Genomic DNA, 57,671 nt, shown 5'->3' on the forward strand with positions numbered 1-57,671 from the left:
ATTCTCTGTAATATTTTCTTTTTTGTTTTTGAAGAAATTCCCGTTTCTCGCTAATATGTTCAGCAAATAAACGAGCTACAATATCAGATTTATTACGAGTAGAAAGATTAAAGTATTTTTGTTCTTTAATTTTAAGAGTTCGTTTGAATAAGCGATATTTCTCAAAAAGCTTTTCTTCTTCAATTTTGGTGTCTGCTTGTAGTTGTTTTAATAATTGCTCTTTAACTTGTGGACTATCATCAGTATCTTTAAGTGATTTTTGGAAATCCTTAACATACGCTTTGAGTTCTTTTTTCTTGTCAATAATTTTGTTAAGTTCAAACTTAACAAAATCTTGATATGTATCAGTAAAGTTTAAGTTTTTATATGATTCTTTTAAAACTTTAACTTTATTAATATAAGCAACTCGATGGCTGGATAATTCGCGTTTTAAGTTGGTTTCAAGTTTTGAGCGAGCACGTAAAAATAAATCTCGTTCCACTTTTTGTTGAAACTTAAGTGAGCTGAACATGCGTTGAATTTTCACTTTAGCAATATGCTTATACGCTTTGAGCGTTTGTCCACTTTGTGGGACAATTGGATCAAATTCTTTGTTATACCAGTTATATAGTTTTAATTGTTCCAAGCTTACCTCCTTTTATGTTTAATGTTTTGAATCATTTCATAACGAGCAACTTTTCGTTTAATGATTAATTTAATGGTGTATCACAGCATAAAAATGCTGAGTAATATCGCAAAAATTGAGCTAAAGCTTCCAAAAATCTTTTGCATGGTGTTTAATTTATCAAAATTACTCAGAAACGGTACAAAGGCCATCCCAATAAAAATTACGGTCCAAAATATAAAAAAGATATAGCCTGCTTTGATTTTATGTCTTAGAAAATAAGAATAAACACAAAAGAAGACTATAACTAAGGAATTGGTAATGTAAGACAATAACTTAGCGACTTTTATATTATCTACTTCACTTGCAGGAAGTTTGCTCAAATCATTATTAACAAAGGTTGATAAAAGTCAAAACATCAAGGAAATTGTGATGATTGCACAAAATGATAACAGAATATAAAAGTCTCTTTTTTCTAAATGTAATTTTAGTTTTAGATTATTATTTCTTATCAAATTTTATAAATGTAGAGCTACCTGGTTGGTTATTGATTGTTTTTGTAGTTTCGTCGTATCTTTCGGTTAATTTTTCCATAATTTTAGTTTGGAATCATGCAAGGTCTTTGGTGGTGTTTTCTTTAGCTATATTTTGCAAGAATTGTACATTTCCAAATGTTTGATCATTTCAATTAGGTCATAAACTAGCTGTTAAAATTGGGTTAGAATGATCAATCCGATTAGGTTGGAATTTAATTTCTCCAACTCCACCATCTTTAATTGATTTATGTGAAGTAAGCACACCTAAAATCTTGTCAAAACTTAAAGTTTTAAGGAAGTTATTCACTTCAGTTTGAATTTGAGCAACTGTTGCTCCATTAGGAAGAGTTTTTTCTTTTTCTTTAACTTGTTCACTAACAAATTTTTGTCATATCGCTTGGTTTACAAATTCGTTAAAGTACAATCTAGCTGCTTGCTTGATAACATCGTCACTAGCAGGAGTGATAGCTACTTCTTTAATAAATTTAAGAGCATTGTCTTCAACTTCTTTGTATAAAGTTTCTAATGAATTATTTGCTAAGGCTGAAATAACTTTGTTTACCACATCCACTTTTTCATCATTATTATCCCCATTAGCTCCAAAAATAAGTTTTTCAATTTTTCTAAGGTGTCATCCATCGCCATCTTTTAAATCAGCTTTTTGTTCAAATTGTTCTGGTTTGATAATGCCATCTTTAATTAATCAAGGTTTTTCTTGGAATGAGAATTGACTGAGTTTTTTACTAAACATAGCTGCTAAAGCATTTCTTAAAGCTACTTCATCTTTAAGACTTGTTTTAAGAGTTTCTAATGATTCAGGAGTAAAATCAGCAAATGTTTTAATAGCACCTTTTTCGCCAGTGAAAAATTCACCTTTAAGCACGTTCGAAGCATGAAGCGGTTCGTCTTGGGTTGGAGTTTCTCATTGATAGAATGGGGTTTTGTTTGCACTATTAGCTAATTCAAGAATTGGTGCAAAAACTTTCATTAATTCATCGTGTGATTTGTATCCTAATCTTGTATAAAAATCTTTATAGTGTTTTGAAGTTGATTCGGTATTCTCTTTAACTTTATTTTTAATATCGTCTTGAGATTTAATAGTAAATTGTACCTTAGAATCGGCCTTAAAGTATTCAAAGTTAGGTTCGGGTGATAGAGCGATTTTAATAATTTGAGAAATAGCTTTTTTTCTTCCTTGTGAAGAATTGCTATTTCTTTGGTTAACCAAAAAGCTTCAAGCACCTAAGGCTTGTCTGTATTCCTCTCCATCAACTGTATTGATTACATTAAAGAAACTTTGAGTTTCGGCTGAATTTTGAGAATTTTGTAAATCTCAAGTACCAATGATTGCATATTCAAGTTTTCTTTGTTTCATTAACTCAAAGATTTTGTTTTGAACTTGATCCATTTGATTGGTTAGAACAGCTTTAAGATCATCTTGTGAAATACCTCTTTTGAACCAGTTAGTTTGCTTATATTCAGCTTCATTTAATAAATAAGCACCTTGATAAACTGGGAAGTAAAGTCTTGTCGCTACATCTACTGCTTGTTTAAAATATTTATAAAATTTGTTTTCTGGAATATTTTGATATCCAGATAAAATCTTAGCATTCTCTGGATAAAGTATTTTATCCATTAAATCTACTTTTTCATTTTTAAGTTCGGGTATTTCTTCTTGTAGTTTGTTGAATACCCCACCTAAAATTCCGTTTCCATACCAAAAGTCTTGTAAACGAATAATTGCTTTTCCTTCTTTTACAAGTTCTTCTAAGCTATCAGAATTTGGATTATTAAGTTCTCTTATAGCTTCTTGTTCAGGTTTAGTTGAAGCTAAAATAATTCCTTCAGTATTGTGTCTAATCCCAAACAGTTTTGAGGTAATTTCAGGATTATTTTCCGGTCCAACAAGTCCAGTTACACTACCAAATTTAAGCATATCTGCTTTTTCTTCTTCAGTTGCTCCAAGCTCTTGTGTAACTTCTTCAAAAAGTTTTGGATCAAATTTATTAAGATCAACAACTGAGTTGCTAACTGCTAAATCAGTAACTCTATCATGAGGTGAGTAAAAAATGTCAGGAACTTGCTCATCAGTAATTCCTGTTGTGGTATTCAAAGCATCGAAAACACTTTTCTTTATGGTTTTAATTCGATAACCATCTGTGTAACTTTGGGTTTTATTAAATAGTTCAATAACTTTCTTGTAGAAACTTTCTTGTGCTCCATCTACAGCGACAATAATTTCCTTGCTGTCATTTACTCTTGCGTTTGTTGATTGACCGTATCCTGTTGAACACCCTATAGCAAGCGATCCAATACTAAGTGAACCTACTAACAAACTTGATTTAAATAATTTCTTTTTGAACATTCATTCTCCATTTCTTCTTTATTCAAATGCGATTTCATTTTTAATATATCCTCAGATTGCAAAAATAATTGAAAAAGGAATTAATGGAATAATATTAGTGCAAATGCACAAAATATTGATTAATTTAGCTTTTTCAGTTTTTGAATAAATATAACTCAAATGTATTGTCATGAATAGATTAACAATCAATGAAAAGGTTGTGATAATCATCAATAAACGAGCTGAAAAGGTTTTGAGTTCGTTTATAAACAATTCTAAGTTCTTTTTTGAAGATAAATCAAAACTATATTTGGATAAAGAATAAAGTAATAATACTAGGCTGAAAAAAATTATTAAATTAGCAAAAATAATAAAAAGATATTCAATAATTTTGGGAGCATATTTACGCTCTAAAGGTCTTTTTCCTAATAGTAAAAAACGCAGTTTCTTTTTAAGTGGAATTTTTTCCACTCTTATTTTCCGCTTAAAATTTTTCATAACCTATATAAATTATAAATTTATCGTATACTTATTGAAATTATTTCCACATTTTTCCATAATTTTCTGCACTTAGATTTGACTAGTCAAATCATAATTTAACAATAAAATTGAAGTTTTTTTCTTATTATTACTAAAACAAGAAAAAGCGTCTTAATTTTGAGACGCTTTTTCAAATTACTTATCAAAATTAATTATTGTTGAGCTTCCTGGTTGATTATTAAGTGAACTTGTTGTGGCTTGTCATCTTTCACTAAGATGATCCATAACTTTATTTTGGAATCATTGTATGTCTTTGTTACCACTTTCATGTGCAATACTATCTAAAAAGGTAACATTTCCAAAAGTTTGTTGATTTCAATTGGTTCAAATATCATTTCCTAAAACAGGGTTTGAATGGTCAATTCGATTCTCTTGGAATTTAATTTGTCCTAATCCACCATCTTTAATTGGGGTTTTTGACGCAAGTACTTCAAGTAACTTATCAAAGCTTAAGGTTTTAAGAAATTCATTAACTTCAGTTGAAATTTTCTCAATACTTATTCCTTGAGGAAGTGATTTTTCTTGCTCTTTAACTTTTTGTGAAACAAAGTTTTCTCAAAGAGCTTGGTTAACATATTGATTAAAATACAATTTAGCAGCTTGTTTAATTAGCTCGTCACTTGCAGGTTTAAGAGCAACATCTTTAACAAATGTAAGAGCTTTATCCTCGACTTCTTTGTATAAGTTTTCAAGCGAATTATTTTCTAAGGCTGAAATAATTTTATTTACAAGTCCTGTTTTTTCGTTATTATTATCGCCATTCACTCCAAAAATGTATTTTTCAATTTTTCTTAAGCTTCATCCATCTCCTTCCTTTAATTGTGGATATTTATCATAAACGTCTGGTTTGATAATATTATCCTTAATTAAATTTTGAGATTCTCTGAATTTAAATTCACTTAATTTTTTACTAAACATTGTTGCTAATGCGTTTTTAAGTGCGATTTCATTGTGAAGAGTTTTTGCAAATTTATCTAAATCAGTATCTGAAACTTGAGCAAGAGATTTTATTTTTCCATCACTACCGACAAAATATTCTGGTTTAAGTAAATTTGCATCATCTAATGGATTATCAGCTTTACTAATTTCTCATTCATAAAAAGGTGTTTTTTTAAGATTGCTAAATAATTCTAAGTTTTTAGATTGAGCTTTAAGTAAATCTTCGTGAGAGTTATATCCTAGACTTGTATAAAACTCTTTATATTTTTTAGCTGTTGTCGCTGAACTTTCGACCACTTTTTCTTTAATTTCAGCTTGAGATGCTGTTGTGAATTCAACTTTTGAATCAGCTTTAAAGTATTCATAATTAGCTTCAGGTTCAAAGATTGTTTTAATAACTTGTGAAATTGCTCTTCTCCGTCCAGGAGATGCATTAGCATTTCTTAAGTTAACTAAATAATTTCAAGCACCTAATGCCTGTCTGTACTCAACCCCATCAATTGTATTGTTAATGTTAAAGAAACTTTTTGCACCACCAGCGCTTTCAGCAACTTGTAAATCACCTGTCACAATAACTGCATATTCAATTGAACCATTTTTCATCAGCTCAAAAATCTTGTTTTGTAGCTGATTCACATCGCTAATTAGTACAGCCTTAAGATCCTCTTGTGACATTCCTCGTTTAGCTCATACTGAATCTTTAAATTGCTTTGGAGTTAATAAGTAAGCTGCTTGGTAAACTGGAAAGTAAAGTCTAGCCGCAATATCCACACCTTGTTTAAAGTATTGATAATATTCACTCTTTTTTTCAAACCCTGAAACAATACTTGCACCTTTTGCGTACAGAAATTGTCCCATTAAATCAACATCCTTAAGTTCTGGTTTGCTTTCTTGTAATTGTTTAAACAATCCACCAAAGATTCCATTTCCATACCAAAAGTCTTGTAAACGAACAATAGCTTTTCCGGCTTTAACTAACTCTTCTAAGCTATCAAAATCTGGATTATTAAGATCTTTTAAGGCTTCTTCCTTAGTTTTAGTTGAAGCTAAAATAATTCCTTCAGTATTATGTCTAAGTCCAAAAAGTTTCCCAATTAATTCTGGTTTACCATCTTTTTGAGTAAGTCCAGTAATTCTTCCAAATTCTTTAAGATTTTCTTTTTCTTCCGGCGTAGCTTTAATTATTTGAGCAACTTCATCAAGTAGTTGTGAATCAAACTTATCAAGTTCAACTACTGATTTATTTACTGCTAATTCAGTCACCCGATCTTGAGGTGCATAAAAAATATCAGGAACTGATGAATCAGTAATTCCTACAGTGGTTACAAATGCATCTCAAACTGATTTGCTAATTGGTTTAATCCGATAACCCTCTTTGTAACTTTGTGATTTATTAAACAATTCAATCACTTTATTGTAAAAAGTTTGTTGAGCACCATCCACAGCAATAATAATTTCTTTACTGTCATTAAAATTAGTTGTTGCTCTACCTAAATTTCCGTTATAACCACAAGAAATTGCTAGTGTACCAACTCCGCTTAATGCACTAAGTAATAAGGTAGATTTAAGCAATAATTTTTTCTTAAGCATTTTTTCTCTCTTTCTTTAAAAATGTGTTTTTAGTCCTAATTTAATTATAAAAATTCCCTTTGTAAAAAGGAAATTTTTCCACATTATCTGGTTAAATCCTTGACTATTCTACCACTTTTAGTTTCATTACTAAAAGTGGCCCAACTCCATTAGTTTTAACTTGTTTTGTTACTTTATCAACAATCACATTTTTAGAAAGTAAAATATCTTGGATAGATACATTGTCTTTTAATTTAAATTCTGATTTATTTTTACTTCAATCAAAAACATACAACAAATACTCACCTTGCCCATTGGTGCGTAAACTCATATTACTTGAAACAATCAATCCTTTAAGTGTCTTAGGAACAATTAAATCTTGTGGATTTGCAACACTATTTGGATTTTGACTGGTGACATAATCATAATCATTACGAATTTTGTTCAATTTAGCTACAAGCGAATAAGTTGAATTAGCATCCTTAATTGCATCTTCGATTTTTTGCTCATTTTTTGAAAGGTTTAGGAAAATTTTACTACTTGATTCTCCTGAACGTTGTTCATAGAAATTAACTTGTTTATGATTATCTTTTCACGGAAAAGCTTCTCTAACTAAATTATCACCTTTAGATTTAGGTCCTCCATGCATATTTAATTCTATTCCGTCATATAAAATTGGACTCCCAGCTCGAGACAATAAACTAGTTAAGGCATATTGCATCAAAGAAATATCATTTTCATTTAACGGATCATCGCTAAAAATGTTTCTATGAGTAAAATTATTTGCTAATCTAACTGAATTAATTCATCTTTCAACATCGTGATTATCCAAAAAAGGCATTCAGGTGGATTTGTTTTGTACCATTTGCTCAAGGATTCCTTTTTCTTGTAAATAATCAATTCCAACATTGCTTTGGAATTTTCAATGCGAACCATCAATTACACTATCTAATCCCATGAATTGTGCATTTGTATAACTTAATGATTCAGCTGGTGTTTTTCATCATTCCCCAAACATTAATGGAGTGATATTTGAGCGTTTTTGTTGATCATCATAAGCTTGTTCGCTCGATTTACGTAGTTGAGCAAAAATTTTATTAATTTTTTTATTTCCATTACTTTTATCTTTAAATGGATTTTTACTATCAAAAAAGTGATAAAAAGCATCGTATCTAAATCCATCAACTCCAAGTTTTGACCAGTATTTTTGCACTGATTCAATTTCTTTAATCACCTCAGGATTGTTTAAATTTAAATCTGGCATCCCTGCTCAAAATTCAGCTACATACTTTTTATTAGTTGCGTTCTTGTTTTTTAAATTTTGAAAAACACCTCTTAGTTCATTGTTGTCAACCCCTAATCCTGGAGTGTTTTCATCAACATTATCAGGTAAGAAATAGTAATAATCTTGGTATTTTTTATCTCCTTGAAGAGCTTTTTGGAACCAAGGATGTTCGTATGATGTATGATTAAATACTAAGTCAAGAACAACTTTTATTCCCATTTTATGTGCTTGAATTAAAAAATCTTTAAAAGCTTGCTCTCCCCCAAGTTCAGGGGCAACTCCTAAATAATCAATCACGTCATAACCGTGATATGAACTAGCAGGATGAATTGGTGAAAGATAAAGAGTATTAATTCCTAAATTGACAAAATAATCTAAATTATTCTTTAATCCGATAAAATCACCAATTCCATCATTATTCCCATCAGCAAATGAATATACAGTTAATTGATAAATTGTATTAGATTTATTTTTTGGTTCAAAAGGAGCTAAAAATTGAGCATTATTTGCTTCTTCAACATAAGATAAACGATTGCTATAATTTTGAGCAAAAAATGTTTCTCCTCATTTGCGTTCTTGTTTTTGCATTTGAACATTATTGCATGCAACACTAACTACACTTATTAATGGAGTAGTTAAAAATAACCATTTTCACTTTTTGATTTTCATACTTAAATTCTACTAAAATCCACAATTTAAAAGCATTTTAGTAAATAAATATCCTATTTTATTTGATGAAAATTTGACTATTCAAATACAAAAAATGTATAAACTTTCTTTTATTTTTTAAATGTTTATAATTTAAAATGTGTGAAAAATTTTATTTAAAAAGAACAAGAGTTTTAAGAAAAGATTAAAAACGATAGTTTTTTCTAAAAAAGGGATTAAAATTTTAGAAAAAACTAATAATAACAAAAGTAATAATTGATATTTTGCTTGTCCTTTGGTTATTTTTTACTATACTCAGGATGTTTATTTTTTAAATATGCAACTAGTTGATAAAGGACAAGAAAAATTTGATTTTAATTTTTTAATTCTTGATCTTTTGGGACAAAAATGAAAATTAGATACTTCTAATGTAATCACTATGACTAAGGATGAATTTAAAGTTCTTTATGAAAATAATGAATATAAAGAAATAAACCAACTATTTTTTTCTGATGCAAGAAAAATCATATCAATCTTAAATAATATATTTTTAAGTAGAGATAAATATGAACATACATTGCAAAAAATAATATTAAATACACAAGAAAAATATCTTAAGAGTGAAATAATTCTTTCTAATTGTGAAAATCATCGAAATCATCTTAATCCTAGCATTTCGTGACATTATATTGATAATTTTTTTGACACAATTTATGAATATAATCTTCAAACTGACATAAATTTTTACAAATGATTAACAAATAAAAAAAAGTTGTCTGATGATTATGAATCTAAACTAAGAGTGATGATCCAAAATGATGGTTATACAAATATTTCTGATTATGAATTAGATAATAGTTTCAGCCCCAGTGATTATAATGATTTTGAATATGATTTAGAAATGAATGAAGATGAAGAAAAAAATTATAAAAAATATCAAAAATATTTGTATTAATTCAGGCTAAATTAAAAATTTTAAATTCTTAAATTTGGTTTTATCAATTATTGTTTTAGTGATAATAATTTTGATTCAAATTTCATTTAATTGCGTGCTCAATTTATATAATTTAAATATGTATAAAAAATTCCTAAGAAAAGATAACCCTATTTCTGCACAAGTCCGTTCTCTTTCGTTCACAAAGAGTGGTATGTAAATCATTAAAGAGCAAAACAATTATAGAAATTCAAAGTTTCCTCACAACCGTCCATTGGTCGTCTATTATTCATCAAATAAAGTTTATTACTTAAATATGAGATCGGCAAAAGATGACAGAACCAAAAAAGATTTTGAAGTACAAATAAAAGATTCTAAAAATAGATTAAATTGAGTAGACACTTCGAACGTAATGGTAATGGATAGAGAACAGTTTGATCTAATATATGAAGATGATTTTGACTCTTTGGAACTAATAGATTATAAAGATGCGAAAAATATAATTTTAATGTTAAATGATAATTTTGTTAAAAATAAAAGAGAGTTTACTTTACAATTAATAAGTTTGGATTTTTCAGATTCAGACGAAATATTTGTTCAAAGTCAAATTGTTGAATCTACAACGGAAAACCATGGTATTTACCTTGAATATAGTCAGCGTGTTTATTACTGAAAAAAATTTATAGAAGGAATTGAGGATTTAATGTCTCAAATTAAAAAAATAGAGAAACAGGAGGAGGTTGAAGAGGAAACAAAAAGTAACGAAAAAGGTCCTGTTATGAGTATGTAGAAAAAGTACATTTGCTTGTTGCAAATGTACTTTTGTTTTTCTTAATTAAGATAAATTTGCATTAATTAAATCTGAAATCTTTTTGGCTGCTATAGCTCCATCTGAGGCTGCAGTTACAATCTGACGAATTTCTTTAGTGCGAATATCTCCAGCAGCAAAAATTCCTTTGACTGATGTTTGCATTTCTTCGTCAGTAATAATGAATCCTCTTTGATCAAAGATATCAAAATCTTTAGCAAAATCAGCAACTGGAGTTAGTCCAATATATGGGAAAAACGAGCTTACTTGTAAAGTGACTAATGAACCATCATCTTTTTTAACAACAGCTCCTTCAAGCTTATTTTCACCAATTAGCGAAACAATTTGTGATTTCATAAAAACTTGAATATTTGGAACTTTTAACATTTCTTCAACAAGTTTTTTCTCAGCATTAAAGAAATCATCTTTAACTACTAAATAAACTTGAGAAGCAATTTTTGAAAGATAAGTTGATTCTTCAACAGCTGAGTTTCCTCCACCAAGGACAATTGAAGGAAGATTTTTGTAAAGTGGTCCATCACAAATAGCACAAAAACTTACTCCGCGGTTAATTAAGTTCTCACAATTTTCAATAAAGGTTGGAACTCTATTTTTCATTCCGGTAGCAATTAATACAGTTTTTGAACGATAACTTTTTCCTTTGGTAGTAATTACTTCTTTATCTAAATCTGAATGAGAAATAATTTTTTCTACTTCTCCGTAAATATATTCAGCACCATATTTCTTTGCATGATCAAAAAATGTGGTTGCAAGTTCTCATCCTTCAGCTATTTCAGTTCCTAACCAGTTTTCAATTTTGCTAGTTGCTGAAAGTTTTCCACCAGGTGCTCCTTTTTCGATAAAAGCAACTTTAAGGTTAGCTCTTGAAGCATATAATGCTGCATTTAAACCAGCTGGTCCGCTACCAATAATTATTAAATCGTATTGTGTATTTTTCATAAATTCCTTTAAATTTCGTTTGTTGTTAGTTTTGTTTTAAGTCAAGTTAATGCTGCTTTTGGTGATGTTTTCGAAACATAAAGTTGATATTTAAGTTCATCTTTATATGTGTAAACATATCTGTATTTAACTTTAGTCACCACATACTCAACTTTTGAAATAAATTGAAAGTAAATGATTCAAAAAGCTCCAAATAAGATAAATAATAAAGCAATAATTGAGTAATAAGCAAAAGTTTCTTGACGTAATGGTTCCATACTATAACGGACTAGTCCGTATCAAAGGAAGTACATTCCAGCATGGGTTCCTGGTTTAAAAATTCCAAATAAGTTAAAGACTCAAACGATCACAATATAAGCAAATAAATTGGCTAAAGCTTCATATAAGAATAATGGATAGCGATAAGCACCTTTAAGACCTAATTGGGTTGAATATTTATCAGAAATAAACATATTATCAGCAATCACGCTTCCTCAGATTTTTACAGCTGATCCATCTCAGTCAATTTTTCCATAAACTTCATGGTTAGTGAAGTTTCCTCATCTACCGATGAATTGTCCAATTAAAATAGTTGGAATAATAAAACTTAAAATTTTACGAAAATCAACTACATCACGCTTGTATCAACCATAAATAAGTCCACTTGCTGCTCCAAGAATAACTCCTCCTTGAATCGAAAGTCCTCCGTCCCAGGCGGCATACCAATGAGAGTCTTTGAATGGGTTAGGATCGTAAATAAGTGCTTCAAACACATATCCTAGCCGTGCTCCAACAATTGAAAGAGGTACAATGATGATAATTAAAGTCATTAAAATATCTAATTTATAGTTTTCTCGTAACCAAAAGAACAAAACAGTGAGAATAGAAGCAATAATCCCAATCATTAGTAGAACTGAATAAGCACGCACTGGAAATGATCCAATGTTGAATAAAATTACCGGTGTCCCTTCTTGGATTGGTATTGCTAAGTTAGTTGTATCATTCATCTCTTAACCTCCTTTTTTCAATTTTTTCAATAGCATTTAATCCATCATGTCTTGCTAAATAAGCACTCACAGCTGATTCAATCAGTGAAGCAACTGAACCCCCTTCTTTTGTGGGGATTTGGATTTTTTTAATCGAACGTCCCATAATTGGGTATTTTAAAAAATCCAGTCCTAAACGATCAAGTTTATTTTGTTCTTCTTTTTTCACCAATTCAACCACTAGATGAATTGGGGTTTGCGAAGCAACTGCTCTTACTCCATATGTATATTTGATATCAATTAACCCAACTCCTCTAATCTCAAGAAAATCTTTAGTGATTCGAGGAGAAAGTCCAACGAAACGATTTCCTAAATCCTTGATTAAAACAGCATCATCAGAGATAAAAATGTGTCCTTTTTGAATTAATTCTAAAGCTGCTTCGCTTTTTCCGCTTCCACTTGGTCCAACAATTAATACTCCAGTTCCTCCAATCATCATTAAACAACCATGCACTTGAACAACTTCAGCAAAATGGTTATTTAAATAAGTTCCAATACTTGTGGTTAGATATGAACTAGATAAAAAATCACTATGAACAACAGGCACTTTGTATTGAGAAGCAATTTCCTTAATTAATTGCACATTTTTTAAACTAACTCCTTTAGATAAAATAATAAGCGGAGGTAAAAAAGAAAAAACATGGTGCAATGATTTTTGAGTCCGCTCTAAACCAACTAACTCAAACCACTTACTTTCACTAGTTCCTCAAGCAATAATGTTACTTTTTAAACGATTACTTCCAATATTTTCAGCTAATTCTAAACCTACTCTTTTAATTGCAGGAGAAAGGATTTCTTGATTATTTAATTCAGTATCATTATTAATGACTTTGAGCTCAAAAAACGTAATAATATCATTTGCGTACATTTTTTTTGGCATTTTTATCCTTTTTATTAATCTTAATTATACCTTTTAATGTGCATTTTTGATAATTTTACGCAAGAACTCTGCTGTATAAGATATATTCGAAGAGCAAATTTGTTCAGGTGTCCCAGTGGCAATGACTTTACCACCTTTAATTCCACCATCAGGTCCTAAATCAATAATATGATCAGCACTCTTAATGACATCTAAATTATGTTCAATAACCAAAACTGAATCTCCATTATCAACAATCCGATTAAGGATATTAATGAGTTTTTTAACATCATGAGTGTGTAATCCTGTGGTTGGTTCATCTAAAACATATAATGTTTTTCCAGTTGGTTTTTTCTGTAAGTAAGTTGCTAACTTTACCCGTTGTGCTTCTCCACCTGATAAAGTAGTTGACATTTGCCCTAATTTAATATAACCTAAACCAACATCTTGCAGAATTTGTAGTTTTTCGACAATTTTGTTTTTAGATTCAAAGAATTGCAAAGCATAATCAACAGTCATATCTAAAACATCTGCAATCGTTTTATTGCGATATTTAATTTCTAAAGTTTCACGATTATATCTTTTTCCATCACAATCATCACAAGCAACATAAACATCAGGGAGGAAATGCATTTCAATTTTAATAAATCCGTCTCCAGAACATTTATCACAACGTCCTCCTGACACGTTAAAACTAAATCTTCCTTTTGAGTAACCTCGAATTTGCGATTCTTTGACACTTGCATAAATATCTCTAATATCATCAAAGACCCCAGTATAAGTTGCAGGATTTGAGCGTGGCGTTCTTCCGATTGGGCTTTGCGATACGGGAACAATTTTGTCAATATTTTCAAGCCCTTTAATCGAACTAAATAGAGCTTTTTTATGATTATGTCCTTCAGCTAATCCTAAAGAATATTGAATACCACGGACTAATATTTCATTAACTAAGGTACTTTTCCCAGAACCACTTACACCAGTGACAGCAACTAATTTACCAAGCGGAATGGTCACGGAAATGTTTTTTAAATTATTCTCTTTAGCTCCATTAATTGTGATTATTTTTCCATTTCCGCTTCTTCTAAATTTAGGAATTTCAATTTTTCATTCACCTGAAAGGTATTTCCCAGTAATTGAATTTTTATTGTTAATAATTGTTTCCAAATCACCTGAAGCAACAACTTCACCACCATTATCCCCAGCAGCTGGACCAATATCAACAATGTGATCTGATTCTAAAATTGTTTCTTCATCATGCTCAACTACAATTAATGTGTTTCCTAAATCAACCATTTTTCGCAAGGTTTCGATTAATTTTAAATTATCTTTTTGGTGAAGACCAATTGAAGGTTCGTCTAAAACATATAAAACTCCAGTTAAATTTGAACCGATTTGAGTTGCTAAACGAATTCTTTGTGATTCGCCTCCTGAAAGAGTTTCAGCGTTTCGATTTAGGGTTAAATATTCTAATCCAACATTTTTTAAAAAAGTTAATCGATCAATAATTTCTTTAATAATAATTTTGGAAATTTGTTGTTCGTTCTCATTAAATGTGTCTTTAAGTTTTTCGATAAAATCTAAAGTTTCCTCAATTGACATTTGAGTAAATTGATAAATATTCTTATTCCCTAATTTAACTGAAAGAGCATCAGGATTTAAACGAGACCCTTTACAAATATGACACTCAAATGAACCCATGTATCTTTTAAGTCAATCCCTAATTGCATCACTGCTTGTGTTGTAATAAAATTGCTCAACTTTATCTAAAATTCCAAGAATTTTCTTTTTATATCTACGATGAGTTCCGCCACTTGAAGTGAGATCGAATTCAATGATTTCATCAGAACCGTATTTTACATATCTAAGCAAATTATCTGGAATTTCATCAATCGGAGTATCTTTATCAATTCCGTAATGATTTAATAAAACTTCAAATTCTTGTCATTCTAAATTGAGTGTATTAACTGTATTTTCAAAATATTTAATTCCGCCTAAAGAAATACTTCTTCAAGGTTCAGGGACTAAAGCGTTTCAATCTGCTTTAAATTCAACTCCGATTCCTTTACAATTTTGACACATTCCATACGGAGAATTGAAGGAAAAAAGTCTAGTTTCTATTTTTGAAATACTAAAATCTTTGTAAATACATGCATGGTTTTTTGAAAAAATTAAAGTTTCTTGCGTTTCGATATTTTCAACCTTAACAATTCCACCTGAACGATCGCAAGCAATATCTACTGCTTCAGCAATTCTATTTCTGTTTTCTTCTTTTAAACTGACTCTATCAATAACTAAATCAATTACGTGACGAACATTTTTATCTAGAGAAATTGTATCTTCAAGTGAATACATTTGTCCATCGATCTTAACTCTTAAAAAACCTTCTTTTTTAAGTTTTTCAAGTAAATTTTGATGAGTCCCTTTTTCACCCTCAATCAAAGGAGAATAGATTACTAATAGCGAATTTTGTGGCTGTTGATAAATTGAATTAATAATATCTTTTGAACTTTGTGAAGTAATTTCTATATTATGATTTGGACAAAAAGCCTTCCCGATTCGTGCAAATAAAAGACGAAAATAATCATATATTTCAGTGACTGTTCCTACAGTTGAACGAGGATTGTTAACAGTTGTTTTTTGCTCGATTGAAATTGAAGGATTTAATCCTTCAATTGATTCAACATCAGGTTTTTTAGTTCCACCCAAAAACATACGTGCATAGCTACTCAAGCTATCCACATATCTGCGACGTCCTTCCTCATAAATTGTGTTAAAAGCAAGCGAGCTCTTCCCAGAACCGCTTAATCCGGTAAAAACAATTAATTTATTTTTAGGGAGCGTTAGAGAAATGTTTTTAAGATTATTTTCTCGTGCTCCTTTAATAATAATTTGATTTTTTTGCGACATTTTTCCTCTTAGCTAGGTAAATCACACCCATTAACTGGATGTAAAATTAACGTAATTTTTTCTATTTCTAAAATTTGCTTATTTGTAAATAAATCAAAATCCTGTACAAGTGAAACCAAATCTCGAGCAGTACCGTCTAAATTAATAAATGAAAACAATTCTTTAGCGACTTGATATAAATCCTGAGATATCTGCTCATTTGCTAAGACATTATTAAAGCTAATAATGTGCAAATTGGTTAAATTATTTTTAATTTTAACAAATTTATTGTCTTTTGCTTTTGAGACTAATAAATAACCCAATGCAACAACAAATTTTTGAATGTTTTCGGTGAATGTGTCATTTCGCTTAAATAGTGAAAAAGTTAAATAATGATATAGTTCTTTATCTGATAATTCAAGCTTAAGTAAAATTTTACGAAAAGCATTGTAAATTGAAACAACATCAATAGTTTGAATCAATATTAAATCTGTATTTTCCTGTATTTGTTTATATGTATATGTCATGTTATCTATTTAATTTATATTATTTATCTTGAGTTTGAAGTTCTAAAATAAGATCTCTTAATTCAATTGCTCTCTCATAATCAAGCGATTGAGCTGCTTGATTCATTTGTTTTTTGAGCTCATTAATAACTGCATCTTTGTCTTTTTTGCCAACTTTGCTTGAAGATGATTTCTTCTGTTTTTTGTGGAGAATGGCTTCAACAGCATTCATGATATCATGTCCTTGAATTGGTTCGGGTATTGCTTTGATAATGGTTTTTGGAACAATATTATGTTCTTTATTATAAGCTAGTTGCATTGCTCTTTTTTCTTTATTGTCATCAATGCAAATTTGCATACTTTTAGTAATTTTATCTGCATAAAAAATGGCTTGACCTTTACTGTTTCTAGCGGCACGACCGGTAATTTGGATTAATGAACGATAATTACGAGTAAACCCTTCTTTATCAGCATCTAAAACAATAACTTTAGATACTTCAGGAAGGTCAATTCCTTCTCTAAGTAAATTAATTCCAATAACCGTTTCGTAAATTCCTTTTCTTAATTTACGTAAAATTTCGTTCCGTTCAAAGGTATTATATTCACTGTGAATATAAGCAGCTTTAATTCCTCTTTCGGATAAATATAGCGATAATTCCTCTGAAGATTTTTTGGTTAGTGTTAAAATAATTGTTTTGTCATTATTTTCACGCTGTTTGATTAGAGTGTTAAAAATATCTTCCATTTGATTTTTTGTCGGTTTAATAATTATTTCTGGATCAACAAGGCCGGTTGGCCGAACGTATAAACGTGTGACCACTCCTTGAGTTTTATCTAACTCATAATCGCCTGGAGTTGCTGAAATAAAGACTTTATGAAAATCAAAATTATTTTCTCATTCATCAAAGCGTAAAGGTCTATTTTCTAAAGCGCTCGGTAATCTAAAACCATAATTGACCAAACTTTCTTTTCTAGAGCGATCTCCCGAATACATAGTGTGTAATTGTGGAACAAACATATGTGATTCATCAATGAACATGAGTGATTCTTTTGGAAAGTAGTCTAAAATTGTGTACGGACGTTGTCCAAAAGTTCTTTGGTCAAGGTACATTGAATAATTTTCAATTCCTTTGCACATTCCAAATTCACGCATATCATCAATATCATTTTTAACTCTCTGACTAATGCGAGTTGCTTCAAGAATTTTGCCTTGATCAGTAAAATTACTAATTTGTTCTTGCAATTCTTTTTCGATTAATGGAATGATGGTGTCATAAACTGAATTTGAAGTAGCATAAGCATTCCCAGGTGATAATGTATAAATTGATACTTTTTTGAGTACATTTTTGGTTAATGGATCAACTAATGATATTTCTTCGATCTCATCTCCAAAAAACGAAATCCGAACACAGCTTTCTTCTGAATCGGCAGGTCGAACAAAGATAAGGTCTCCTTTAACTGTAAATTTCCCAGGAACTTGCTCAAAATCATTTCGTTCATATTTAATTTGAACTAAATGATAGATGAATTCTTTAATTGAAATTAGTTGACCGACATAAAAACGATAAAAAGAATCTTTATAAATCTCAGGATTTAAAGCACCATAAATAGCACTTACTGACGCTACAACAATAGTATCTTTACGAGTTAAAAGCGAGTTGATTGTGCTTAAACGCAAAATTTCAATTTGCTCATTAGTCTTTGAATCTTTTTCAATATATGTATCTGTTTTAGCCATATAAGCTTCGGGACGATAATAATCAAAATATGAAATAAAATATTCCACAGCATTTTCAGGAAAGAAAGTCTTAAGCTCACTATAAAGTTGTGAAGCTAATGTTTTAGTGTGACTTAAAATTAAAACTGGTTTGTTAAAATTTTTAATTACATTAGCAATAGTATAAGTTTTTCCTGAACCAGTAACCCCCAAAAGCACTTGTTCTTTTAACCCTTCTTTTATTCCTTGGGTAATTTCATTAATTGCTTTGGGTTGATCTCCACTTGGGTTATAATTTGCGTGTAATTTAAAAAGATTCATAATTAAATTATATTTAAATATTTTAGTTTAATTTTACCAATACATATTTTCAAGTTTAAAAAGAGTCATAAAATATGATTAATCCACAAAACTTAAAAGTTATTGAGGAGTGACAAAATATGAATACAAATAATCAAAAATATAAATATATGTCAGGAGACAAAATTAGAGATTTTGTTGTTGAAGATTTAAAACAAAATGGAGCATCAAGTAAATATATGGATGTTGCTTTCAAATTAAATATTTAGACGCTGATACTATTTATAAATTTAATGATGATTTTAGCGTTTTATAAAAAGCAAACGAACAAGAAATGCTAAAATCAAAACTAGAAGAAGAAATTAAAGCCTTAAAAGATAAGATTTAATAAAGATTTTAAAACTTAAGCAAAAAAATGTTAAAAATTGGTTGACTTTAAATTTTTTATATTATAATTATAAAGCAACCATTTAAGTGCGAGTGTAGTTTAATGGCAGAACTTCAGCCTTCCAAGCTGACTATGAGGGTTCGATTCCCTTCACTCGCTCCATTTCATTTTAGTGATCCTAAAAAACACCGAAAGGTGTTTTTCTTTTAAGATTTATAAAATAACCAAATCCAATTCCTTGGATTTGGTTAAACATATAAAAAAGTATAGATAATATTATATAAGAGAAAAAACGAGAGAGATGAAAGTCTTATGTATTAAAATCTATAATAAATATTGATGGTTTCAGATAGAAACTATTAAAGTAAATAATAAAATAAGTATGTCAGAAAATATTAAGCGAGTACTCTTTCTTTCAAAAGAGGAGATCAACGATAGGATCTCATAATAATTATAAGGTTTTAACGATATAAATATGAAAAACGCTTTGTTTTTGATATTTTTTTCATTTTGGATTTACTTTTTTAAAGTTAAATAAAATCGTTATAATTAAGAAATGAGAAAATTTATTCATGCCCAAAACGCACAAAAACAGGAGATATTAGAATTTTTATATCAAAATCAGCCATTCTTAAATACCTTCTTAATTTCAGATATTGAAAACTTTGGACTATATGAAAATAATTCCATTTTTACTTATATAAACGAGGGTGAGCTCCAAGATATTATTTTATATTTTCATGGAAATCTAGTGATTTATCTTAAAGATGAATTTTTTGATAAGCAATCATTTATCAATATTATCCAATCTCATAATGTTGCTAATATTTTATTAGTTGGATTAAACCCTGAAAAATTAGTTAGTGTCCTAAAAGAACATGGATTTAATTACACAATTTATACAGAAACTTTTATGAAATTAAATAGTGAAACATTCATTCAAAAATACCAGAATATGGAACTAAAATCTCGTAAAATTGAGATTAAGGATATTCATTCAATTGTACAAGGGTGTCAACAAATTAAAGAGTTTGAGGGTTTAGGTGAACAATTATATAATGTACAATATTTAGAACAAGCACATAAAATTGGTTCTTATTTTGGATATATTATTGAACAAGAAAATCAAGTATTAGCTCATGCAGCATCTTCAGCAGTAACTAATTTAGCAATTATGCTTGGTCGCATTTTTACACTTCCAAGTGCTCGACAAAAAGGTTATGCTTTTGATTGTGTAGTTAATTTATGTAAAGATATCTTGAAAATTAATAAAACTCCTATTTTGTTTTCAAATAACTTAAATGCTATCAAATTGTATGAAAAAATTGGCTTTGAATCAATTGGTCAGTTCGTTGTTTTAGCTAAAAATGAATAAATAAAGTATAATTAAAAATCAATGAATAAATAAAAGGAGCAAAATGCATTCAGTAAAGAAAATATTACAAAAACCTCCATATTTTGACCAAAGAAAATACACACTTAAAGGGTGGGTAGTTTCAAATAGAGGAAATAAAAAGGTTCGTTTTATTTCTATTAACGATGGTTCAACCATTAAATCAATGCAAGTGGTTTTTAAAGAAGGAACTTTTGATTTTGATTTGCTTGATAAATTTAAAAATGGTTCTGGTTTAGTGGTTAAAGGTATTTTAAAAGAAACCCCTCAAGCTCAACAACCAATTGAGCTTGAAGCTCTTGAAATTGTCTCATATTCAATTGCTCATGAAGATTATCCAATTCAAAACCAAGAAATTAAACTTGAAACTCTTAGAGAGCTTCCTCATCTAAGACATAGAACTAATTTACTTAAAGCAATTATGCTTATTCGTTCAACTTTAGCACAAGAAGTGCATCGATACTTTATGCAAAGAGATTTTTATTATATGAATTCTCCCATTATCACTAGCAATGATGGTGAGGGAGCTGGTGAAACTTTTAATGTTGACGATTCAGATAAGGAACCATTTTTTGGAAAAGATAAAAAAGCTACTCTAGGAGTAACTGGTCAATTACACGGTGAATCTGCGGCCCTAGGAATGAAAAAAATTTACACTTTTGCTCCAACTTTTAGAGCAGAAAAATCAAACACTAAACGTCATTTGGCCGAATTTTGGATGATTGAACCCGAAGTTGCCTTTTATGATTTATTTGACGATATTGCTTTAGCTGATGATTTAATCAAAGTAGTTGTTCGCAACACTATTTTCAAACATAAAGATGAAATGCAATACCTTAATGATAATGTTGATAACACTTTACTTTTAAGAATTAATGATTTTTTAAATACTCCTTTAAAAATTGTTGAATATTCAACAGCTATTGAGCAATTAGCACAAGTTAAGGATATATTCGAAAATAAAGATATTAAATTTGGTTTAGATTTAGCTACCGAGCATGAAAAATATTTAACTGAAGTAGTTTATAAAGCTCCTATTGCAGTTATTAACTTCCCTAAAGATTTTAAAGCTTTTTATATGAAGCAAAATGATGATGGTAAAACTGTTGCTTCGTTTGATTTATTGGTTCCTGGGGTCGGAGAACTTGTTGGTGGAAGTCAAAGAGAAAATGATGTTGAAAAATTAAGCTCTCGGATCGAAGAGTTAGGAATTAATAAAGAAGAACTCAAATGATATTTAGATCTTCGTAGATTTGGAAATGTTGGATCGGCTGGTTTTGGCCTTGGATTTGAAAGATTAGTTATGTACGTCACTGGTGTTGATAATATTAGAGATGTCATTCCTTATCCAAGAACAACAGGAAATATTCGTATGTAAAAATTAGCTCATGCTAATTTTTTATATAAAATTTGAATAATGAAAAAGACTAAAATTGGTATTGTTGCTGAATATAACCCTTTCCATAATGGACATATTTATCAGCTAAATGTGGTTAAACAAAAATTCCCTCATAGCAAAATTTATGTTGCTATGTCACATCAATATTCACAAAGAGGCGAATACATTTGCATGTCTTGAAGCAGGCGTAAGAAAATTGCTCGTAAATATGGAGTTAATAAATTTATTAAACTTAAAATAAATATTTCCTCTCAGGCTGCTCATATTTTTGCTAGAGAAAGTGTGCTGAAATTGTCTAAAAAAGGAATTGAATATTTAGTATTTGGAAGTGAGAGCGGGAATGTTGAGCAACTAATTAAAATTGCTCATATTTTAAAAGAACAAAAAAATGAATATGATCAATTAGTTAAAAAATATTTAAAACAAGCTCTAAGCTTTCCAAGAGCTACAAATTTAGCTCTTCAAGAATTAACAGGAACTGATATTTCTATGCCTAATGATATTTTGGGACTGGAATATGTTAAAACAATTGTTAATTGCAATTTAGCAATCACTCCAATTGCTCTTAAAAGAACAATTCAGTTTCACTCTGAGCAAACTTTAGGTAAATTTGCAAGTGCAACCAAAATTAGACAAATGATTCAAAATAATGAAGACATTTCTCCTTTTACACCAGTAAAACGTGAGGATATTTTAAATAAAAGAATTCAAGACACATACCAAAAGTTTCGAAAAATTATTAAAAACACTCCTGCACAAACTTTAGCTAAATATAAAATGATTTCTGAAGGAATCGAGAATTTATTTAAAAAGCAAATTAATGCTCCTGATTATGATTCTTTTATTCAAAGTTGTGTAAGTAAACGTTATACAAGTTCTCGAATTAAAAGAGCTTATTTATTTGTGCTTAAAAGAATTAAAAATAGAGACAAGAAGTCTCTATTTAAACGGTTTTAGTAATTAAAGTTCCATTTTCGTTTTCTAAATAAATTTCTCTGCTAGCATCCCCAGTGCTTCCTTGATCAGTAGTAACCCTTCTAAAAGTTGGTATTGAAATGTTTCGATTAAACTCTATTTCATTTTGTTGTGCTACACCATCGTTATTTAAATCTCTTCAAAAGTAAATTTTATCCCCTTCACTTAATTTGACATAATTTTCAGTAACATATGGATAAAAGACTTGATCTAATTCTGGATATAGTCTAGTATTAATTTGTTGCTGTCTTTCTTTTCTATCTAATAGAGACGCTCCTTGGTCGAACGCTCCTTTCCCAAAGAAATTAAAGGTGTCTTGATATTTAAATTTAGTAGTTTTGATATTTCCACTGTTTGAAACAATCGCAAAACCAGTTTCTTGTTTATCTTTTAAATATCCTGAAAATTTAATAAAACTTCTAGCTACACTATCAGTTCATAATTTTTGATGAAGTTTATTAGTATCATTGATTCGATCGTCTCATCTTCATTTTACTTGAGGGAAAATTTGAGAAATTTCTTTCCCGTATCCCATGGTTTCAAGGAATAAATTATAAAACTTTTTGCTACGGTTATTTTTAAACTCATCTTTTAAAGTATAAAGTCTACTTTTATCTAAATCAGTATTATCTCCTGTAAGTTTTCCCTTGTAATTAAATGCAAAAACACTATCTGGAAACGCTAAATAATCATCTAGTTTAAAAAATCTATTGGTATACGCAACACTTGAATGTGTCAAATATGTTCTTAGTCAATCATTACCTGAGCCGTAATTCAAAAGTGCTGTTGAACTATCATTTGTAATTGTTGCTCCGAATCATGAAAATGAATAATTTTTATTTCTATCTTTTTTGGCAATTTCATCAATATTTCCTTGGTTGATAGGAAAATAACTTTCATAAGCATATTTTGTGTACTCACGTGCAACTGATTCGGTAAGTGAATAAATATATTTAATATTGTCAGGAGAAATTTTAAAATTTCCATCAGTTGAATATAATAATTGAGTATCATTTGAAAATTTGAATTTATCTTCGTATGTATTAGCATAATTTCATAATTCGCTAGGAGAAAAAACACTACTTAAAAATCTCTTTTTATCTCGGTTTGTAGCTAGTTCATAACTTTCGTTCCCTGATAAATCAGCTTTTAGATTAACATTCCAGTTTAATAAATTCTTAAACTCTTCAGTAAAATAACCATTCCAAATTTGAATTTCTGAACCTTGATTCTCTTCTGAAGCACCATGATAAATAATTCTTGAATTGTTATATTTATCTTTTTGAGAACCATAATGGTCAATTAACAAACCTACTTGAGCATAAGTGTTTGCTCAATGGTGCATATATTCATGGAATAAGGTTCCCATTAATGAACTCATAATTGCGTATAAACTGATACCTTTTTCAAGCAATAAATATCCATTTAAGTAAATATTTTTATTTTGGGTAATATAAACACCGTTTGCTGAAGCTGGAATAACATTAAAATCATTAATATTAATACCTTCAAGTTGATGAACTTCAGGTCCAAACGGAACTTTTCGCTTGAATTCTTGAGCAAATTTAACTAAAGCATTTTTACCAAGCATGTAACGATGGATTCCGTCTTTATCAGTTCCATATGAATATTCTTTAAATACAATTCCAGTATAAGAATCTTTAAATTCAATGTAAAAACGTTTTTCAGAATCTTGTTTTTCTTGTACGTTATTAAAATTATCTACAGTGGAATTAATTTCTTGTAAGATTTTTTCTTGATCTTGTTTTGACAATGAATTTCGATTAACAATAAAAGTTTCATTTTCAGTAATAGGAATTACTTTTTTTGGAGAATTTTCATCATTATTAAAATCAAAATATTCATTTGATAAATCAATATTTTTTAAATTCACTGAAGCAAAATTTCTTGAACCTACACCAGGGTTTGATGTATTTGGTTCTCCACCAAAAAAACCACAGCTTGCAGAACTAGTAACTACCCCTAATCCTACTGGAATAGTTAATAAAAATCTTTTTAGAAAAGCTCTTTTCATAATTTAAAATTATATTCCTTTTAATATATTTAATTGTTAAACAATCTATTAAAAATAAATCAATAAATTGCAATTTAATTATAGATAAAACCATTTTATCTTGTTTCCTAATTAGAAATAATAAAAAGTGTTAAGTCACATTTTATGAGATTAAACGATTTTAAAAGTCGCTAAATTTGCTATATATTTAATTTCTGATCGATTATGCTAGTGAATAGATTTTAATTTAATTTGTGTGTATTTTATTTTACCACTATTTTATAATTACCCAGTAGCCTAATTTTGTTGAACCTTCATATCGAATAAGTCCACCTTTTCTCATTTTAAACAAATGATATCGCACACCTTGAATAGTAATATTTAGTTTTTCTGCGATTTCTTTTGTACTTGTGTAAGGATTCTTAGAAATTATATTAATAATCTCTTCCTCTTTAGTAGTAGTTTTCATGCTAGTTTTCATGCTAGTTTTCATGCTAGTTTTCATGCTAGTTTTTTTATCTTTACTACTATCAAACTCTTTAAAAAACTCTTTATTCAAATACATAACCGGATTGGTATAATTATCTTCTTCATTATCGAGATAAAACTTAAGCTCAGGAGACCCATTTTCTAAAAGTGAATCCTTTGCACGTCTTATTCCCGATCCATAAGACTCTATCAAATTAAGTGAAAAGAACATATTTTTAAGTTCCTTATTAAGATACTGTCTTCTATCAAAACTTCTGTCTTTGTTAAGAGATTCAATGGTTACAGGAGGAAGCGGTCTATTATGATTTACAAATGAAATTCTGTCTTTATAAATGTATATCCCCACATATTCAGGTGTTTCGTATTCCTTATGCAAAATAGCATTAGTAGCAAGCTCTTCAAATGCTGTAAGAGGATAGTTATAGATTATCTTATGCTCAATTTTATCTGCTTTTCTTATGGTATATGAAGCCATAATATTATCTTCAAAATATTTGCTTACTTGTTTTGCTTGTATTCAAATTGGACCTTCAAATCTTTTTGCTTCCATTTTATCAGTTCCATCAATTTCTCTTATGACTTCAACATGTGCATTTGGAATAAATTTATTTGGTTTTTCAGCAAACATCAACACAGCAAAATTTTTAGCTCTATATCCACCGTGCTCGCTTTCACTTACAAGCCCCATACTTTTTGCCATATCAAGCTTAGACATTTCTCTAATATCTTGCTTTGCTCCCGTCTCAAGCAAATATTCTTTCATGTATTCATAGCTTAAATCATCTATGGTCGCTGTATCATTCAAATTTGAGCTAAAAGAAAAGTTTGTAAATTTCTTCAAAAGCTCATATTCTTCAGTTGGATTTGGGAGTCTTGACTCTCTAGCGACTCTGATGTATCTTCCTACCTTTAACTTAATATCTTTATCTTTTTCTGCCTTTTCGGTTGTTTGAAACGGACCGTTGCTAGAACTCTCTACTGCAACGACAATATAGTATTCATTATCAATTTTATCTGTAATAATATGGTATTTGATTTTAGGACGAATATTAGAAAGAAGAGATTTTAATTCATTTTCAATTCCTTCAATTTGAGACTCTTTTATTCCTGTTATTGGTCTTTTAGGAATTGCTTTTTCTCCTGTTTTTTTATTATCAACTTCTTCAATTCCGATAAACAACAATCCAATCTCATTGTTCATGTAATTATTAGCAAAGGCACAAGCAGTTTTTAGAATTTTATCTTTAAACTTTGCTGATTTTTTATACTCGATAAAACTGCTTTCTATGTTTTGATTTTTAAGAATGTTGTGCGCCATTCTCTTTATATCTAAAAGCTGCATAACACCTCCTTTTCATAAAATAGTTTAACATATTAAAGTATTTTGGGTTTTTACTCTCGAATTAGTGCTTACTTATCCCCAAAAGTTAGTAAAACACCAGACAACAGGATGATTAGTGACAAGCTTATTTTTATTTAACATTAAGTTTAGTCAAAAGTACTAATGTTTCAATGTGGTGCGTATTAGGAAACATATCAAAAGGGATAATTTGCTCAACAATGTATTTATTTTTGATAAATTCCTTAAAATCTCTTGTTAATGTTCTTGGGTCACACGATAAATAAATAACATTAGCAATTTTATTATCATTTATTCAATTAATCACTTTAATATCTATTCCAGCTCGTGGTGGGTCAATTATTAAAGTTGCATTATTTGTAGAAATATATTTATCATTAATAATATCTTCGACCCTTCCAGAGTAATAAAGAGTATTGTCAATTTTGTTTATTAATGCATTATATTTTGCTTTTTGAATTGAATTTGGATTTACTTCTATTCCAATTGTTTCTTTAAACTCTTTATTTAAAATTTGTGAAAAAACACCCACACCACAATAAGCATCAATTAAAATTTGTTGAGATTTTTTGCTAGATAAATTAAATTTAATCACATCAAGAATCTTTTCAAAAATATTTAAATTAACTTGGAAAAAATTGTCACATTCAATTGCAAATTGTTTATCTGAAATTGTAATGATAAAATCTTGTTTTTTGAAAATAGATAATATTTTATTTTTCTTTTGTACACATAAATCAATAATAAAAGTGTTTTGGTTAAGTAATTTAATTAATTTAAGTGGAAGATCATAGTCCGAATGTAAGTTAAATAGAATTTGTGCATGTTTATCTGGATTGACTCTAATTGTTATTTCATTAATAAACTTAATCTTGTTTAAATCGTTTTTATAAACAAGATTAAGCTGCTCTAATAAAAAGCTTAAAATTTCATTTAATGAATTTTGGTTAAGTGAAAAATCACTCACTGTTGTTAATGTTTTGCTTTTATTGATATGTTCAGCATAAAATATTTTGTTTTTCACTGTTTTTAGTGCGTATCGTGCTTTATTACGATAGTTTAATATTTGCTTACTTGGTATTATTTTTTTAATTGTATCAGGTTTAATATTCAAATTTTTGACTAATAAATTGTTTAAATATTGATCTTTTCATTTTAATTGCTCACTATATTGTAAATTAATTAATGATGCACTGGTTGTGGAGATTTGATTTTGAGTTCGATGCACAGTTCGTTTAATTATCAAATCAACTTCACCATAACCATATTTAGAGTGTAATTTTGTTAATTTAATTATTGCTTGTTCTCCAGGGAATAAATCAGGAACAAAAATACGTTTTTGTTCATACAAAACCACTCCATATCCTTGATAACTCAGTTCGATACAAGTAGCTTGAAATTTAATTTCAGCACACATAAAGTAACTCAATTCTTCCGTGTTGTTTCTGCTTATAAATTTTTAATGTTTCGGGAATAATAATTTCTTGAGATAAATCTGTTTCAATGATAATTTCACCATCTGGATTTAAAAGTTGGTTTTTACTGATTAAATCTAAAGAATTATTCACTAACTCAGTATTTTTAAACGGAGCATCAATAAAAATAAAATCAAAAGTTTCTTTAATTTTACTTAAATACTCAATTGCATCAGTATTAATTGGTTTAATCTTTTCAGTTTTGAGTAAATTTAAGTTATTAACAATTACTCCAAAAGCAGTTTTATTTTTTTCTATTGCAAGCACAGAGCTTGCTCCTCGACTTTCTGCTTCAATACTTCATGCTCCACTTCCAGCAAATAAATCTAAACATTGAGCATTTTGAATTTTAAAGTGTAAGCTTGAAAAAACAGCTTCACGGACTTTCTCTGTACTAGCACGTGTAAGTTCTTTTTCGGGTTGTTGAATTTTTTTATTTTTATATTTCCCTGCGATAATTCTTAACATAGCTCTCCTTTGGTAAAAAATAGCACCCAAAGTGCTATTTTGTAGTTCTCATAGCTATATGAACTTTTTCTAGAGCTTCTTGTCCATAAAAGTGCTCAACTAATTCATACCCTAATTGCATAGCCGCATCAGCACATCTAGCGGTAATAAGGTTTTTTTCTTTTAATAAATTAGTTACATAAGCTTGACGATAATGCTGTGTTATAAATGGTTCAGACCAAGTGCTTGGATATGCTGAATAAGGAGTATATTTATCAATTAAATTGTGTTCTCTTAGAGTATTAGGGGCATCACAAATAGCAGCAATTGGGCCTTTAAATGAACCAATTAATTTTAACGCTTGCTGATTTAATCTCAATAATTGAGCTGCAAATCCACCTGGAACAAAGACTAAATCATAATCATTTACATTCACATTGTTTTTAATATTATTAATTTCAAATATTTGATATTGGCTTAAAAGACTTTTTTCACTTGGGTGATAATAATCGATTACAATTTTTGAATCTGCTCTTTTTAAGCATGAAAGCGGAGTTACTAACTCAACATCGTTAAATTTATTTTCTAAAATTACTAAAACTTTCATTATTTTCTCCTTCTAATTATTCCGCGTCAAATTAAAAATAACAATAATGCAAATGGTAATAAATAAACCAAAACAAAGACGACTATATAAGTATTTCGTCAAGCTCTATTAAGTGATTTTTTCGATGCTTGTACATTGCTAATGTATTGAGCACTATCATGAATAATTAGAGTTTTAACGTCTTGGATTCTCTTTTTGCTATATAAACGAATAAAAATGTATAGAACGGTCACACTAATGATTATAAATAAACTAATTCAAAGAAATGCAATGGTATTTCCAAATCATCCATTAAAAATTTGAACAAAATTAAGTTTTAATTCTATTTTAAAAGGACTCCCTGGACTGGTTTTAACTTCTCACTCCTTTGCGTTATATAAAAGGTAAATGAATAAAACCATAAGTGCAAAAAACGTCATAAAAAAGACATAAATTCAAGTATAGCTAATTAATTTGCGAGCAATTGATTTATATAAATCAGCAAATACAGTACTTGCAGCTATATCTCCTTTTTCATAACTATCCCTATATCTTCTTTCAATGCTTTTAAAGGATGACTTACGAACCAGATTTTTAACCAGTAAGTAAAAAGTAATTGAACCGACAATTGCAATAATTATTCAGTTTAAGATTCCTGATTTAGGGTCTTTTGCTGTATTTAGGAAGTAATTACATAATCCTGCTGTAATTGTTGCTAAAAGTATCAACAACCAAAACAAAATACCCATTTTAAGAATCTTTCTTTCTCTTTTAAGAATATGATACATTCCAGGAGGTATTTGTCCTTGGGGATCTTTATACTGATGAATTACTTTTTCTTGTTCTTTAATTTGCTTATCAAGCTCATTACTTGGTTGCAATTCAACAGTATCATTTGAAGTTTTTGGTTCAAACATTTAACTCTCCTTTAGTATCTTTTTTTAGTTGACGTTCCTGAAAACGAAGCAATTATGGATATAATAATATAAATTAAAATCAGTATAAAAGCAGCTATTATTAATAAAATAATTGGTGTTAGTAAGAACACTATAAAGAACAAAATAAAATAAAGTTTACGTCAAAATCTATTAATATATAATCTTAAATCATAAAATTTATCTATTTCTAAGTTTATTTGCAATCCTAAAATATTTTCTGTTCTTTTTTTATAACTTCACAAGAAAATAATATAAAGAACTGTCCCTAATATAACAAGAGCTAAACTTCCTCATGCAAAAATTGCTACACTGCCAAATGAAATTTCAAAAAAGAATACAAGACTATTAATTACTGTTAAATATTGATTTGTTCATCAACCATTAGTATATGGAGTAATTACTAAATTACCCGTCATATACAAACTATAAACAATAATGGTAAATAGACCAAAATAAGTCATAAAAAATGCGTACAACCAAAAGTATCGAGGTTTGCTCATTTCTAAATTCCAATACAAATTTTTGAAAAATAAATTAAATTGCTTTAAAAAACTTCATTTTTGAATGTTTTGATAAAGTTTTTCGATTTTACGTAACTTAATAAGATTATATAAAATGATAGAGCAACTTAACAAAAAGAACACACCTACAATTATTCAATTTCCAATTTTATGTGACCCGTTCTTTGGATTAAATCAAAAATAATTTAACACCCCACCACAAATGCTTGTAAATAAGATTACAATTCAAAACATATTTAATGATATATAGAAAAATTTTTCTTTAAAAATAATTTTTCGTGCTTTTATGGTCGATTTTTCTAATTCTTCTTTTAAAAATAGTTCTTGAGTTTCATTTTCTTGTTTTATTTCTTCTTCTATAAGAAGTCGATTTGTAACAATCATTTATAAGCATTAACTTTCTTAATTCTTTGGTTTGTTAAAATTTTTAATTACGTGATCAAGAACACCACTTAAAATATCATCTGAAAATCCACTGTCTTTACCTAATTGAGTATCAATTGATTTTCCAATTCAAGCAATAACATCTTTTTTAGCATCTTCATTAAGGAGTCCGACCGAATCAGAAACTAGCTTTAATTGTGCAGAAAAATTACCTTCTTCAATTTGTTTATCTAATTCTTTATTAACTGTGTCAATTAAAATTTCTTTTTTACGTTCTGGTGCAGCTGTAGCATATTCAGAGTTTGATTTAGTAAGTTCGTCTTCAGCTTTTTTAATTTCTGGTGAATATGAATCAGCAAGCTGACCGACTGTTTTTCCTTCGCTAACTTTTACTTTATCTAAAACATCAAGTGAATTTTTTCTTATTTCTGGGTCATTAAGAATATTAGCTAAAGGTTTAACCACGTCTTCTTGGAATTTTTCTTGTTCTTTTGGGTCTAGTTTACTATAATCTTTATTTAAAGCTTCTTGAAATTTAGGATCAGTTGCAATATTTGAAATTTTCAAAAGATCATCAAGTTTACTTACAAAAACCGAAGGGTTTTTACTTTGGAAAAGAGTCATAAAACCAATGCTAAATCTAGTAAAACCATCATCTTGTTTCTTTTTAGTTTGAAGCGATGCGGAAAGCGATACAGCAGCTGGTACCATTAAAACCCCTGTTCCAAGTCCGTATAAAATTCTTTTTCATAAAGTTGATTTTCTTGCATTTCGTAAAACTTTCAATTTCACTAGGCAAATAATTGTATAAATAATGAATGAGATTGTATAAATAGCAAAAAAGACGATTAATGATAAATAAATCGGAGCATAATATATGATTTTCTCAATAGCTTCTTTATAATCTTTATCAGCATTACTTGCAATTGATTTTAATACTGCCAGTGATATTGGGCCAGTGATCATTCCTAATACCATCGCAACCCCAACAGTGATTAAAAATTTTCATCTATAAAAGAATCCTCCGATAATTCCGGATAATAAAACTCAAAGTGATAAGCTAGTAAGAATTCCTATTCCTGCTCCGCCATTGAAAAAGTTTACTATACTTTCTAAATATTGTTTAATTTGTTCATTCATGTTAAATTAAAATTGTTCTCCTGTTTGGTTTTTTTCATGGATCTTTTTGATTGATACGATCAATAAACAGTTTTCCATTAAGGTGATCTAGCTCATGTTGAAAAATAATCGCTAAATAACCTGTTAAATCAAAGGTGTACATCCCTTGCTTATTATAACTATACGCTTGTACAGTAATCTTATTACTTCTGGGTACATATCCTTCTTGTTTGGGTCATTCTTCAGGAACTGATAAGCATCCTTCTCCTTGTGATAAAGCAACTAATTGATCGCTTTTACGCACAATTTTAGGGTTAAATAATACATCCTTAAAAATCGCATCCCCTTTTTCGTCGGGTAAATATACATAAAATACATTTTTTAATATCCCATATTGAACAGCAGCTACTCCGACTCCTGCTCGAAACTCACTTCCCTCTCTTTGTGAATCGTCAATATGATAAATCATTTTTTCAGCTAATTGAATATCTTCTTCGCTTAAAGGAATCGGAACATCGATTGACTTTTTCCGTAAAACTTGATCAGGTAAATTGACGATTTGTACATCAAATTTTTTCATATTTTTAATTGTACTAAAATAAGGGGTTATATCCCCTTATTTCTTTTTTATTTTATTATTTATAAAATATTTTCAAGTTGTTTGACAAGTATAGAAATTAAATGCTCTAGTTCTTGAACCATAAGCGCGTCAAAACGCTTAATAATTGGTGCATCAATATCTAAAACTCCGAATAATTGTGATTTGACAATGATTGGAATAACTACTTCACTTTTTGAATTTATATCACAAACAATGTGGTCTTTAAATGAATTTACATCATCAACTACAATTGTTTTACGAGTTCGTGCTGCTAAACCACAAACTCCACGATTAAACTCAATAATAGAGCAAGCAACTTTTCCTTGGAATGCGTGTAAATGTAAATGTTCATCTTCATTGACATAAAAACCAGCTCAATTTAAATTGGGATATTTTTGTCAAATATATGCTGAAGTATTAGCTAAAATGGTGTAAATTTTAGTCTCACCTGCAATCAAATTTTGATAATCTTGCATATTTATTGCTCCTTATTCTTTTGAATAAGTTTTTCAGCTTCAGAAAGTTTTACTGAAAAGAAACTAGTCACTCCTCGATTTTGCATAGTTGCTCCAAACAAATGATCAACTCTAGACATGGTCCCATGACGGTGAGTGATAACTATAAATTGAGTTTGTTTTTTAAGTTCTTGTAAATAGTTAGCATATCTTACAACGTTAGATTCATCCAAAGCTGCTTCAACCTCGTCCAAAATACAAAGTGGCAATGGACGAGCTTTTAAAATCGCAAATAATAGTGAAATGGCTATAAGTGACTTTTCTCCACCTGAGAACAGTTTAAGATTTTTAACACTTTTTCCTGGAGGTTGAGCATAAATAGAAATTCCACTTTCGAGCACATTATTTGGTTCAACAAATTTTACCTGAGCACTCCCACCACCAAACATTGATTTAAATACATTTTCAAACTCAACATTAACATCATTAACAATATTAGTCAAACGAGTAATAATAATCTTATCAAGTTCTCTAATTGCATTTATAACCGTTTCTTTAGCTTGTTCAAGTTCATCTCTATTAGCAACGTAAATATCATATTTAGATTCAACTTCTTCTAATTGAGCAATAGAATCTAAATTAACATTTCCAAGTGCATTAATTTCTTTTTTCAATTCATCGATTAATTCACTAGCTTTTTCACTTGGGATTTCTAATTTATAATTAGCAAGTGCATTTTCTAATGTTAGATTATAAAAACCCGAAAGTCTAAGGCGGTTTTTTGCTAACTGATCTTCAGATTTTTGGGCATCATACAATTTCGAACTAAATGATTCGGTTAATTGATTAAACAATTTATTTCCTTCATTTCTAAGTTCATTTAATTGTTCAATTTCTGCGTCAATTTTGTTTTTCTGTTGCACAAGAGCACTTAGTTCAAAAATATAGTTTTTTAATTCTTTATCTAGTTGATTGATTCGTTCAACAGTAGTATTGATTGTTTCTCCGTTTATTTGAGTTACATCATCACCAATCAGTGAAAAATCAGATTGAATTTTGTCAATTTTCGCTTGAACATGTTGAATTGAAATAGCTGTAGCTGACATTTCATTACTATATGATGTAACATAATTTTGTAAATTAATACTTTGAGTTTTTAATTTTTCAAGGTCGCTAATATTCTTTTGTTCAATTGAATTCATTCCAGGAATAAGTTGCTGTAATTGAATAATTTTATCTTCAATACCTAGAATATCATCGCTTTCTTGTTTGGTACCTCCGGACATAATCCCACCAACACGAACAATATCACCATCTTTAGTTACTACTAAATATTTTTTATCAACAATTTGTGATATTTTATTGGCTGATCGAATATTATCAACAACAATCGCATTTCCTAATAAAAACTTATTTAAAACATCATATTTTTCATCAACTTTAACTAATTCGTTAGCAATCCCAATAAATCCGAGTTGATTACGCACCACTAATGAATAATCATCACGAATTTGCTTTTCTTTTATTGAGTTGAGCGGAATAAAGGTAGCTCTACCACCATTGTTAGCTTTTAAAAATTCAATTGCTTTTGTTGCTGTTTCAGAAGTATCTACGACCACGTGTTGAACATTTGAGCCCAAAATTGCTTCAATGGCACTACTGTATTCACGATCAACTTTGATTAAATCCCCAACAATTCCTTTTAGTCCTTTAAAATTATGAGCATTATCCAGAATGGTTTTTACTCCTTTATAAAGGTTGCTCCGACTTTGTTTTTTAGAAATTAAAATCTTAACTTCGGTTTCAATTTCGTATTTTTTTCTTCTTAAATTGTTGATTTTAGTTTGTATCTCGTTAATAGCAACATTAATTTGCACTAATTCTTGTTGAGTTTGCTCTTTTTTAGATTGAACTTCAGCTTGAGATTCTTTTAAATGTTCTAAAACTTGTTTTTCTTCTAAATAAGATTGTTGAAGTGCTTCTTTTTTATCTTGTAAATTAGCTTGAACTTGACCTGAAGCGATTAAATTTCTGTGAGCAGTTTCATTGTTATAAATAATTTTTAGTTCGTTCAAACGTGTTTCAACACTATTTTTTTTCGCTGAAAGTTGAGAAATTTGTTTATTAAGTTCTCCTTGTTGAACTTTTCTTTGAATAATTTTGGTATTATATTCTTCAATTTTTACTTTGTAATCGTTTTTAGTTTCCTCGACTCCTTCAAGGTCTTTTTTAAGTTCACAAACATATGAATCCAAACGATTAATTTCTTGTGCTAAATATGCAATTTCGAAATTTTTGAGTTGATTTGATTTTTCTCTATAAATTAAGGCTTTTTGAGCTTGTTTTCTCAGTGGCTCTAGTTGCTTTTCTAATTCAGAAATATGAGCTTGCATAACTCTAAGAGACTCATCGGTTTTTTCTAATTTTCTTAACGATTCGGTTTTTCTAAATTTATATTTAGAAACTCCAGCAGCTTCTTCGAAAATTCCTCGACGTTGTTCGTCGCTAGCTTGTGCAATATCGCTAACAGTTCCTTGGGAAATAATGGCAAGTGAACTTTTTCCAATTCCAGTTTCCATAGCAATTGCTTTAATATCTTTATGACGAGCTAATTTTCCGTTAATAAAATATTCATTGAGCGATTTGTTGCGATCTAATGAACGGGTGATAGAAATAATATCTCCTTCATAAGAAGTAAGATTATCCTTGTTTTCAAATGTTAAGGTTACAGTAGCTTTATCAAGTGGTTTGGTGGTTTTGGAACCAGCAAAAATAACATCCTTCATTTCATCGCCACGGAGCTCTTTTGCACTTTGCTCACCTAAAACCCACTTAATAGCATCGTTAATATTGCTTTTCCCTGAACCATTTGGACCCACAATTCCTGCAATTCCACCATCAAAACGTAAAATTACTGGATCAGCAAAAGATTTAAAACCGTGTGCTTCAATTTTAATTAGTTTCATATACTTCCTTTATTTTAATTTACTTAAAGCATCTTGAGCCGCCACTTGTTCAGCTTCTTTTTTAGAATTTCCAGTTCCAACACCAAAAATTTGCTTATCATGAATTACTTTAGCGTAGAATTTTTTATCACTATTTTGTGAAACAGCGTATATAACTCCGTCTTTTGAAAAACTTTGAATATACTCTTGTAATATCGTTTTAGAATCTTTATTGCTTTGAGCATGAACCTTATCAATAACTGGAAAAATGTATTTGCTTAAAAATTTTCTCGCTTGATCTATTCCTTGATCTAAGTAAATTGCTCCGAGCATTGATTCAAAAACATCCGCTTTAACTTTAATTGAATTTTTAACATCATTTGCTGTTTGCTTATATCCAGTTTTTAAAATATCAACTAGACCTAATCTTTCTGACAAATCAGCTAATGTTTCAGTACGTACCGCAGCAGAACGAACCCGAGTTTGTTTTCCTGGTTCTAGATTAGAATAAGTGAGAAAAATATACTCACTAGATAAAAAGCTCAATACTGAATCTCCTAAAAATTCAAGCTGTTCATAATTTTCTAAACCCTTGCGTAGAGCGACATAAGATGAATGTGAAATTGCTGAAAAATATAATTTAACATCTTTAGGAGTAATCTCGTGAAGCTTTAAAAATTCATCAAGTGATTTTGCTTTAATAATTTTCATAGTTAATTAATTTCTTTCAATATTTGGTTTAATAAATCTTTTTCCATTGCTTCTTTAAGTTGATTTAATGCTGAAAGATAGCTTTTTTTATCACTTGAACCGTGTGTTTTTAAAGCTAGACAATTCACTCCAATTACCCATGCACTTCCTACATTTCGATAGTCTAATTGCTTCATGACATCTTTAAAAGCGCTTTTAACTAATAAGCCACCAATTTTTCGCTTTATATTTTTATTAATACTTGCTTTTAAAGTATCAATTAGTGTCAAAACAGCTCCCTCGTAACTTTTTAACACTAAATTTCCACCATATCCATCAATAATTCCAATATCAAAATACCCTCGAAATAAATCTCTAGTTTCACGGAACCCTAAATAATTAATATTTGGGTTTTCTTTAAGCATTTTATGTGCTTCTTTGGTGGCTTCTAGTCCTTTATAATCTTCAACTCCAATATTTAAAACAACAACCTTAGGTTCAGGTTCATTAAACATGGTCTTGTAAAAAATATTTGCTATTTGAGCTCATTCTTTTAATCATTGAGATTTAACTTCTAAATTAGCTCCCACATCTAAAAAAACAAATTTCTTTCCGTTAATTGCATTAGCTACTGGCATAAACGCTGGACGTGAAACTCCGTTTAAACGACCAATTTTTAAAGTTAATACCGAAATGTAACTTCCACTATCTCCCGATGATAATAAACTATTAACTTTACCTTGCCTATATAAATTAATAACTTGGTTAATTGAGGTGTTTTCTCTTAATGTTTGTTTAAGGTTTTTTGGATCGCTAGGAACATTTTTATTATTAATTAATTCAATATTATTCGGTAAATTGTTAATATTTAGCTTTTCAATATCCCCTACTAGAACCAATTTAATATCTTGGTGAGCTTGTGCAAATTCAAGTGCAGCTTGATAAGCTTGAATTGGACCATTATCATTTCCATTAATATCAAACCCTATTGAATATTTGTACATTTTATTCAACTCCTATTAAAAAATGATAATTTGGTTGGTTTCCTTCGTAAATTTCAACTTCAATATCTCATTTTGAATTAATATAATTTGAAATTTCTTGAGCATCAGCTAAAGAAGATTCGTCACCATAAAAAATAGTTGTAATTTCACTCTTTTTATTTATTAACTTAGAAACAATGTATTTAGCTGCTTCAATTGAACTTTTGCTTGTTTGTAAAATTTTTCCATTTGCTATAGCAAGAAAATCACCTTCTTTAATTCTTACGCCACTAATTTTTGTGTCTCTAACTGCAATAGTTACTTCCCCTGAACCAACCGATTTAATAGCACTTTTGATATTATTGATATTATCTTTAACTTTACTTTCAGGGTTATAATGCAATAATGCAGTTAATCCTTGAATTTGAGATTGAGTTGGGATTATATGCACATTGCAATTTTTAGTGGCTACAGCAGCTTGCTGAGCAACTAATGTAATATTTTTATTGTTTGGTAGAATATACACATTTTCTGCGTTCACAGCTTGAATTGCTTGAATTAATTCTTGTACCGAAGGGTTTTGGGATTGACCACCTTTTACAATGTAATCACATCCATTTTCTTGCATTATTTTAATAATTCCATTTCCTAAATTACATGAAATAATAGCGCTTTGTACTCTTTGATTTTTTGCTTGAGATTTAGCAAATTCTTCTGATTGAGCTTTGGAATTATTTGCTTGTAGTGTCATGTTTTCGGACTTAATTTTAATAAACTCACCATACTTTTGACCTATGTTGAGCATATTTAATGGTTTAAGTACGTGTCCGTGCACTTTTAATAAATTATCATCTTGAATCACATCTAATGAATTAGCAATTTTTTCGATTTTTTTAATAAATTTATTCTTATCAAATTGTTCTGGTTCACTCAATTCTAGCAAGAATTCAGTGCAAAAACCAAATTCTCCTTCATATATTTCACTATCAGAAATAAAATTAGAAAGGTTCTCGGTTTTATCACTTTTTTCAACTGGTCTACCCGAAAAATACTCGCTCATCCCCCATATAATTTTGTATAAACCTTCTCCTCCTGAATCAGTGACTCCGACTTCTTTAAGAATTTTTAAATTTTTAGGGGTATTATCACAGCTCTCTCTTGCATATTTAACTGCGTCAATAAAAAAGTTTTCAATCTCTTCATTACTATTGGTGTATTTTTCACTTAATTTTTCTGCTGTTTCTCTAATTACACTTAAAATAGTTCCTTCAACAGGTTTAAACACTGCTTTATATGCACGTGACGATGCTTCCTTAAACGCAAGTGTTAAATCATGACTATTTAAAACTTCTTTGTCTTTAATCCCTTGATAAAAACCTTTAAAAATTTGACTTAAGATAACACCAGAATTCCCTCTTGATTCATAGAGCATATCATTTGCTACTTGAGCTAGTACTTGTGATGCACTTTGATCTGATACTTTCATTAAATTTGTGCTTGCACCACTCATAGTCCCAGCCATATTAGTTCCAGTATCTCCATCAGGAACTGGGAACACATTTAACGCATCAATTTGGTTTTTTGCATTCAGCAGTGCATTAGTTGCCGATAATAGTGCATTAGCTAATTGTTTACCATTAATATTCTTAGACATTCTCTACACCTCTGATAAAAATAGTTATATTATTTACTTTTTGATTATGTTTTGTTAATTCATATTCCATTTGACTATAAAGTTCATCAAGGATGAATTTAGCACACACAGAGTTTAAAATGCTCACTGCAGCAATAAAATCTCAACCCTGCGGGGTTTGAAAAACTTGAACTAAGTCAACATAGTTTATATTGTTTGATAAATTGTGTGAATTATTTTGGTCTGTGTTTTCTCGAATTTTGACAATTCCAGGAACTGAAGATAGTGTTTGTACAAAAAGTTGTTTCATTTGTAATAGTTCCATAGTTTACCCCAAAGCATAGAAATTATAATTTTATTTTTATATTTTACACTTTTTAGCAATTTATGAGGATGTAAATGATTTAAGAAACAATAAATTTAATATAATTAAACAATGCTTATTAAGGAGATAAAAAATGGAAATTAAATTAAGCGAGCAAGAACAAGTTCGAAGAAATAAATTACAAACTTATCAACAAATGGGTATTAATCCATTTGTTGATGCTAATAATTTAGAAAAATTAACTTACTCAAATCAAATTATTGAACAAAATGTTCAATTCACTAAAGAACAATTAGAACAAAAAAACGTTTCTTATGCAATTGCGGGGAGAATTTTAACCATGCGTGGTCCTTTTATTTTGCTTAAGGATTATCACGGAAAAATTCAAGTTTACTTTAACAAAAAACGAAATGAGCAACTCGCTAATCTAGTCGCTACTTTTGATTTAGGTGACATTATTTATGTTCAAGGTGTAGCTATGAAAACTCACACCGGCGAAATAACTATTAAAGCTAATGATATAAAATTACTCACCAAATCACTTAAACCTCTTCCTGATAAGTATCATGGATTAGCTGATGTTGAAGAGAGATATAGACATAGATACGTTGATTTAATCGTTAATGAAGAAAGTGTAAAAACCTTTTGAACTCGAAGTAAAATTATCAGTGCAATTCGTGAATATTTTAATAATTTAGAGTACATGGAAGTGGAAACTCCTTTTTTACACGATTATCTTTCAGGGGCAAGTGCTAGACCATTTAAAACACATCACAATGCACTAGCTCAAGATTACTTTTTACGTATTGCTACAGAAATTCCGCTTAAAAAACTTCTTGTCGGAGGAATTGATCGAGTTTATGAAATTGGAAAAATCTTTCGTAATGAAGGAATTGATACCACTCATAACCCTGAATTTACTTCTATTGAATTTTATGAAGCTTATTCCAATCTTGAAGGTATGATGCAACGTACTGAAGAATTAATCAAAAGTATTGCGAAAAAACTTAACAAAGAAAAAGTCATGAACAAAGGTATTCAAATTGATTTAACTAAACCTTTTAATCGTATTAATATGATTGATGCGGTATCACAAGCTACGGGAGTAAATTTTAAAAATATTACCTTTGAACAAGCAGTTCAAATTGCTCAAAAACACAAAATTAAAGTTGAAAAATTCTTTAAACTTGGTCATATTATTAATGAGCTTTTTGAGACCTTAATTGAAGAAACATTAGTTCAACCAACCTTTGTTTATGGACATCCAATCGAAATATCTCCACTGACAGCAAAAGAACAAGACCCACGTTTTACGCAAAGAGCTGAACTATTTATCAATACTAAAGAGTATGCTAACATGTATACTGAGCTAAGCGATCCAATCGACCAGCTCGAACGTTTCAAAGATCAATTAAACGAAAAGAACAATGGAAATGACGAAGCTAGTGATATTGATTGAGATTTTGTAGAAGCTCTTGAATATGGATTCCCTCCCGCTGGTGGGTGCGGAATTGGAATTGATCGTTTAACAATGCTTTTAACCGAAAAAGATTCTATTCGTGACGTTTTATTATTCCCAACCATGAAGAGAAAATCAAATGGAAAATAAATATTTATTTGCCTTTGATTTAGATGGAACCTTGTTAAAAAAAGATGGGACAATTGATCCTTTTACTCAAAAAGCACTTAGTGTTAGTGCTTTACAAGGTCATTACAATGTTCTTGCTACAGGACGAGGAATTTTTAAAGTTAAAAAGCTAATTGAAAACAAGGTTATTCAAGATATTCATTATGCAATTTGTTCAAATGGTTCAATCATTTGAGATATCAAAAATAATAAAACTCAAATTTATGGTTATTTACCACAAGAAGTTTATTACAAAGTTCGCAAACACGCATTAGAACATGAATTGTTATTAAATTTTGATACCGATGAGCTAAACGGAACAATTATTGCGACTAAAAATCAAAATAAATATCCTGCTTGAATGAATAAAGAAGAACGAGAACGCTTTAGAGTTTTTAGAGAATTAGAACTTGAACATTGTGATTATCTTTCAAGTTTACAAAGCACTAAATTGCTTCAAATGTCTTTAAAAAGTTCAAAAGAGCTTTGACCAATTGTAACTAACAAACTCAGAGAAGAACTAAAAGATCAAGCAATTGTTTGTTTAACCAATTTCAATTACACTGATATTAACCCAATTGGAATCTCTAAATATCAAGGAATTAAAACTCTATTAACAGATTTAAAATTAACTAATGATAATTTGATTACCTTTGGTGATAGTGGTAATGATTGTGAAATGCTTATTAATTCTCGTTTTGGATTTTGCATGTCAAATGGGACACAAGAAGCTAAAGATGTAGCTCATAAAATCATTGGAGACCACGAGAGCGACACCATAGGACAAACAATTTTTGAATTAATTGATATGAACCCCAAAAGTTAGACAGAAAATTATTGAAGGTACTTAGTTCTGTATTTTACAGGACTAAGTCCTTTTAATTTAACCTTAATTCTTTTGTTGTTGTAATAAAAAATATAATCGGTAATAGCTTTTTCCAACTCTTCAAGTGAACCAAAACTATTTTCGTGTCCATAAAACATTTCTGATTTTAAGACTCCGAAAAACGATTCCATCATTCCATTGTCCGGACTATTTCTTTTGCGAGACATTGAAGGTATAATTTCTTTATTTTTTAAAAATTCATGATAACTATAGTGTTGGTATTGAAAACCTTGATCACTATGAAGAATGGTACCTTCATATTTTTTGTTCGGAAAAGCTTTTCCCAACATCTTTCGAACTTGTCTCAAATCTGGAGAACGAGACAAACTAAAACTAATAATCTCGCTATTAAAACCGTCTAGAATTGGAGATAAATAAAGCTTTTGAGAATTATTTGGTAGAGCAAATTCAGCTATATCAGTGTAACACTTTTTTAAAGGTTGTGAAGCATAGAATTGTCTGTTAATAAGATTTGGAACTGTTTGAGCAACGTTTCCCATGTAAGATTTATACTTTTTACGTTTTTTAGTTCTTGCAAATAAATTCATTTGTCTCATAAGACGTTGAATTTTCTTATGATTTATCAAATATCCACGATTTCGTAGCTCGAGATGAATTCTACGATAACCATAAACTCCATTATGTTCGTTGTAAATAGATTTAATTTCTTGCTTAATATTCTTATCTTTATCTTCTTTGTCTAATCTTTTGAGATGATAATAATAAGTTGAACGAGCTAAATTAGCCACTGATAACAAAATGTCTAACGAGAATCCTTCTTTGACCATTTCTTTGATTGTTTTGGTTTTTCACTCTGTAAATAATTTTCCTCTAAGAGAAATTGTCTCAACTTTTTTAGGTATGCCACCTCAGTTCTGAGACGCTCAATCTCTCTGTCTCTTTGTTCAAGTGGTGTTAATTCTTCTTGAGATTTTTTTGGTTTACGTCCCATTTTTGTTATCCTTCCTCTTTTCTTTTCAAGAATAGTATACCCGTTTTTCTTGTATTCAGTTATCCATCTTGATAGCATCCATAACCGGGTAAGTCATATTTTAGACTTTGTGAATCATCTCTAATTTTAATTCTGGCGAATAATATTTGTTGTTAGTCTTTTTAAAGATATTAATTCCATGAAGATTTGCTAAACTAACTAAGTATCTTATCGTTCAAGAATCCACACCAAATAACCTTGATAAAGCTGACCTTGATATACCTTTTTGTCGTAATTCATATATCTTAATTTTGTCTTGATAATTTAATTTCATAAAAAATACACCCCTTTTAAGTTAGCATTTGCTGTCTAACTTTTGGGGTGCATATCAATTTTTTTTCATTGTAAATGTGAAAAAATTTCCATAAATTGAGAATAAAATGCACTTTTTGCTTGCTATATATATATATATATATATATATATATATATACTTTTGTTGGATAGTTAGGAAATTAACAATGAAATTTGCACTTTCTTTTTGCGCAATTGACACATTTAATGCAGTAAAAATATTTGATCAACTCACAAAACTAGGTTTAAAACATATTCATATGGATTTTATGGATGGTATTTTTGTTGACAATTTTGGATCTACATTTGATCAAGCTCAAATCTTGATTAAAAAATATCCAAAAATAAATTTTGACGCTCATGTTATGACGTCAAAACCCTTGAAATTAATTGACAAATTAGTTCAAATAGGATTTAAAACTATTTTTCTTCCTGCAAATTTAGTGGATTTTAATAAATTTCAACAATTAATCAGTAATTATCCACAGGTGTCGTTTGGAATTATGCTTGAAGCTTTAAATAATCCAAATGATTTCAAAAATATTATTTTAAACTCACAAAAAATTCTTGTAATGACTATTGACAAAATAGGTGGAACTGGTCAACCTCTGAATATGAATTTACTTAATAAGATCAAAGCAATTAAACAAATTAATTCAAATATCGATATATATTCAGATGGCGGACTTAGAAAAAATAATGCAATTGAATTTTTAATGAATCAAGTCGATATAGCTATTGGTGGGTCAATTATTTTTTCTTTTGATAATGAAATTTCAACATTTTACAATTGATGAAAGGATAATTTTGAGTAATTTTCTAAACATAATAACAATTGTCTTAAGTAGTGTTTTAGTTTTAATATTAATAGGTGTTATTGTTTGACGACTTTGACTAAAATACACAAATAAAGGTCTAATTATTAAGAATAATATTGGTCATACTACAAAGGACACAATTGATAAATTAACTATTTTAAATTCGCTAAATAATGCATTTGTTTTGAGTAATATATTGGTTAAAAATGCTTTTGCTAAAAGCAAATACTCACTATTTTCAGGAATTATCATATCAAAAAATAAAATTTATATTTTAAGTGATTTGATTAAATATACCGAAAATATGATTTTAATCAATGAAAATGGATTGCATATTTTTAAAAACAAAAAATGAGCTAAAAAAGATAAATGAGAAATTTATTGATTTAATCAAATGAAAGGTTGATTAGATCGAAGATTTAAAGATAATTACGAACGAATTATTCTTGTTGATGAGACAATTGATTTAAATCAAATTAATAATCAAACTAAATATCGTTGTATGAATATAAATGAATTAAATGAAGAAATTCTAAGTGAAAATAGTGAAAATATAAATGTTGAAAAAGTTGTAGATATTTTCTTAAAAAACAACTTATTTAAACAAAATTCAGGAAAATAATGAATTTTATTCTTTACGGATATTTATTTTTGATATTAATTTTATTAATTCAATTATTTTTCAAATATGTTTACAGCTTTAATTTGAAAGTTAAATATCAAAAGATTAAAATAATTTATCGCGAATCGGTTTTAGCAAAAATAAAAAATTCTCTTTTTAATAAATACAATCATCATTTTCATATATTCCTTAAGACTGGTTTTTTCAAACAAAATATCAATATCTCAAAAAGGAAGATAAACTTAGATAAAGATTTTCTAAATCAAGATATTTATGCTCTTGTAAACATTGTTTTCTTATGAAAAAAATACCAATTTACACAATTAAAGAACCAAAAAATAGAATTATTCTTTAAAATAATCTCTTTTACTATATTAACTGGTTCATGGATTTTGCTTATATTTGGACTGTGAATTTTATCAATTTGTTTTTTGATTATTTTTTTATTAATTATTATTCTTGATTATTTAATTAATTATCAAATTTATAAGTTTATTTACATTCAAACTAAAAATTATTTAATTGAAAATTATCATAACCAGAATTTAAATCTTATTTTGAGTTATTTAAAATACAAAAAGTTTTATTTTTTGAATAAATATCTTACTTTTTATATTCAGATTATCTCAGAATTAATTAACTTGTTTAGAAATTGAGGCAAAGATGAATAAAGAACAAATGATTGAACACCTAATTTACAAATACGAAATTAATAAGGAATATTTACTTTCTTTATCAGAACAGCAAATACAAACTTTATATCATCAAAAAGAGCATGAATCGTTGGTTTTAGCTAAAAACCCAAACAAATTCTTTTATATTAATTCACTCCCAATTCCAAAGGAATTTACACCCAAAACCACAAGTAAAGCAGGAAAATGAATTTTTATTGCTTTTATAATTATGCTCATTCTTTTATTTGCTTTATTTATGATAATTGCATTTTTAAACCACTAGGAGCTTTATGAAGTTATTTGAATCAAAAACAATTCAATATATGGAACAGAATATTGATTGAAAGCAAGCTATTCATCTTGGTGTTGGTTTGTTAGTTCAAGAAAATAAAGCAACTTGACAATTAGAGCAAGAAATTTTACGTTCAACCGAACAATTTGGTGCTTATTATGTGCTTGAAAAAGGAATTGCATTATTGCATGCACCAGCTGGAAATTATTGTTTAGAGCCAGCTACTTCAACACTAATTCTTAACCAAGAAATTGTTTTTAATAACCAAGTTGATAAAACAGCTAAGATTATTATCACTCTTTCAGCACCGGATAATGATTCGCACTTTGAACTCATTGCTCAATTTGGAAATTATTTTATGAACCAGGAATTCAAGCAAAAAGCTCTCAAGGTTCAATCAAAGCAAGAATTTTTAAATTTAATCACACAATTTGGAGAAAAATATGAACTTTAAATGTGTCTGTGGATCAGGACTTGGTTCATCACTATTATTAGAAATGAACGTGAAAACTGTCCTTGATTCACTTGGTGTAGACTATGAATCAGTTGAACACACCAACATTTCTTCTTTTGATAAAAAAGGAGTTGATTATGTTATCGTTGGAGCTGATGTAGCTCCAGTTTTAGACTTTCCTGCAGATAAAATGGTAATATTAACCAATATTTTATCTAAAGAAGAGTTAACAACTAAATTAAAACAATTATTAAATCTCAATTAGGAGGCTTTATGTCTTTCTTGTTTTGAATGCTTAATTTTATCAAAGCGTTCGTTGGAACTCCTGCATTACTAATTGGAATTTTTACCATGATTGGAGCTTTAGCTCTACGTAAAAAAGCATCACAAGTGGTAATTAGTACTTTTAAAGTAATTGTTGGATTTTTAATTTTAGGAGGCGGAGCGGGAGTTTTAGTTGGTTCATTAAATCAATTTCAGCCTGTCTTTCAAGCAGTCTATTCATTAAATGGAATTATTCCTAATAATGACGGTTTTACAGGTGCTTTAACCACTGCACTTCCTTCAATTGCAACATTAGGATCCATTATTATGGTGGTTGCAATGTTACTAAACATAGTTTTAGCACTCACTTCACGCTTTAAATATGTTTATTTGTCTGGTCATGTTTTATACTATAGTTCAATCATGCTTGCAGCTGTAATGTATGTGATTGGATTTGATTTTGAACACAAACCAGGTGATTTTGCACTAGCACTCTTTACTTCAGCTGGATTACTCGCTATCTATATGGTGCTTTCTCCATCTGTACAACAAAGATACATGAAACAAATCACTGGAACTGAAGAAATTGCTCTTGGACACACTGGAGGATTTGGATATGCTCTTTCAGGGTTAATTGGAGAAGGAATTTATAAACTTAAAAAAGGAAAAGTTTTATCAACCGAAGAAATTAAATTCCCTCAATCACTCTACTTTTTTAGAAATACTTTAGTTTCAGTGTCAATCACTGTCTTTGTCTTTTATTTAGCAGCCTTTTTACCGGGAGGTATTTTATACGAAATTGGAAAAATTAATCAAACAAACTCACCAAGTGCTTACTCAATTCTTTCAAGTGGAAATTGAGTAATTACCATGTTTGTTCAAGCGTTTACATTTACTGCTGGTGTGGAGATTATTTTATTCGGGGTAAGATTATTTGTTGGTGAGCTGGTACCAATGTACAAAGGAATTAGTGATAAATTAATCAAAAATTCTAAAGCCGCTGTCGATTGTCCTGTAGTATTCCCATATGCACCTAATGCTGTAATAATTGGCTTTATATCTTCATTTTTTGCTGGTATAATTGGTATGTTCATAACAATTGGACTTGGTAAAGCATCACTAATTCCTGCAGTGGTTCTTCCTGGACTAGTTCCACACTTTTTCTTAGGTGCTACTTCTGGGGTTTTTGGAAATGTCAAAGGTGGAATTATTGGTGCAATTGTTGGACCGTTTGTTGGTGGATTAATCATTACCTTTATCCCTGTTTTCTTTGTTTTAGGAAACTGAGCTCCAACTAATACTAACCAATTAGGTTTGTTAATTCAACAAAATAACGCGTTAAATACTTCAGTAACTTCGCTTAATTGAGGAGATACTGATTATTTAATTGGTTATGTACCTGGGTTGCTCGGATTAATCCCTAAAGCAGGTAAATTTGTTGCTTTTGGTGTTATTATCCTTGCTTACCTAGGATTAGCTACCGATGGACTAATTAAGAAATTTATTCACAAGAAAACAAATAAGGGTGCTTATTAAAATGTATAAAAAACAATTTACTCACAAAGATTTTATAGCTAATATGCGAGCTGTCGCAATTGATGGTATTAATAATGCTCACCAAGGACACATTGGAATGGCTCTTGGTGCATCAGAAATTTTTTACTCAATGGTTGGAGAAGTTTTAAAATTCTCACCTTCACATCCAAGATGATTTAATCGTGATCGTTTTGTCCTTTCAGCTGGACACGGTTCAATGGGACTTTATTCGCTTTATCACTTAATGGGATTATTAACTTTAGATGATATCAAAGCTCATAAAGTGCTTCATTCAAAAACTCCTTCACATCCAGAAATTGAAAAACTAGATTACATTGACGCATCAACTGGGCCACTTGGTCAAGGAGTTGCTATGGGTGTTGGAATGGCTTATAGTAATAAATACTTAAGTCAACAATTTAACCAAAAAGACTTTAAAATTATCAACCACGATGTTTTTGTTTTATGTGGTGATGGAGACTTACAAGAAGGGGTTGCTTTAGAATCACTTGCTTTTGCTGGAACTAATAAATTGGATTCGCTAATTTTAGTTCATGATTACAATAATATGCAAATTGATACTTCAGGAACTGAAGTTAATAATCTTGATTTTGAAAAATTCTTCCAATCATTAAGGTTTAAAACCATTATTTTAAAAAATAACCGTCCTGAAACTATTATTAATGCAATTAAGCAAGCTCAAAAAAACTCTCGTCCTACTTATATTCAAGTTCCTACTATTATTGCTTTTGGGACTAAAGTCGCTAATTCTCCAAAAGGACACAATGGAATTTTAAGTCCACAAGCTACTATTGAATACAAACAAGGTTTAGGTCTTACTCATACCAATGAATTTGAATATGATCCTCAAGCATATGAATATGGAACTAAATTACTAAAATCTAAAGCTAATTTATACTCTCGTTGAGAGAAAAAATTAGCTAAATATAAAGAATTATATCCACAATTACACGAACAATTGCTTTCAGTCATTAATAAAGAAAAAGCATTTGATTTTAGTGATTTTAAATTCGTTAAAACTAATGTTGCTTTAAGGGATTATGTTGATGAAATTATGAAATTCATGGACAAAAACCACACTAACTTTTTGGGTGGTTCAGCTGATTTACGTGGAGCAACTAAAGTTGGATTTGATTCAAATCGTAACATTAAATATGGAATTAGAGAGTTTGCTATGGCAGCCATGAATAATGGAATTGCTCTCCATTCAGGTTTAACTACCTTTGGAGCAACATTCTTAGTTTTTGCTGATTATGCTAAGGCAGCTTTTAGACTTGGTTCAATTATGGAATTACCAAATATTACTGTCTTTAGCCATGATTCATACCAAGTTGGAGGAGATGGTCCAACTCACCAAGGAGTTGAGCAAGTAACAGCTTTACGTAGTATTCCAAATTACCTTGTCTTTAGACCAGCTGATGAAAATGAGGTTCTTAACTCATTTAAATACGCTCTTGCTCTTAAACATTCTCCATCAGCAATTGTAGTAACTAGACAACCATTAAAATCATTTAATTTACAAAAAGAGACCTTTACTCCAGCATACTTTATTAAACAAAATGATCAGGCTCAAATCAACCTGCTTGCAAGTGGTTCAGAACTTGAATTAGTATACAAGGTATCTGAACAATTAGAACAAGAAGGAATTAAAGCAAATGTAGTATCAGTCCCTTGTTTACAATTAATGCTTAAAGATGAGCAATTAATGCATTCATTACAATTAAACAAATTGCCAAACTTTGCTGTTGAAGCAACTAATGACCCATTGTGATTTAAACTAGCTCAATTTAGCAAATTTGATGCTCATTTAGCACAACATTTTGGACACTCAGCTCCTGGTGATGTTGTTTATGAATTAAATGGATTTACATCCGAAAATATATTAGCTAAAGTAAAAAGTTTTTTATCTAAATAATAATAAAACCTCTTGTGCTTAACATAAGAGGTTTTATTGAATTTTTAGTTATAAAGTAAAAATTATAAGTTGCTATTTGAGATTTCGGGTTTAACAAACAATGAACCAATGGTTAATCCAATAATAATTAAATTTGAAATTATAAATAACACATATCCCCCGGTTTGGTGGTTTGCACTAATCATTCCAATTGCTAAACTGGTTAGGAAAATATTGATAAAAGAAAAGATTAATACAAAAAATCAAAATTTTGCATTTTTTGAATCTTTTGCTTGTTTGTAACTAATGGTCGACCCAAATGCACTTAGACAAATCATTCAACTAAATGGTACAACCAATAAAAACATATATGAAATGGTTTGATTAGTTAGCAAACTAATTACAAATCCAATTAGTCCTAAACTTAAAAATAAAAAGGTAAAAAATTGTGATTTATTTAAATTTAACTTACTGGTATTACCTAAAATTTTCTCTGAATTATTCATAATATTTATTCCTGTTTAAAATAAATATTATTATAAAACTTTTAAATAAATAAAGTAATAAAATTAATATATGAACAAATTCCAAACAAAATCATCAAGCGAATTAGATTTATCTTTTGATTTTGAAATTACTAATTTTGAAAACCGAACATTTCAAATCACCATTCATAAAATGCTTAGAGATTTACCTTTTAATGATCGTTTTTTTGAATGGTTTATGGAAGATTTAATTTATCTTTTCGCTAAAAATAAATACCAATTACGTTGGGATATTGAAACTGTTTACTTTAGCGGAGTAAAAAACCTTAACCTTACTCCTGAGCAAGAAGCTAAATTTGTTTTATTATTAACCAACTCAGTTAGCAACTTTAATATCGTTGTAAAAAATTAAAAAAATTCTTGTATTTTTTAATTTTGTGTTATACTTTTATTACAGTGATTATAGCAACGGGGATCACCTGAACCCATTCCGAACTCAGTAGTTAAGCCCGTTAGTGCCGAAGATAGCAGAGATGCAAAAATAGGGGGTTGCTGTTTTTTTATTTCCTTTTATTTATAAAATTATAGTAATTAAAAACTTCTCGCTATTCACGAGAAGTTTTTAATTTATTTATTTAGTTAATAATCTTTTCGATTCGCTGATTGTGATTAATACTCAAATTATAAAAGCTAAATTTAGAATAGAAAAGATTATAAAAAGAATAAACCACACGATTGGAATTACAAACAGAAAAATAAGTAGAAAAGTGAATACACCAGCTAAAACAATACTTATAATAAAAATGATATTATATTTTGAAATTTGTTTCGCGTCATTTGTTTCGCGTCATTTGTTTCTATATAATGGCTTTTAATTTGACTAGTTAAAACAATAAAGAAAATGCTCAATAACGGAATTGAAATCGCAAAAAGTATTATAAGAATAAAAGCAATAAGAACTCCGGTTCCTAATGAAAACAGGGATCCTTGAAATGCAAGACTCCCAATAACAAAAAGCATTATAATTAAAAATAAAATTTCTGCAAACGGAATAATTAACATTGATATTGCTAGTGCTTTCAATTTAGAAAGTGTCTGTTTTATGTTGCTCATTTTTTCCTTTCTTTAATAGTGTGTTTACATTATTATAAAATAAAAATAAGTTTAAAAAAGTTTATTTCCTGTTTTTTGTGGAAATTAGTTAATTGAAGATATTGATTTTGATATTGATTTTTATGATTTATTTACTACAATTAGTTTTAATTTATAAAATATGTATATTAATTCTAAAACTTGAGATTTGAGATTATTTTATAATTTACTTAAGTTTATAAAAAAGAAAAATTACAATTTTTACTTAAAAAATCCTTAAAATTTAACTTTTTAGCTCTTTTGTGTATAATTATTAAATATATAACGAAAGGATTTTATGGTTAAAGAAGCAACACAAACCCAAGTTTCAGAAACTGTTAAAAGTGGTTTTCACTTAGTTGTCTTCCACGCAAAATGGTGTGGATCATGTAAAATGTTTGGTCCTGTTCTTGAAGAATTAGCTCAAAAAGATCAAATTAGTGTTCTTAAGGTTGATGTGGACAATGAAAAAGAATACGCAAGCAAAGAAAAAGTTCAATCAATTCCATATACACTAATTTACAAAGATGGTCAAGTAGTTGGTAAATTACTAGGATATAGACCTTACGAGCAACTTAAAGAAGACTTAAAACAATATTTATAATTAACAAAGCAAAACATCTCGCTTATACAAGCGAGATGTTTTAATATATATTTTTTGAATTTTTAAAGTCCAATAATCTGTTCGAATAATATTGGTATTGTTTATTGACAAGCTCAATTTCTGCAGGTAGACCTTGTGTTAGGTCGCTAGTTAATTCTTCGAAAACATCAAGAATATCTACTATTTTTTGTTGAATTTGAATATCTGGAAGAATAATTTTTAGATTTGTAAAACTCGTTTTAGATAATAAAGGTGTTCCTGCACCATATGCTTCTTTCTTTAGAAGATTTTCTCTATCTTTTAAGAAAGAATACAGATATTTATTTAAAAGAATTTGGGGATTTGAACTTTTAACTAAAAAACAATTATTTCCAAGTCAAAACTTAGTTTTTTGAAACCCTACATATCCTACGGTACCTCGATTTGCTATTGTTATTGAGTTTCCTTCTTGGTTAAATTTATTGCAATATCCAGTTGCTGATGCTCCTCCGCTTATAACTGGATAAATTCCTTCGTTAAGCATTTCTTTTTTAGGTAAATATTCTCCTGTTATTACGCTTATATAATTACCTAAATTAGTTTGTAAACTATCTGAAATAGTGTCGAAAAAGACAAAATTAATAAGTTTAATAAGAGAATTTATTAAGCTGTCTTTAGCTAGCTGTCTTTCAACTTCTGATGTTTGGAATATATCTTTTGTAAATGTTAATAATTTATCTCTGTAATATTCATATTGTTTATCTCTGAGCTCAATTTCTGCAGGTAAACCGATATTTAAATCTTCGCAAATTTTTTCAAAATTATCTAATACATGAATAATTTTTTGTTGGATATTAATACTTGGAATAAGAATTTCAATATCTGAAATTGTTGAAGGATATATATTTGGCAATCCTCCATTTGATCTTAATGAATAAATGTACTCTTGTTTAGTTTTTAAGAAATGAAAAAGATATTTTTGTAAAATGATTTCTTCATTTGCTTTAATAGTAAAACAGTTTGAAGCATAAATTGGTGTATTTCAAAAAGCGATAAAACCCGCACCCCCTTGCCCAGAAGATGCTACAGTTATTGAATTTTTTTCTCTGTTGTAAATATCTGTATATTTAGTAATATTTTTTGCACTTGACACTACAGGATATTTATTACCTTCAGGAATAATAATTTTTCAAGTTCCTCTTTCAAATGAAGCAACGTCTTTTAATTTTCGTCTTTTAATGTCAGTTAAGTAATTAGTGCTTAAAAGTTTATTTCTATAGTATGAATATTGTTTTTTTCTTGCAGTTAGCTCTGCAGTTAGCTCTTGGGAATAATCAGTTAATAAATCAAGAATTCTAATAATTTTCTCTTGCTCTTTTAACTCAGGAACTAGAATTTCTATATCACAAATTGTAGATCAATAAACATGAGGAATTGTCCCTGAAGTTTTCAATGAATAAATATATTCTTGTTTATTTTTTAAAAAATAATACAAATATTTTTGTAAAATTATTTCTTCATTTGGGTGAATAGTAAAACAATCCCTTGCAAAAATTGGGGTTTTTCAAAATGCTATATATCCTGCCGAACCTGATGAAGAAACTGTTATTGAATTTTCTTTGCGATTAAATTCATCTGTATAACCTTGAATTTTAACTCCCCCCGAAACAACCGGATATTCATCTCCGATCTTTACAGTAGAATTTGTTACACCTTTTTGATATGTTGCGATTTCTTTTAATTTATAAACTTTAAAATTCATTGATTCTTTGTCAAATAATTTATCTATTTCCATCTTACTCAAACTCTTTATCTAATTCTTCAATGATTTTGTCTATTTGGCTTCTTAACTGATCTTGTTTAGTTGTAATCTCTTTGATTTGAGCATTTAATTCTTTAATATCAATTACTTCTTCCTGAGTTTTCTTTTGGATATATTGGGATACAGATAAATTGTAATTATTGTTTGCTATTTCTTCTTTAGACACAACTTTTGCAAGGTTTTCTACATCTTTACGATCAAAATATAATTTAGCAATTTGATCAATATTAGCTTGAGATAGTTTGTTTCCTTTTTTAGCTTTTTCAACAATATCACTTGCATCGATAAATAAAATATTGTTATCTTTTTTGTTTTTTCTCAGCACTAAAATAGTGGTTGCAATTGATGTTCCATAGAATAAATTGCTTGGCATTTGTATTAAAGCTTCAACAGCATTAACTGTATCAACTAAATATTTTCTAATTTTTTGTTCAGCTCCTCCGCGATAAAAAATTCCTGGAAAACAAACAATAGCAGCTACTCCATCTTCAGATAAATGATCAAGTGAATGCATTACAAAAGCTAAATCAGCTTTAGATTTAGGTGCTAAAACTCCAGCGTCCCTAAATCTTAAATCCTGAATTAAAGTTGGATCGTTTTCTCCTTCTCATTTAAGTGAGTATGGGGGATTAGAAACAATCACATCAAATGGTTTTTGATTTAAATGAAGTGGATTTAGTAAGGTATCACCGTTTTTAATATTAAACTTATCATATTCAACCCCATGTAAAAACATGTTCATTCTACATAAGTTAAAGGTGGTAATATTAACTTCTTGTCCGTAAAATCCACTGGTAATGTTGTCTTTTTCACCTAGTAATTTAATTGCTTTTAAAAGAAGTGAACCCGAACCACAAGTTGGATCGTAAACTTTATTTACTTTTGTACGATTATCAATAGCAATTTTAGCGAGTAGAGTTGAAACTTCAGGAGGTGTGAAGAATTCTCCACCTGATTTTCCTGCACTTGAAGCGTACATACTTAGTAAAAATTCGTATGCATCACCAAAAATATCTACAGCGCTTTGTGATGATTTTCCTAAATCAATATTCCCAATATTTTCTAAAAGTTTAATGATATTTTTGTTTTTATCAATAACTTCTTTTCCTAATTTTTGACTATTAAAGTCCAAATCGTTAAATAATCCTTCAAAGTCATCTTGACTTTCGTTCCCTGAAGCTGATTTTTCAATTGAAGTAAAAATACGTTGTAAGGTAGTATTTAAATCAGGATCTTGCGATGCTCTTTTGCGAACATTTATAAACAATTCAGAAGGCTTAATAAAATATCCAATTCCCTTAATGATTCCTTTTTTAGATTGTTCATTAACTAATGAATCGTCAAGTGTTTCGTAGTTAAAATCTTCATTTCCATTATCTTTTTCATCTTGATTAACATAATGAACTAAGTTTTCGGAAATGTAACGATAAAACAAAAAACCTAAAACATATGTTTTAAAATCTCAACCATCAACACTTCCTCGTAATTCTTCAGCAATTTTTCAAATTGCATTGTGTAGTTCGCTTCTTTCAATATCTCTTTTATTATCCATGATACCCTTTCTTTTGTGTTATTAATAAATTCCATTAAATTTCTTAACTAATTGATTTAATTGTTCAGATACTATTTGAGCTTTATCGTATTTGCTTTGTTCATTTTGAACAAAGTTAGAGCCTTTGATTAAGCTCATAAATTTATTTCCATAATCTTTTACTTCACCTTCTTTAAGACATGTTCGAATAAATGTTCTAGTTTCAACTTTATCTTTTAATGGTAATTGCTTAATAATTTGCTCAACAGCTAATTCAATTTCATCTTGGATGAAACTTTGTCATTCATCATCATAATTACTTGGTTTAACTTTATTTTTGAGTTTATTTCAAAGTTTTGAAATAAACTTACTTACCAGTGAAGTGTTATGTCTTCATTTGTATTGTGACTGAAGTAAATTGGTAAATTCTTGCTGAATTTTGTCAAATTCTTCTTGATTATATTCATTTGCTAATTCAATTTTCTCAACAATGATTCTAATAATTTCGTGTCATCCATAATCAGCATTGCGAATTAATTCAATTTCATATTCAATTTCATCGTATAGCATATTCAAAGGATTATGAACCTTTTCTCTCTTATGCTTATCGTATATTTTTAAAAAATGACTTTGATAATCTTGGCGATCTCTTCCGATAAAAACTTCATCATATTTATCAAATTTATCCCAGTATTCGTCAAAGGTTTTAACAATCACTTCTGTTCTTTGAAAATCATTAAAGGTTCTTATAAATTCTTGTTCTTCTTTAAGTGATAGTGTGTTTTGTTCAAGTGTTTCAAGCGGAAAATCTTGTTTTAGTTTTTGTACTAAAGGTTGATAACCTAAAACTTGTCTTCCTTTGATTTGGTACGGTCCTTTAAAATAAGTGTCAAAATTTCTTAACTTACAAATTTCCGAAGCATTCTTACTTCCAAATAATGCTAATGCTTTTTCAGTGTCTGATTCTAAGTTTCTAAAAGTTACTATATTACCATGTGTTTTGAGCGAATTATAAATTCGATTAGTTCTCGAAAATGATTGAATTAAACTATGATATGCTAAATTTTTATCAACTCATAAAGTGTTTAAAGTAACTGCATCAAAACCAGTTAAAAACATATTGCATACAATTAACATATCAATTTCGCGTTCTTTAACTTTTTGTGAGACATCTTTGTAATAGCTCTCAAAGTCTCTACTATTTAATTCTCAGTTTTTGTTAAACGTTTTGTTATAATCCTCAAACGCTTCTGCAAGTACACTTTTTTCGGATTTACGGAGTTTTTTCTCATTAAATTCTTGGGTGGTATCATAATCAAGAATGTTTTCGGATTTATAAGAGTTTTCAAAATTAGTGAATATAGTTGCAATTTTTAAATCCATACCTCTTTGAGCAATTTGTCTTTTAAACTCTCGATAATACAGACCAGCTAATGCAGTTGTTTGACACGCAAAAATTGAATTAAATCTACTAATTTTGGAATCATTGAGATTTCTTAAAGTTTTATAATCATAATTATCAAGGGTATAACTAACAATTTCTTTAATTCGATTTGGATGTGTAAAATTTGAGTCTTTCTTTTTAACGTTAGCTTCTAAATTAATTTTTTTAGGTACATCGTTATACTGAACACTGAATTTAAGCACGTTCCCATCTTTAATCGCATCAGCAATAGTGTAAGTGTGGAGTTTTTTTCCAAATTTTTGTGAAGTGGTTACTCATCCATTTGATGGATTTGCATTTTTTTCTAAAATAGGAGTTCCTGTAAAACCAAAGAAAATGTGGTCTTTAAAATATCTTTCAATTTTTTGGTGTGTTTCACCAAACTGTGATCGATGACATTCATCAAAAATAAACACTGTTGCTGAATCGATATTTTTATCCCATTTTTTCCATTTATTATTGCTAATATAACGATTTAGTTTTTGAATGGTAGTAACAATGATTTTATTATCTGATAATTGAGAATTTAATTTTTCTTCCAAAACCTTTGTATTAGCAGTTGTGCTTACTGAACCTTTTTGGAATTTTTCAAACTCTTTAACAGTTTGATAGTCTAAATCCCTCCGATCAACTACGAATAGCACCCGCTTAATATTGGGTTCTTTTGCAAGCACTTGTGCTACCTTAAATGAAGTGAGAGTTTTCCCTGAACCAGTTGAATGTC

Annotated in this window: 50 protein-coding genes, 1 tRNA gene, 1 rRNA gene and 1 pseudogene (2 of these 53 only partly in view); 20 read left to right on the plus strand and 33 right to left on the minus strand. The window is 29.0% G+C overall.

What is annotated here, in order from left to right:
* From AC1RP9_RS03460 to AC1RP9_RS03485, 6 genes are all read right to left on the minus strand, one after another.
* Positions 1–625 carry the start of an ABC transporter permease subunit gene (locus AC1RP9_RS03460; protein ID WP_481822198.1) on the minus strand. It extends 2,336 nt beyond the left edge of the window, so only the first 625 of its 2,961 coding nucleotides appear in the window; it begins with the start codon at positions 623–625; its stop codon lies beyond the left edge, outside the window.
* Between the two features lie 2 nt (positions 626–627).
* Positions 628–771 carry a hypothetical protein gene (locus AC1RP9_RS03465; RefSeq protein WP_481822200.1) on the minus strand — a complete coding sequence of 48 codons (144 nt, stop codon included), beginning with the start codon at positions 769–771 and terminating at the stop codon, positions 628–630.
* A gap of 334 nt (positions 772–1,105) precedes the next feature.
* Positions 1,106–3,505: a hypothetical protein gene (locus tag AC1RP9_RS03470; RefSeq protein ID WP_481822202.1), complete on the minus strand. Its 2,400-nt coding sequence runs from the start codon at positions 3,503–3,505 to the stop codon at positions 1,106–1,108.
* A gap of 18 nt (positions 3,506–3,523) precedes the next feature.
* The gene (locus AC1RP9_RS03475) at positions 3,524–3,982 is read right to left on the minus strand and encodes a hypothetical protein (RefSeq protein WP_481822204.1); all 459 of its coding nucleotides are present in this window, start codon (positions 3,980–3,982) and stop codon (positions 3,524–3,526) included.
* A gap of 177 nt (positions 3,983–4,159) precedes the next feature.
* On the minus strand, positions 4,160–6,553 hold the full coding sequence (locus AC1RP9_RS03480) for a hypothetical protein (protein WP_481822206.1): 2,394 nt from the start codon (positions 6,551–6,553) through the stop codon (positions 4,160–4,162).
* Positions 6,554–6,656: 103 nt separating this feature from the next.
* Entirely contained in the window at positions 6,657–8,486 is a 1,830-nt protein-coding gene (locus tag AC1RP9_RS03485) for an alpha-amylase family glycosyl hydrolase (RefSeq protein WP_481822208.1), read from the minus strand.
* A 139-nt stretch (positions 8,487–8,625) separates the two neighbouring features.
* Between AC1RP9_RS03485 and AC1RP9_RS03490 the strand changes: the two genes are divergently transcribed.
* Both AC1RP9_RS03490 and AC1RP9_RS03495 read left to right on the plus strand, forming a co-directional pair.
* Positions 8,626–9,420 carry a hypothetical protein gene (locus tag AC1RP9_RS03490; protein ID WP_481822210.1) on the plus strand — a complete coding sequence of 265 codons (795 nt, stop codon included), beginning with the start codon at positions 8,626–8,628 and terminating at the stop codon, positions 9,418–9,420.
* Between the two features lie 202 nt (positions 9,421–9,622).
* Entirely contained in the window at positions 9,623–10,189 is a 567-nt protein-coding gene (locus AC1RP9_RS03495) for an Mbov_0400 family ICE element protein (RefSeq protein ID WP_481822747.1), read from the plus strand.
* 45 nt (positions 10,190–10,234) lie between these two features.
* On the opposite strand, the gene AC1RP9_RS03500 is transcribed toward AC1RP9_RS03495, so the two are convergent.
* The 6 genes from AC1RP9_RS03500 to uvrB are packed head-to-tail and all read right to left on the minus strand — an operon-like array spanning position 10,235 to position 18,481.
* Complete coding sequence (locus AC1RP9_RS03500) at positions 10,235–11,167, minus strand: NAD(P)/FAD-dependent oxidoreductase (RefSeq protein ID WP_481822212.1); 933 nt, start codon at positions 11,165–11,167, stop codon at positions 10,235–10,237.
* An 8-nt stretch (positions 11,168–11,175) separates the two neighbouring features.
* Positions 11,176–12,153, minus strand: a complete 978-nt coding sequence (gene lgt / locus AC1RP9_RS03505; protein WP_481822214.1) for a prolipoprotein diacylglyceryl transferase — start codon at positions 12,151–12,153, stop codon at positions 11,176–11,178.
* Positions 12,137–13,072 (minus strand): HPr(Ser) kinase/phosphatase, encoded by a 936-nt coding sequence (hprK, locus tag AC1RP9_RS03510; RefSeq protein WP_481822216.1) that lies wholly within the window; start codon positions 13,070–13,072, stop codon positions 12,137–12,139. The genes lgt and hprK overlap by 17 nt, the downstream gene beginning before the upstream one ends.
* Positions 13,073–13,105: 33 nt before the next feature.
* Entirely contained in the window at positions 13,106–15,958 is a 2,853-nt protein-coding gene (gene uvrA / locus AC1RP9_RS03515) for an excinuclease ABC subunit UvrA (RefSeq protein ID WP_481822218.1), read from the minus strand.
* An 8-nt stretch (positions 15,959–15,966) separates the two neighbouring features.
* Entirely contained in the window at positions 15,967–16,464 is a 498-nt protein-coding gene (locus AC1RP9_RS03520; protein ID WP_481822220.1) for a hypothetical protein, read from the minus strand.
* Positions 16,465–16,483: 19 nt separating this feature from the next.
* A complete protein-coding gene (gene uvrB / locus AC1RP9_RS03525; protein ID WP_481822222.1) occupies positions 16,484–18,481 on the minus strand; it encodes an excinuclease ABC subunit UvrB in 1,998 nt (665 codons plus the stop codon).
* 74 nt (positions 18,482–18,555) lie between these two features.
* On the opposite strand from uvrB, the gene AC1RP9_RS03530 reads away from it, so the two are divergent.
* The 5 genes from AC1RP9_RS03530 to AC1RP9_RS03550 all read left to right on the plus strand — a co-directional run bounded on the left by AC1RP9_RS03530 (position 18,556) and on the right by AC1RP9_RS03550 (position 22,597).
* Positions 18,556–18,729 carry a hypothetical protein gene (locus tag AC1RP9_RS03530; RefSeq protein WP_481822224.1) on the plus strand — a complete coding sequence of 58 codons (174 nt, stop codon included), beginning with the start codon at positions 18,556–18,558 and terminating at the stop codon, positions 18,727–18,729.
* Positions 18,730–18,936: 207 nt separating this feature from the next.
* Positions 18,937–19,010, plus strand: a tRNA-Gly gene (locus tag AC1RP9_RS03535).
* Positions 19,011–19,404: 394 nt separating this feature from the next.
* On the plus strand, positions 19,405–20,223 hold the full coding sequence (locus AC1RP9_RS03540) for a GNAT family N-acetyltransferase (protein WP_481822226.1): 819 nt from the start codon (positions 19,405–19,407) through the stop codon (positions 20,221–20,223).
* A gap of 43 nt (positions 20,224–20,266) precedes the next feature.
* Entirely contained in the window at positions 20,267–21,619 is a 1,353-nt protein-coding gene (gene asnS, locus AC1RP9_RS03545; protein WP_481822228.1) for an asparagine--tRNA ligase, read from the plus strand.
* Between the two features lie 39 nt (positions 21,620–21,658).
* Positions 21,659–22,597 carry a nucleotidyltransferase gene (locus tag AC1RP9_RS03550; protein WP_481822230.1) on the plus strand — a complete coding sequence of 313 codons (939 nt, stop codon included), beginning with the start codon at positions 21,659–21,661 and terminating at the stop codon, positions 22,595–22,597.
* Here the strand turns inward: AC1RP9_RS03550 and AC1RP9_RS03555 are convergent.
* From AC1RP9_RS03555 to AC1RP9_RS03625, 15 genes are all read right to left on the minus strand, one after another.
* Positions 22,584–24,650, minus strand: coding sequence for an MYPU_1760 family metalloprotease (locus AC1RP9_RS03555; protein WP_481822232.1), 2,067 nt, complete (start codon positions 24,648–24,650; stop codon positions 22,584–22,586). The genes AC1RP9_RS03550 and AC1RP9_RS03555 overlap by 14 nt on opposite strands.
* Before the next feature lie 253 nt (positions 24,651–24,903).
* Positions 24,904–26,460 (minus strand): RNA-binding domain-containing protein, encoded by a 1,557-nt coding sequence (locus AC1RP9_RS03560; RefSeq protein WP_481822234.1) that lies wholly within the window; start codon positions 26,458–26,460, stop codon positions 24,904–24,906.
* Positions 26,461–26,590: 130 nt separating this feature from the next.
* Positions 26,591–27,895, minus strand: a complete 1,305-nt coding sequence (gene rlmD, locus AC1RP9_RS03565; RefSeq protein ID WP_481822236.1) for a 23S rRNA (uracil(1939)-C(5))-methyltransferase RlmD — start codon at positions 27,893–27,895, stop codon at positions 26,591–26,593.
* Entirely contained in the window at positions 27,879–28,421 is a 543-nt protein-coding gene (gene rsmD / locus AC1RP9_RS03570) for a 16S rRNA (guanine(966)-N(2))-methyltransferase RsmD (RefSeq protein ID WP_481822238.1), read from the minus strand. Before rsmD ends, rlmD begins: the two co-directional genes overlap by 17 nt.
* 34 nt (positions 28,422–28,455) lie before the next feature.
* The gene (locus tag AC1RP9_RS03575) at positions 28,456–29,007 is read right to left on the minus strand and encodes a DJ-1/PfpI family protein (protein ID WP_481822240.1); all 552 of its coding nucleotides are present in this window, start codon (positions 29,005–29,007) and stop codon (positions 28,456–28,458) included.
* Positions 29,007–29,903: an MSC_0882 family membrane protein gene (locus tag AC1RP9_RS03580; RefSeq protein ID WP_481822242.1), complete on the minus strand. Its 897-nt coding sequence runs from the start codon at positions 29,901–29,903 to the stop codon at positions 29,007–29,009. The genes AC1RP9_RS03575 and AC1RP9_RS03580 overlap by 1 nt, the downstream gene beginning before the upstream one ends.
* Positions 29,904–29,914: 11 nt before the next feature.
* Positions 29,915–30,829: an MSC_0882 family membrane protein gene (locus AC1RP9_RS03585; RefSeq protein ID WP_481822244.1), complete on the minus strand. Its 915-nt coding sequence runs from the start codon at positions 30,827–30,829 to the stop codon at positions 29,915–29,917.
* Positions 30,830–30,847: 18 nt separating this feature from the next.
* Positions 30,848–31,969 (minus strand): hypothetical protein, encoded by a 1,122-nt coding sequence (locus tag AC1RP9_RS03590; protein WP_481822246.1) that lies wholly within the window; start codon positions 31,967–31,969, stop codon positions 30,848–30,850.
* 1 nt (position 31,970) lies between these two features.
* Positions 31,971–32,528, minus strand: coding sequence for a peptide deformylase (gene def, locus AC1RP9_RS03595; RefSeq protein ID WP_481822248.1), 558 nt, complete (start codon positions 32,526–32,528; stop codon positions 31,971–31,973).
* Positions 32,529–32,587: 59 nt separating this feature from the next.
* Positions 32,588–33,025: a GAF domain-containing protein gene (locus AC1RP9_RS03600; RefSeq protein WP_481822250.1), complete on the minus strand. Its 438-nt coding sequence runs from the start codon at positions 33,023–33,025 to the stop codon at positions 32,588–32,590.
* 2 nt (positions 33,026–33,027) lie between these two features.
* Positions 33,028–35,970 carry an AAA family ATPase gene (locus AC1RP9_RS03605; protein ID WP_481822252.1) on the minus strand — a complete coding sequence of 981 codons (2,943 nt, stop codon included), beginning with the start codon at positions 35,968–35,970 and terminating at the stop codon, positions 33,028–33,030.
* 9 nt (positions 35,971–35,979) lie between these two features.
* Positions 35,980–36,660, minus strand: a complete 681-nt coding sequence (gene rnc / locus AC1RP9_RS03610; RefSeq protein ID WP_481822254.1) for a ribonuclease III — start codon at positions 36,658–36,660, stop codon at positions 35,980–35,982.
* Positions 36,661–36,662: 2 nt separating this feature from the next.
* Complete coding sequence (gene plsX / locus AC1RP9_RS03615; RefSeq protein WP_481822256.1) at positions 36,663–37,643, minus strand: phosphate acyltransferase PlsX; 981 nt, start codon at positions 37,641–37,643, stop codon at positions 36,663–36,665.
* A gap of 1 nt (position 37,644) precedes the next feature.
* On the minus strand, positions 37,645–39,276 hold the full coding sequence (locus tag AC1RP9_RS03620) for a DAK2 domain-containing protein (RefSeq protein WP_481822258.1): 1,632 nt from the start codon (positions 39,274–39,276) through the stop codon (positions 37,645–37,647).
* A complete protein-coding gene (locus AC1RP9_RS03625; protein WP_481822260.1) occupies positions 39,269–39,580 on the minus strand; it encodes a hypothetical protein in 312 nt (103 codons plus the stop codon). The genes AC1RP9_RS03620 and AC1RP9_RS03625 overlap by 8 nt, the downstream gene beginning before the upstream one ends.
* Before the next feature lie 133 nt (positions 39,581–39,713).
* Between AC1RP9_RS03625 and lysS the strand changes: the two genes are divergently transcribed.
* Positions 39,714–41,189 carry a lysine--tRNA ligase gene (gene lysS, locus AC1RP9_RS03630; protein ID WP_481822262.1) on the plus strand — a complete coding sequence of 492 codons (1,476 nt, stop codon included), beginning with the start codon at positions 39,714–39,716 and terminating at the stop codon, positions 41,187–41,189.
* Entirely contained in the window at positions 41,179–42,033 is an 855-nt protein-coding gene (locus tag AC1RP9_RS03635; protein WP_481822264.1) for a Cof-type HAD-IIB family hydrolase, read from the plus strand. Before lysS ends, AC1RP9_RS03635 begins: the two co-directional genes overlap by 11 nt.
* An 8-nt stretch (positions 42,034–42,041) precedes the next feature.
* Here AC1RP9_RS03635 and AC1RP9_RS03640 read toward each other — a convergent pair.
* Positions 42,042–43,358 (minus strand): annotated as a pseudogene (locus tag AC1RP9_RS03640) (IS3 family transposase).
* A gap of 185 nt (positions 43,359–43,543) precedes the next feature.
* On the opposite strand from AC1RP9_RS03640, the gene AC1RP9_RS03645 reads away from it, so the two are divergent.
* The 8 genes from AC1RP9_RS03645 to AC1RP9_RS03680 are packed head-to-tail and all read left to right on the plus strand — an operon-like array spanning position 43,544 to position 49,972.
* Positions 43,544–44,191 (plus strand): beta/alpha barrel domain-containing protein, encoded by a 648-nt coding sequence (locus AC1RP9_RS03645; RefSeq protein ID WP_481822266.1) that lies wholly within the window; start codon positions 43,544–43,546, stop codon positions 44,189–44,191.
* A complete protein-coding gene (locus AC1RP9_RS03650; protein WP_481822268.1) occupies positions 44,184–44,816 on the plus strand; it encodes a hypothetical protein in 633 nt (210 codons plus the stop codon). Before AC1RP9_RS03645 ends, AC1RP9_RS03650 begins: the two co-directional genes overlap by 8 nt.
* Positions 44,816–45,487 (plus strand): hypothetical protein, encoded by a 672-nt coding sequence (locus AC1RP9_RS03655; RefSeq protein ID WP_481822270.1) that lies wholly within the window; start codon positions 44,816–44,818, stop codon positions 45,485–45,487. Before AC1RP9_RS03650 ends, AC1RP9_RS03655 begins: the two co-directional genes overlap by 1 nt.
* Positions 45,480–45,773 carry a hypothetical protein gene (locus AC1RP9_RS03660; RefSeq protein ID WP_481822272.1) on the plus strand — a complete coding sequence of 98 codons (294 nt, stop codon included), beginning with the start codon at positions 45,480–45,482 and terminating at the stop codon, positions 45,771–45,773. The genes AC1RP9_RS03655 and AC1RP9_RS03660 overlap by 8 nt, the downstream gene beginning before the upstream one ends.
* A gap of 7 nt (positions 45,774–45,780) precedes the next feature.
* A complete protein-coding gene (locus AC1RP9_RS03665; protein ID WP_481822274.1) occupies positions 45,781–46,236 on the plus strand; it encodes a PTS sugar transporter subunit IIA in 456 nt (151 codons plus the stop codon).
* Positions 46,226–46,501, plus strand: coding sequence for a PTS sugar transporter subunit IIB (locus AC1RP9_RS03670; RefSeq protein WP_481822276.1), 276 nt, complete (start codon positions 46,226–46,228; stop codon positions 46,499–46,501). Before AC1RP9_RS03665 ends, AC1RP9_RS03670 begins: the two co-directional genes overlap by 11 nt.
* An 8-nt stretch (positions 46,502–46,509) precedes the next feature.
* Positions 46,510–48,036: a PTS sugar transporter subunit IIC gene (locus tag AC1RP9_RS03675; RefSeq protein WP_481822278.1), complete on the plus strand. Its 1,527-nt coding sequence runs from the start codon at positions 46,510–46,512 to the stop codon at positions 48,034–48,036.
* A 1-nt stretch (position 48,037) separates the two neighbouring features.
* On the plus strand, positions 48,038–49,972 hold the full coding sequence (locus AC1RP9_RS03680) for a transketolase-like TK C-terminal-containing protein (RefSeq protein ID WP_481822280.1): 1,935 nt from the start codon (positions 48,038–48,040) through the stop codon (positions 49,970–49,972).
* 62 nt (positions 49,973–50,034) lie between these two features.
* Here AC1RP9_RS03680 and AC1RP9_RS03685 read toward each other — a convergent pair whose 3' ends face one another.
* Complete coding sequence (locus tag AC1RP9_RS03685) at positions 50,035–50,457, minus strand: hypothetical protein (RefSeq protein WP_481822282.1); 423 nt, start codon at positions 50,455–50,457, stop codon at positions 50,035–50,037.
* A 70-nt stretch (positions 50,458–50,527) separates the two neighbouring features.
* Between AC1RP9_RS03685 and AC1RP9_RS03690 the strand changes: the two genes are divergently transcribed.
* Both AC1RP9_RS03690 and rrf read left to right on the plus strand, forming a co-directional pair.
* Complete coding sequence (locus AC1RP9_RS03690; RefSeq protein ID WP_481822284.1) at positions 50,528–50,848, plus strand: hypothetical protein; 321 nt, start codon at positions 50,528–50,530, stop codon at positions 50,846–50,848.
* A gap of 40 nt (positions 50,849–50,888) precedes the next feature.
* Positions 50,889–50,994 (plus strand): 5S ribosomal RNA (gene rrf / locus AC1RP9_RS03695).
* A gap of 234 nt (positions 50,995–51,228) precedes the next feature.
* Here rrf and AC1RP9_RS03700 read toward each other — a convergent pair.
* Positions 51,229–51,549 (minus strand): hypothetical protein, encoded by a 321-nt coding sequence (locus AC1RP9_RS03700; RefSeq protein ID WP_481822286.1) that lies wholly within the window; start codon positions 51,547–51,549, stop codon positions 51,229–51,231.
* Positions 51,550–51,865: 316 nt separating this feature from the next.
* On the opposite strand from AC1RP9_RS03700, the gene AC1RP9_RS03705 reads away from it, so the two are divergent.
* On the plus strand, positions 51,866–52,171 hold the full coding sequence (locus AC1RP9_RS03705; RefSeq protein WP_481822288.1) for a thioredoxin family protein: 306 nt from the start codon (positions 51,866–51,868) through the stop codon (positions 52,169–52,171).
* A 40-nt stretch (positions 52,172–52,211) separates the two neighbouring features.
* On the opposite strand, the gene AC1RP9_RS03710 is transcribed toward AC1RP9_RS03705, so the two are convergent.
* The 3 genes in view from AC1RP9_RS03710 to AC1RP9_RS03720 are tightly spaced (at most 21 nt apart) and all read right to left on the minus strand, a layout consistent with a single transcriptional unit that may run on beyond the window.
* Entirely contained in the window at positions 52,212–53,945 is a 1,734-nt protein-coding gene (locus AC1RP9_RS03710) for a restriction endonuclease subunit S (RefSeq protein WP_481822290.1), read from the minus strand.
* Position 53,946: 1 nt separating this feature from the next.
* Positions 53,947–55,524: a type I restriction-modification system subunit M gene (locus tag AC1RP9_RS03715; RefSeq protein ID WP_481822292.1), complete on the minus strand. Its 1,578-nt coding sequence runs from the start codon at positions 55,522–55,524 to the stop codon at positions 53,947–53,949.
* A gap of 21 nt (positions 55,525–55,545) precedes the next feature.
* Positions 55,546–57,671, minus strand: partial view of a type I restriction endonuclease subunit R gene (locus AC1RP9_RS03720; protein WP_481822294.1) — the 3' portion only. Its footprint extends 982 nt past the window's final position; the window shows 2,126 of its 3,108 coding nt (coding positions 983–3,108); the start codon falls outside the window, past its right edge; the stop codon is at positions 55,546–55,548.

It is taken from the genome of Mycoplasma sp. 3686h, from assembly GCF_056781225.1.